The sequence below is a fragment of the Paenibacillus thiaminolyticus genome, from assembly GCF_003591545.1.
GTDB classification, from domain to species: domain Bacteria; phylum Bacillota; class Bacilli; order Paenibacillales; family Paenibacillaceae; genus Paenibacillus_B; species Paenibacillus_B thiaminolyticus_A.
Genome location: NZ_QYZD01000020.1, coordinates 48,118 through 104,296 on the forward strand (window position 1 = coordinate 48,118; position 56,179 = coordinate 104,296).

The 56,179-nt window shown below is 55.3% G+C and carries 51 protein-coding genes, 2 pseudogenes and 1 riboswitch; of the genes and pseudogenes, 19 read left to right on the top strand and 34 right to left on the bottom strand.

Annotated features, from left to right (window positions below; all coding sequences use genetic code 11):
• Nucleotides 1-375 (top strand): hypothetical protein (locus tag DQX05_RS31460; RefSeq protein WP_220483218.1); only part of this gene is annotated, 375 nt, incomplete at its 5' end.
• 11 nt (nucleotides 376-386) lie between these two features.
• Here DQX05_RS31460 and sdhB read toward each other — a convergent pair.
• Genes sdhB through DQX05_RS19825 form a run of 3 tightly spaced genes read right to left on the bottom strand, consistent with a single transcriptional unit; the run spans nucleotide 387 to nucleotide 3,610 of the window.
• Nucleotides 387-1,151 carry a succinate dehydrogenase iron-sulfur subunit gene (sdhB, locus tag DQX05_RS19815; protein ID WP_087440779.1) on the bottom strand — a complete coding sequence of 255 codons (765 nt, stop codon included), beginning with the start codon at nucleotides 1,149-1,151 and terminating at the stop codon, nucleotides 387-389.
• A gap of 2 nt (nucleotides 1,152-1,153) precedes the next feature.
• Nucleotides 1,154-2,920, bottom strand: coding sequence for a succinate dehydrogenase flavoprotein subunit (gene sdhA, locus DQX05_RS19820; RefSeq protein WP_119795219.1), 1,767 nt, complete (start codon nucleotides 2,918-2,920; stop codon nucleotides 1,154-1,156).
• A 15-nt stretch (nucleotides 2,921-2,935) separates the two neighbouring features.
• A complete protein-coding gene (locus tag DQX05_RS19825; protein WP_119795220.1) occupies nucleotides 2,936-3,610 on the bottom strand; it encodes a succinate dehydrogenase cytochrome b558 subunit in 675 nt (224 codons plus the stop codon).
• A gap of 332 nt (nucleotides 3,611-3,942) precedes the next feature.
• On the opposite strand from DQX05_RS19825, the gene DQX05_RS19830 reads away from it, so the two are divergent.
• Nucleotides 3,943-4,857, top strand: coding sequence for a LysR family transcriptional regulator (locus DQX05_RS19830; RefSeq protein ID WP_119795221.1), 915 nt, complete (start codon nucleotides 3,943-3,945; stop codon nucleotides 4,855-4,857).
• A 94-nt stretch (nucleotides 4,858-4,951) separates the two neighbouring features.
• Entirely contained in the window at nucleotides 4,952-5,743 is a 792-nt protein-coding gene (locus DQX05_RS19835; protein WP_119795222.1) for a hypothetical protein, read from the top strand.
• A gap of 58 nt (nucleotides 5,744-5,801) precedes the next feature.
• Here DQX05_RS19835 and DQX05_RS19840 read toward each other — a convergent pair whose 3' ends face one another.
• Together DQX05_RS19840 and DQX05_RS19845 are read right to left on the bottom strand one after the other, a co-directional pair.
• Complete coding sequence (locus DQX05_RS19840) at nucleotides 5,802-6,470, bottom strand: potassium channel family protein (RefSeq protein ID WP_119795223.1); 669 nt, start codon at nucleotides 6,468-6,470, stop codon at nucleotides 5,802-5,804.
• Between the two features lie 61 nt (nucleotides 6,471-6,531).
• The gene (locus DQX05_RS19845) at nucleotides 6,532-7,890 is read right to left on the bottom strand and encodes a TrkH family potassium uptake protein (protein WP_259392133.1); all 1,359 of its coding nucleotides are present in this window, start codon (nucleotides 7,888-7,890) and stop codon (nucleotides 6,532-6,534) included.
• A 58-nt stretch (nucleotides 7,891-7,948) separates the two neighbouring features.
• A riboswitch (cyclic di-AMP (ydaO/yuaA leader) is annotated at nucleotides 7,949-8,103 on the bottom strand.
• Between the two features lie 244 nt (nucleotides 8,104-8,347).
• On the opposite strand from DQX05_RS19845, the gene DQX05_RS19850 reads away from it, so the two are divergent.
• Nucleotides 8,348-9,988: a CPBP family intramembrane glutamic endopeptidase gene (locus tag DQX05_RS19850; protein WP_119795224.1), complete on the top strand. Its 1,641-nt coding sequence runs from the start codon at nucleotides 8,348-8,350 to the stop codon at nucleotides 9,986-9,988.
• A gap of 105 nt (nucleotides 9,989-10,093) precedes the next feature.
• On the opposite strand, the gene DQX05_RS19855 is transcribed toward DQX05_RS19850, so the two are convergent.
• From DQX05_RS19855 to trxA, 5 genes are all read right to left on the bottom strand, one after another.
• Nucleotides 10,094-10,927 (bottom strand): phosphoenolpyruvate hydrolase family protein, encoded by an 834-nt coding sequence (locus DQX05_RS19855; protein ID WP_119795226.1) that lies wholly within the window; start codon nucleotides 10,925-10,927, stop codon nucleotides 10,094-10,096.
• Nucleotides 10,924-12,156, bottom strand: coding sequence for a Tm-1-like ATP-binding domain-containing protein (locus tag DQX05_RS19860; protein WP_119795228.1), 1,233 nt, complete (start codon nucleotides 12,154-12,156; stop codon nucleotides 10,924-10,926). Before DQX05_RS19860 ends, DQX05_RS19855 begins: the two co-directional genes overlap by 4 nt.
• Before the next feature lie 106 nt (nucleotides 12,157-12,262).
• A complete protein-coding gene (locus tag DQX05_RS19865; RefSeq protein ID WP_119795230.1) occupies nucleotides 12,263-13,462 on the bottom strand; it encodes a phosphoenolpyruvate hydrolase family protein in 1,200 nt (399 codons plus the stop codon).
• Nucleotides 13,463-14,041: 579 nt separating this feature from the next.
• A complete protein-coding gene (gene uvrC, locus DQX05_RS19875; protein ID WP_119795232.1) occupies nucleotides 14,042-16,243 on the bottom strand; it encodes an excinuclease ABC subunit UvrC in 2,202 nt (733 codons plus the stop codon).
• 186 nt (nucleotides 16,244-16,429) lie between these two features.
• Nucleotides 16,430-16,750: a thioredoxin gene (trxA, locus tag DQX05_RS19880; protein ID WP_006676046.1), complete on the bottom strand. Its 321-nt coding sequence runs from the start codon at nucleotides 16,748-16,750 to the stop codon at nucleotides 16,430-16,432.
• Between the two features lie 250 nt (nucleotides 16,751-17,000).
• Between trxA and DQX05_RS19885 the strand changes: the two genes are divergently transcribed.
• Together DQX05_RS19885 and DQX05_RS33460 are read left to right on the top strand one after the other, a co-directional pair.
• Nucleotides 17,001-17,150 carry a YqzM family protein gene (locus DQX05_RS19885; RefSeq protein ID WP_119795234.1) on the top strand — a complete coding sequence of 50 codons (150 nt, stop codon included), beginning with the start codon at nucleotides 17,001-17,003 and terminating at the stop codon, nucleotides 17,148-17,150.
• A gap of 125 nt (nucleotides 17,151-17,275) precedes the next feature.
• Nucleotides 17,276-17,539 (top strand): hypothetical protein, encoded by a 264-nt coding sequence (locus tag DQX05_RS33460; protein WP_472924375.1) that lies wholly within the window; start codon nucleotides 17,276-17,278, stop codon nucleotides 17,537-17,539.
• On the opposite strand, the gene DQX05_RS19890 is transcribed toward DQX05_RS33460, so the two are convergent.
• The 7 genes from DQX05_RS19890 to DQX05_RS19920 all read right to left on the bottom strand — a co-directional run bounded on the left by DQX05_RS19890 (nucleotide 17,508) and on the right by DQX05_RS19920 (nucleotide 28,964).
• Entirely contained in the window at nucleotides 17,508-18,233 is a 726-nt protein-coding gene (locus DQX05_RS19890) for an MFS transporter (protein WP_472924376.1), read from the bottom strand. The two genes, DQX05_RS33460 and DQX05_RS19890, sit on opposite strands and share 32 nt — an antisense overlap.
• Before the next feature lie 183 nt (nucleotides 18,234-18,416).
• Entirely contained in the window at nucleotides 18,417-18,842 is a 426-nt protein-coding gene (locus tag DQX05_RS19895) for a MarR family winged helix-turn-helix transcriptional regulator (RefSeq protein ID WP_119795235.1), read from the bottom strand.
• A gap of 104 nt (nucleotides 18,843-18,946) precedes the next feature.
• On the bottom strand, nucleotides 18,947-19,894 hold the full coding sequence (gene dnaI, locus DQX05_RS19900; RefSeq protein WP_119795236.1) for a primosomal protein DnaI: 948 nt from the start codon (nucleotides 19,892-19,894) through the stop codon (nucleotides 18,947-18,949).
• Between the two features lie 70 nt (nucleotides 19,895-19,964).
• On the bottom strand, nucleotides 19,965-21,476 hold the full coding sequence (locus tag DQX05_RS19905; protein WP_119795238.1) for a DnaD domain protein: 1,512 nt from the start codon (nucleotides 21,474-21,476) through the stop codon (nucleotides 19,965-19,967).
• Nucleotides 21,477-21,638: 162 nt separating this feature from the next.
• The gene (abc-f, locus tag DQX05_RS19910; RefSeq protein ID WP_119795239.1) at nucleotides 21,639-23,369 is read right to left on the bottom strand and encodes a ribosomal protection-like ABC-F family protein; all 1,731 of its coding nucleotides are present in this window, start codon (nucleotides 23,367-23,369) and stop codon (nucleotides 21,639-21,641) included.
• A gap of 497 nt (nucleotides 23,370-23,866) precedes the next feature.
• Nucleotides 23,867-27,205, bottom strand: coding sequence for a carbohydrate-binding protein (locus tag DQX05_RS32380; protein WP_259392131.1), 3,339 nt, complete (start codon nucleotides 27,203-27,205; stop codon nucleotides 23,867-23,869).
• Between the two features lie 1,465 nt (nucleotides 27,206-28,670).
• Nucleotides 28,671-28,964: a YuiB family protein gene (locus DQX05_RS19920; RefSeq protein ID WP_087440912.1), complete on the bottom strand. Its 294-nt coding sequence runs from the start codon at nucleotides 28,962-28,964 to the stop codon at nucleotides 28,671-28,673.
• Between the two features lie 247 nt (nucleotides 28,965-29,211).
• Between DQX05_RS19920 and hemQ the strand changes: the two genes are divergently transcribed.
• Entirely contained in the window at nucleotides 29,212-29,964 is a 753-nt protein-coding gene (gene hemQ / locus DQX05_RS19925; protein WP_119795241.1) for a hydrogen peroxide-dependent heme synthase, read from the top strand.
• A gap of 126 nt (nucleotides 29,965-30,090) precedes the next feature.
• On the opposite strand, the gene DQX05_RS19930 is transcribed toward hemQ, so the two are convergent.
• Nucleotides 30,091-30,714, bottom strand: a complete 624-nt coding sequence (locus DQX05_RS19930) for a TetR-like C-terminal domain-containing protein (RefSeq protein WP_182914827.1) — start codon at nucleotides 30,712-30,714, stop codon at nucleotides 30,091-30,093.
• Between the two features lie 236 nt (nucleotides 30,715-30,950).
• Here DQX05_RS19930 and DQX05_RS19935 point away from each other — a divergent pair, with 236 nt between their 5' ends.
• The 3 genes from DQX05_RS19935 to DQX05_RS19945 are packed head-to-tail and all read left to right on the top strand — an operon-like array spanning nucleotide 30,951 to nucleotide 32,625.
• On the top strand, nucleotides 30,951-31,169 hold the full coding sequence (locus DQX05_RS19935; RefSeq protein ID WP_119795244.1) for a hypothetical protein: 219 nt from the start codon (nucleotides 30,951-30,953) through the stop codon (nucleotides 31,167-31,169).
• A 30-nt stretch (nucleotides 31,170-31,199) separates the two neighbouring features.
• On the top strand, nucleotides 31,200-31,973 hold the full coding sequence (locus DQX05_RS19940) for a YhgE/Pip domain-containing protein (RefSeq protein ID WP_119795246.1): 774 nt from the start codon (nucleotides 31,200-31,202) through the stop codon (nucleotides 31,971-31,973).
• Nucleotides 31,974-31,983: 10 nt separating this feature from the next.
• Nucleotides 31,984-32,625 (top strand): YhgE/Pip family protein, encoded by a 642-nt coding sequence (locus DQX05_RS19945; RefSeq protein WP_182914828.1) that lies wholly within the window; start codon nucleotides 31,984-31,986, stop codon nucleotides 32,623-32,625.
• A 119-nt stretch (nucleotides 32,626-32,744) separates the two neighbouring features.
• On the opposite strand, the gene DQX05_RS19950 is transcribed toward DQX05_RS19945, so the two are convergent.
• Nucleotides 32,745-32,987 carry a hypothetical protein gene (locus DQX05_RS19950; protein WP_119795249.1) on the bottom strand — a complete coding sequence of 81 codons (243 nt, stop codon included), beginning with the start codon at nucleotides 32,985-32,987 and terminating at the stop codon, nucleotides 32,745-32,747.
• Nucleotides 32,988-32,990: 3 nt separating this feature from the next.
• Entirely contained in the window at nucleotides 32,991-34,187 is a 1,197-nt protein-coding gene (locus DQX05_RS19955) for an NAD(P)/FAD-dependent oxidoreductase (RefSeq protein WP_119795251.1), read from the bottom strand.
• A gap of 520 nt (nucleotides 34,188-34,707) precedes the next feature.
• On the opposite strand from DQX05_RS19955, the gene DQX05_RS19960 reads away from it, so the two are divergent.
• Nucleotides 34,708-35,715, top strand: a complete 1,008-nt coding sequence (locus DQX05_RS19960) for an NAD(P)/FAD-dependent oxidoreductase (protein ID WP_119795252.1) — start codon at nucleotides 34,708-34,710, stop codon at nucleotides 35,713-35,715.
• Between the two features lie 396 nt (nucleotides 35,716-36,111).
• On the opposite strand, the gene sda is transcribed toward DQX05_RS19960, so the two are convergent.
• Both sda and DQX05_RS19970 read right to left on the bottom strand, forming a co-directional pair.
• Nucleotides 36,112-36,261 carry a sporulation histidine kinase inhibitor Sda gene (gene sda, locus DQX05_RS19965; protein WP_119795254.1) on the bottom strand — a complete coding sequence of 50 codons (150 nt, stop codon included), beginning with the start codon at nucleotides 36,259-36,261 and terminating at the stop codon, nucleotides 36,112-36,114.
• Between the two features lie 297 nt (nucleotides 36,262-36,558).
• Nucleotides 36,559-37,221 (bottom strand): YheC/YheD family protein, encoded by a 663-nt coding sequence (locus tag DQX05_RS19970; protein ID WP_119795255.1) that lies wholly within the window; start codon nucleotides 37,219-37,221, stop codon nucleotides 36,559-36,561.
• Nucleotides 37,222-37,468: 247 nt separating this feature from the next.
• Here DQX05_RS19970 and DQX05_RS19975 point away from each other — a divergent pair, with 247 nt between their 5' ends.
• From DQX05_RS19975 to DQX05_RS19990, 4 genes are all read left to right on the top strand, one after another.
• Nucleotides 37,469-37,675 (top strand): hypothetical protein, encoded by a 207-nt coding sequence (locus tag DQX05_RS19975; protein ID WP_119795256.1) that lies wholly within the window; start codon nucleotides 37,469-37,471, stop codon nucleotides 37,673-37,675.
• Between the two features lie 111 nt (nucleotides 37,676-37,786).
• Nucleotides 37,787-38,467 carry a response regulator transcription factor gene (locus DQX05_RS19980; RefSeq protein WP_119795257.1) on the top strand — a complete coding sequence of 227 codons (681 nt, stop codon included), beginning with the start codon at nucleotides 37,787-37,789 and terminating at the stop codon, nucleotides 38,465-38,467.
• Nucleotides 38,464-39,864, top strand: coding sequence for a sensor histidine kinase (locus DQX05_RS19985; RefSeq protein ID WP_119795258.1), 1,401 nt, complete (start codon nucleotides 38,464-38,466; stop codon nucleotides 39,862-39,864). The genes DQX05_RS19980 and DQX05_RS19985 overlap by 4 nt, the downstream gene beginning before the upstream one ends.
• A 300-nt stretch (nucleotides 39,865-40,164) precedes the next feature.
• Nucleotides 40,165-40,575: a DUF2871 domain-containing protein gene (locus DQX05_RS19990; protein WP_119795259.1), complete on the top strand. Its 411-nt coding sequence runs from the start codon at nucleotides 40,165-40,167 to the stop codon at nucleotides 40,573-40,575.
• 271 nt (nucleotides 40,576-40,846) lie between these two features.
• On the opposite strand, the gene DQX05_RS19995 is transcribed toward DQX05_RS19990, so the two are convergent.
• Nucleotides 40,847-41,206, bottom strand: a complete 360-nt coding sequence (locus tag DQX05_RS19995) for a HesB/IscA family protein (protein WP_119795260.1) — start codon at nucleotides 41,204-41,206, stop codon at nucleotides 40,847-40,849.
• Nucleotides 41,207-41,344: 138 nt separating this feature from the next.
• On the opposite strand from DQX05_RS19995, the gene DQX05_RS20000 reads away from it, so the two are divergent.
• The 3 genes from DQX05_RS20000 (at nucleotide 41,345) to DQX05_RS20010 (ending at nucleotide 43,962) form a co-directional block, all read left to right on the top strand.
• The gene (locus DQX05_RS20000) at nucleotides 41,345-41,608 is read left to right on the top strand and encodes a hypothetical protein (RefSeq protein WP_147385212.1); all 264 of its coding nucleotides are present in this window, start codon (nucleotides 41,345-41,347) and stop codon (nucleotides 41,606-41,608) included.
• The gene (gene mqnE / locus DQX05_RS20005; protein WP_119795262.1) at nucleotides 41,605-42,711 is read left to right on the top strand and encodes an aminofutalosine synthase MqnE; all 1,107 of its coding nucleotides are present in this window, start codon (nucleotides 41,605-41,607) and stop codon (nucleotides 42,709-42,711) included. Before DQX05_RS20000 ends, mqnE begins: the two co-directional genes overlap by 4 nt.
• Nucleotides 42,712-42,888: 177 nt before the next feature.
• The gene (locus tag DQX05_RS20010) at nucleotides 42,889-43,962 is read left to right on the top strand and encodes an NAD(P)/FAD-dependent oxidoreductase (protein WP_119795263.1); all 1,074 of its coding nucleotides are present in this window, start codon (nucleotides 42,889-42,891) and stop codon (nucleotides 43,960-43,962) included.
• Nucleotides 43,963-43,991: 29 nt separating this feature from the next.
• Here DQX05_RS20010 and DQX05_RS20015 read toward each other — a convergent pair whose 3' ends face one another.
• Nucleotides 43,992-44,246, bottom strand: coding sequence for a YuzB family protein (locus tag DQX05_RS20015; RefSeq protein WP_119795264.1), 255 nt, complete (start codon nucleotides 44,244-44,246; stop codon nucleotides 43,992-43,994).
• Between the two features lie 90 nt (nucleotides 44,247-44,336).
• Between DQX05_RS20015 and DQX05_RS20020 the strand changes: the two genes are divergently transcribed.
• Nucleotides 44,337-44,582, top strand: a complete 246-nt coding sequence (locus DQX05_RS20020; RefSeq protein WP_006676073.1) for a NifU family protein — start codon at nucleotides 44,337-44,339, stop codon at nucleotides 44,580-44,582.
• A gap of 90 nt (nucleotides 44,583-44,672) precedes the next feature.
• Here the strand turns inward: DQX05_RS20020 and DQX05_RS20025 are convergent.
• From DQX05_RS20025 to allC, 10 genes and pseudogenes are all read right to left on the bottom strand, one after another.
• Nucleotides 44,673-45,064 (bottom strand): annotated as a pseudogene (locus DQX05_RS20025) (carbohydrate ABC transporter permease); the annotation flags it as partial.
• A 40-nt stretch (nucleotides 45,065-45,104) separates the two neighbouring features.
• Nucleotides 45,105-45,734: pseudogene (locus DQX05_RS20030) on the bottom strand (extracellular solute-binding protein); the annotation flags it as partial.
• Nucleotides 45,735-46,044: 310 nt separating this feature from the next.
• A complete protein-coding gene (gene arcC, locus DQX05_RS20035; RefSeq protein WP_119795267.1) occupies nucleotides 46,045-46,980 on the bottom strand; it encodes a carbamate kinase in 936 nt (311 codons plus the stop codon).
• Complete coding sequence (locus DQX05_RS20040) at nucleotides 46,962-47,873, bottom strand: oxamate carbamoyltransferase subunit AllH family protein (protein WP_259392132.1); 912 nt, start codon at nucleotides 47,871-47,873, stop codon at nucleotides 46,962-46,964. The genes arcC and DQX05_RS20040 overlap by 19 nt, the downstream gene beginning before the upstream one ends.
• A 37-nt stretch (nucleotides 47,874-47,910) precedes the next feature.
• A complete protein-coding gene (locus DQX05_RS20045; protein WP_119795269.1) occupies nucleotides 47,911-49,170 on the bottom strand; it encodes a YlbE family protein in 1,260 nt (419 codons plus the stop codon).
• Between the two features lie 102 nt (nucleotides 49,171-49,272).
• Entirely contained in the window at nucleotides 49,273-51,033 is a 1,761-nt protein-coding gene (gene fdrA, locus DQX05_RS20050; protein ID WP_119795270.1) for an acyl-CoA synthetase FdrA, read from the bottom strand.
• Nucleotides 51,034-51,113: 80 nt separating this feature from the next.
• Nucleotides 51,114-52,163, bottom strand: coding sequence for an ureidoglycolate dehydrogenase (allD, locus tag DQX05_RS20055; RefSeq protein ID WP_119795276.1), 1,050 nt, complete (start codon nucleotides 52,161-52,163; stop codon nucleotides 51,114-51,116).
• 99 nt (nucleotides 52,164-52,262) lie between these two features.
• Complete coding sequence (allE, locus tag DQX05_RS20060; protein WP_087440822.1) at nucleotides 52,263-53,027, bottom strand: (S)-ureidoglycine aminohydrolase; 765 nt, start codon at nucleotides 53,025-53,027, stop codon at nucleotides 52,263-52,265.
• A 23-nt stretch (nucleotides 53,028-53,050) separates the two neighbouring features.
• A complete protein-coding gene (locus DQX05_RS20065) occupies nucleotides 53,051-54,289 on the bottom strand; it encodes an MFS transporter (RefSeq protein ID WP_119795271.1) in 1,239 nt (412 codons plus the stop codon).
• 70 nt (nucleotides 54,290-54,359) lie between these two features.
• A complete protein-coding gene (gene allC / locus DQX05_RS20070) occupies nucleotides 54,360-55,586 on the bottom strand; it encodes an allantoate deiminase (protein ID WP_119795277.1) in 1,227 nt (408 codons plus the stop codon).
• Between the last annotated feature and the right edge of the window lie 593 nt (nucleotides 55,587-56,179).

Here is a 56,179-nt window from a genome sequence, read left to right on the forward strand (position 1 = left end):
GCGGCTCGCTTTCGCGGTGGCGGCCTTTCGCGGCTCGCTTTCGCGGTGGCGGCCCATCGCGACACGCTTTCACGGTGGCAGCCTTTCGCGGCTCGCTTTCGCGGTGGCAGCCTATCGCGGCTCGCTTTCGCGGTGGCGGCCCCTCTCGCGACACGCTTTCACGGTGGCGGCCTTTCGCGGCTCGCTTTCGCGGTGGCGGCCTTTCGCGGCTCGCTTTCGCGGTGGCGGCCCCTTTCGCGATGGCGGCCTTTCGCGGCGCGCTTTCGCGGTGGCAGCCTATCGCGGCGCGCTTTCACGGTGGCGGCCTATCGCGACGCGCGCACCGAGGGGCAGAACAAAAAGAGCGCCCCGCTTCCGGGACGCCCTGTGGCCTGACGCAGCCTTGGTTACATTTTGAACCAGCGCTTGAACATCAGTTTGGTCGTGTCTTTATTCATTTCCGCGATGGATGTCGTCAATGGAATCTCCTTCGGACAGGAGCGGACGCAGTTCTGCGAGTTGCCGCAGCCTTCAATGCCGCCATCGTCCAGCAGCGCTTCCAGGCGTTCATCCTTGTTCATCTCGCCCGTCGGATGCGCGTTGAACAGACGGACTTGCGATAGCGGCGCCGGTCCGATGAAGCTTGTCTTGTCATTCACGTTCGGGCAAGCTTCGAGACATACGCCGCAGGTCATGCACTTGGACAGCTCATACGCCCACTGGCGCTTCGTCTCCGCCATGCGCGGCCCCGGTCCCAGATCATAGGTGCCGTCAATCGGAATCCATGCCTTGACGCGCTTGAGCGCATTGAACATCCGCTCCCGGTTGATGACTAGGTCGCGAACGATCGGGAACGTCTTCATCGGAGCCAGGCGAATCGGCTGCTCCAGCTTGTCTATCAAGGCCGAGCAGGCTTGGCGCGGCTTGCCGTTGATGACCATCGAGCAGGCGCCGCACACTTCTTCCAGACAGTTCGACTCCCAGCAGACTGGAGCCGTCTCTTTGCCCGACGCGTTGACCGGATTCCGCTGGATCTCCATCAGGGCGCTGATGACGTTCATGTTCGGGCGATACGGAATTTCGAACTCTTCGGTATAAGGAGCTGCATCAGGCGAATCCTGACGCGTCACAATGAACTTAATTTTCTTGGATGATGCCACTGCTTCCGCCATCGTTATTCTCCTTTCTTTTTACTTTTTTTATCCGTCGTATAATCGCGCTTCCGCGGTTGAATGAGTGATACGTCTATCTCGTCGTAACTGATCTCCGGCCCTTCCGGCGTCCAATCGGCAATCGTCGTCTTGAGGAAGTCCTCATCGTTCCGATCCGGGAAGTCCGGCTTGTAATGAGCGCCGCGGCTCTCGTTGCGAAGCAGGGCGCTCTTCGTCATCGCTTCGGCCAGCTCGAGCATGTTCCATAGCTGGCGGGTGAAGCTGGCGGCCTGGTTGTTCCAGCGCGCCGTATCCGACATATTGATGCTCGCATAACGCTGCTTCAGCTCTTTAATCTTCACGACGGTCTCTTCCAGCTTCGAATTGTAGCGGACGACCGTCATATTGTTCGTCATCCATTCGCCCAGCTCTTTATGGAGAACATAGGCATTCTCGCTACCGTCCATCTTGAGCAGATTATCGTACCGATCCGCTCTCAGCTTGACTTCGCGGTCGAATACGCTGGAGGAGATATCCTCAACGGACTTATCCAGTCCGCGAATATATTCCACGGCCTTCGGCCCCGCGACCATGCCGCCGAAAATGGCCGACAGAAGGGAATTGGCGCCGAGACGGTTCGCCCCGTGATACTGGTATTCGCATTCCCCTGCGGCGAACAGGCCCTTGATATTCGTCATCTGGTTGTAGTCGACCCACATGCCGCCCATCGAATAGTGGACACCCGGGAAGATCTTCATCGGAATCTTGCGCGGGTCGTCCCCCATGAACTTCTCGTAAATCTCGATAATGCCGCCGAGCTTGACGTCAAGCTCCTTCGGATCCTTGTGCGACAGATCGAGGTAGACCATGTTCTCGCCGTTGACGCCGAGCTTCAAATCGACGCAGACATGGAAAATTTCCCGAGTCGCGATATCACGCGGCACGAGGTTCCCGTATGCCGGATACTTTTCCTCGAGGAAATACCATGGCTTGCCGTCCTTGTAGGTCCAAATCCGCCCGCCTTCGCCGCGCGCGGATTCGGACATGAGGCGCAGCTTGTCGTCTCCCGGGATGGCCGTTGGGTGAATCTGGATGAATTCCCCGTTCGCATAGCGGACGCCCTGCTGGTAGACCGCGCTGGCTGCCGTGCCGGTATTGATGACCGAGTTCGTCGTCTTGCCGAAAATAATGCCCGGACCGCCGGTCGCGAGAATGACCGCATCGGCCGCGAACGACTTGACCTCCATCGAGCGGAGATCCTGCGCCGTGATGCCGCGGCACACTTCATCCTCGTCGATAACGGACGACAAGAATTCCCAATGCTCATACTTGGTGACGAGACCGGCGGCTTCCCAACGGCGCACCTGCTCGTCAAGCGCATACAACAGCTGCTGGCCGGTCGTTGCTCCAGCGAACGCTGTCCGGTGATACTGCGTGCCGCCGAAGCGGCGGAAATCAAGCAGCCCTTCCGGCGTGCGGCTGAACATGACGCCCATCCGGTCCATCAAATGGATGATGCCCGGCGCCGCTTCGCACATTGCCTTGACCGGAGGCTGGTTCGCGAGGAAGTCCCCGCCGTATACCGTATCGTCAAAATGCTCCCATGGCGAGTCGCCTTCCCCCTTCGTGTTGACCGCCCCGTTGATTCCGCCCTGAGCGCATACGGAGTGGGACCGCTTGACGGGAACCAGAGAGAACAGGTCAACGTGCACGCCTGCCTCCGCTGCTTTTACGACAGCCATCAGACCGGCGAGACCGCCGCCGACGACGATGATTTTCTGCTTAGCCATTATGCGTCCTCCCCCTTAACCAATAACCAATTTCACTGTATCCATCATAACGGAAGCCGCCTGGAACTCTTCTCCGCGGAAGCCGATCAGCGACAAGACGAACAAGACGGACATGATCACGAACAAGCCCATGCAAATCTTGGCCGACACCTTCTGCGCACGCGGGCCAATCGTGATTCCCCAGCTGACAAGGAAGGCCCACAGTCCGTTCGTGAAATGATACGACGCCGCGATGACCGCGATCGTATAGACGGCGAACATGAGCGGCTGAGATACGATACCGTTCATATGGGTGCCCAGCTCTTCATGCGTCACATTGCCGAGTGTAATCTGGAAGCGCGTCTCGAACACATGCCATGTGACGAAAATAAACGTGATGACTCCCGTAATCCGCTGCCATAGAAATGCCACGTTGCGCCCGTAGTTGAAGTTCCCTACGTTGTTCTTCGCGGTATAGGCGATATAGAGACCATACACTCCGTGATACAGAAGCGGAAGCCAGATGCCGAACATCTCGAGAAAGAAAATGAGCGGCAGGTCATTCAACATCTTGACGCTGCTCTGAAACGCTTCCTTCCCGCCGTCAAATGCCGCGAAGTTCGTCAGCATATGCTCCACAAGAAAGAAGCCGAGCGGGATAACCCCGAGAAGCGAATGCAACTTCCGCGAGTAAAAATAACCTCGTTTCATAAGCGTGCCGTTTCCCCTTTCCATGTACGTACCAGTAGATTTTGGTAAATGAAACAACCCCCATTTTACCCGTGCCTGTCGAAAGCGTCAACATTTTGTCATTTTTGCGAAATCGGAGGCGATCCACATTATGCCATGCGGCTGGATCTCTTGGGCGGTACCGATGTAACCGCTCTCCATACTTGTGACTAAGTTGTGACACTTCTCATGTTACCTCTTTTTCTCTTATAATGGTATTGCAATGTTTTTATAATTTTAATAACTTTTACGCATATCAAAGTCATTTATCTGAAATGCTAGCCTCTTATTACATGGCAAAAGGAGGAATTGCAGTGCTCGATTTGCTGGAATCATTCGCTACCGTCGTTGAATTATCAACCTTGAATCAGGCCTCCAAGCGGCTCAACCTGTCCCAGCCCGCCCTCTCCCGCCAGATCGCGAAGCTGGAGAGCCAGCTCGGCGTCGATCTGTTCATCCGGAACGGCAAGCGGCTGGAGCTGACCCGGGTCGGTCAGATTACGTATGAGTTCGCGCTCGACATCCGCAACCGGCAGCTTGATTTCTTGAAGTCGATCGCGGATTACAAGATCGAAGGCCATGCGTCCGTCACGATCGGGGCGAGCTTGACGACGCTGCAGACAACGCTGCCGCTGTTTGTTTCTTTATTTGTCGAAAAATATCCGGAAGCGCAATTGAAAACCGTAACTGGCAAGACGCACGAGATCATATCCTTCATCCGGGATCAAAAGGTTGATGTCGGATTGGTCGCCGACGCGATCCGCGATCCGAGCCTCGTCTGTCTTCCCCTGTTCTCCGATCATTTGGAACTGGTCATGCCGCGGGAGCATGAGCTGGCCTCCGGCGATCAGGGTTCGATTGCCCGGCTGAACGGCCTTCCGATGCTGCTGTTCTCCAAAGGGACCTGGTACCGCAAGCTGATCGACGACCTGTTCCGGCGCCACCATATCGTGCCCGACATCCGGATGGAAATCGACTCCTTCGAAGCGATCGTCCGCCTGCTGTCTCCCTGCCATGCCGCCGCGCTGCTCCCCAAATCGTACTTGCGCTCCGAATGGCTAGACGACAACGGACTCGTCGCCATCCATCTGAAGGAGCTGGTGCAGACGGAGCGGATCACGTCGCTTGTCTATGCGAAGCAAGCCGCACTCAGTCTGACCGCAAGGCGGTTCATTGAAGAGACGGCCCGGGCCGCATCCGGATGGAATGTACAATCGAAGCAGGAATAGGAGATGATGCGTCGAATCTAGTACTGTTACATATACAGAGACACGAGACACGATATGTTCATGCATGATGGGGGAAATCTAGGAGGTAGATAAGATGAAAGTATGCAATCGATGCGGCGAACCGCTGCAGGATCACGAAGTACATACGTGCCGGGTTCATGACGGGCGGACGGCAGATGAACTCCCGGCGTCCTCTCCAGATCGGCGGGAGACTGCCGCCGCGGCGGAGCAGCCGTGTCCCGTGCGCCATGCGCAAGAACCCGTGCAGCCGATGGATCCAGGTTATGGCTCACCGAAGACATCCAGGTCGAATATCGACATGGCGCGCGTCGTCCGCCTCATGAAGGAGCCTCAGGCGGCCAACTATATGACGACGGGAGCCGATTATTGGTACGGCGTGATCGGGGCTGCCGCGTCTGCGATCGGATTTGCGCTCTTTGGCTATCTGTTCATTAACCAATTCGCGAAGTTGCTGTTCGGCTCCCTGCCGATCGGACTTGGCAGCACGGCTCCGCCGTTTTCGTATTTTCTGCAGCTGATGCTGCTCCATCTCGTCGCCTTGGCCGCCCTCTTCGGCTCGCTCTACTTCGTGAACCGCTGGAAAGGCGGACGGAAGCTCGACGCCAAGACCTTCTTCGTGCAGTTAGCGGCGATGCAGATGCCTTACGGACCTATCTATGCGGTCGCCGGACTCATCACGCTGCTGTCATTCTATTTATTGGCGCTCTCCATCGCCGGCCTCGCCTGGCTCGTATCGGTCATGATGACCATCTATGAGTCGCTGGAGCAAGCCCAAGTGTCGCGGAATAACCGCTTCGTATATGTGCTGGCCAGCCTAAGCGGCTACTTCCTTCTCTTATTGATTATGACCAAAATTCTGTTCTAATCCCGTCCTGCATGCAACAAAGCCCTCCGCCGGAATGGCCTGGAGGGCTTTGTTGTATCTACCTGCGCTTCCCGATCTGATCCTCGAATTGATCGATCTGGGCATTCGTTCCGATGACGACCATGACGTCATCGTCCTGGAGGACATCCTCGGCCGATGGAGCAATAATGACGCCGTTCGGCTTATGCAGCGCCACGATGCTGCAGCCGTACCGGGCTCTCGGGTTGACATCCTTGAGCGTCTTGCCGCACAAATTGCCGGGCACACTCAGCTCCGCAATCGTATAGTCCTTGGACAGTTCGATATAATCCAGAAGGTTCGGCGACACCAGTTGGTGGGCGACCCTGATCCCCATATCCCTTTCCGGATAGATGACCCGATCGACGCCAATCCGCTCCAACACGCGCCCGTGCAGCTCGGACACGGCTTTGGCAACCACCTTTTTGACCCCAAGCTCCTTCATCTGGATACTGACGAGAATGCTCGTCTGCAGATCATTCCCGATCGCAACAATGGCGCAATCGAAATTCCGGATGCCGAGCGAACGAAGGACATCCTCATCCGCCGCATCGGCAACGACTGCGTGCGTCAAGACGTTGTTCATCTCCGAGACAACCTCTTCATCCTTATCGATCCCCAGCACCTGATGGCCGAGCTCGACCAGCTCCTGTGCCAGACTCGAACCGAATCTGCCCATCCCCACGACTGCAAATTGTTGTAACTCCATGTTCGTATTGCTCCTTCGCCCATTACTCTTCTTCTATTGGTAATCCCGGAATGACGACCTTTTATCCGATCGTAATTTTGCCCTCCGGGTGCTTGAATAGCTCACGTTCGCTTTTCGGGCCTAAGGCATAGGCCAGCGTGATCGGACCCAGCCGCCCCGCGAACATCATCAGACAGATCAATAATTTGCCGATCACGGTCAAATCGGTCGTCAGGCCCGCAGTCAATCCGACGGTCCCGAACGCCGAAGTCGTCTCGAACAATATCATCAAAAATGGATGATCCTCGGTCGTGGACAATACCATCGTTACCCCGATCACCATGAACAATGCCATCAACGTTATCGTGACCACCTTAAATATCCGATCTTTGCCCAGCCGATGGCGGAAGATGACGATGTCCTCCTTCCCCCGAATCATCGTGATGACGGCGCCGATAAGAATGGCGAACGTCGTCGTCTTGATTCCGCCGCCCGTCGAGCCGGGAGAGGCGCCGATGAACATCAGCACGACAATGAAGAACTGCGTTGCTTGCCGCATCGCGCCGATATCGACCGTATTCGCTCCTGCTGTACGGGGGCTGACCGATTGGAAGAATGCCGCCCACATCTTCTGCCAGCCGTTCAGACCGCCCAACGTCGCCGGGTTCGTGAATTCGAAGACGAGAATGACGATGGCGCCCACTACGATGAGCAAGCCCGTCATCGTCAGCACGACCTTGGAATGGAGCGCCAGTCTGCGGGTGCGCCGGTATTCCGCCACATCGGACAGGACGATAAAGCCGAGTCCGCCCAGCACAATCAGCAGCATCGAGACGGTATTCACGATCGGGTCGCCGACATACCGGGTCAGGCTGCTGAACGGTCCCGATACGGAACCGAACAGATCGAAGCCGGCGTTATTGAAAAACGAGATCGCGTGAAATATGCCAAAGTACAATGCCTTGCCGAACGGCAGGTCAAAGGACCAGCGCAGCGTGAACAGCACCGCCGCCGCACCTTCGATGCTGAAGGCGTACAGCAGCACCCTGCGAATCAGGCGGACGATGCCCTCCATGCTGCCTTGATTCAGCGCTTCCTGCAAAATGAGACGTTCTTTCAACGAAATACGCTTGCGGAAGGCAAGCGCGAACAGCGTCGCCATCGTCATGAAGCCAAGTCCGCCGACCTGAATCAGCGTAATAATGACGATCTGCCCGAACAAGGTGAAATGCGTGCCCGTATCCACCACCACAAGCCCCGTTACGCAAGTTGCCGACGTGGCTGTGAACAGCGCATCGATGAAAGGGAGAGGCTGGCCATCCGAATTGGCTATCGGAAGCATCAGCAGTAGCGCCCCGATGAGAATAATCGTCCCGAACCCCGTCACAAGAATTCGCGGCGGGGTGAGCTTCCACCGGGATGCTTTCTTAATTGATTTCAGCGAAATCACCTCATTTTCAGCACGAAAAAAAGCACTGGAAATCCAATGCTAACGCTGGTATCCTGACGTTCAATGCCTACGAGGTTAGCTGACGGATTCGGGCGCGTCCAGGCCGCCCTATTTGCTCGATCCATAATGCGGATCGGCGCAAAATTCACCCCAATGATCGGGTCCCCCGCTTTCGTAATTCACGAAATTCGGCCGTATTCAATTCATAACGAGATTATATACGTTTCATGTCAGGGGCACAAAGTCGATGCAGGCACAAAATAAACAAAAAATACAGGAAAAAGACTTTAAATAGCGCTTACATCCTATCCTAATCTCTCACTGTGTCTTTCGCGCTTTCTATTTCAGCGTGTAGCTAGTTTATTCCATAATTTTCATGCCTGGACTTTCCGCCAATAGAGTGGATACAATAATGAAAAGGACCGGAAACGATAACGGAGGTAGCTCTATGCCTGTGTCCCATCATGTAACGAAACGTTTATGGCTGGCTTCGATCATTGGATTTATAGTGTTTGTGCTCCTGCAGATTGTTATTCCCTCGCTTCAGGAAGCGAACCGGACCGGGCCAGAGCAGGAGCGAACGCTTCTCACGAAGCGGCAGGCTGCCGAGCGGGCAGTTGAATTTGCGAAGCGCGAGCCGTGGAGAAGCCGCATCATGCTGTCGGAACAGGAGCCGACGGTCGTCTACCAGACCGACAGACTGACGTCAAGATATATGAACCGGGAAAGGCTGACCGCCGTCTATGCTCCCTGGGACAGCCAGGCCCCGATAGATATTTATCAAGTCCTGCTCGGCGTCACTACACCCGATGGGAACGACATTTTGAAGGTTGATGTACATATGACAAGCGGCAGCGTCGTGGGGTATGAATTAGCCGCCATACCGGGGAGTCCGCAATCGGAGGCCCCCATCCTCGACGTTGAGAAGGCACGGCCAATTGCCGACCGCGAGCTGAACGCGCTCGGCTGGGACGTATCCAAGCTGGAGCTGCAGGATGATCATTCGTCTAAGGCGGATGAACTGCGCTACTCCGTCAAGCAGGGCGAGGTCGGCGCTGCCCGGCTCGAACTGGTCGTCCGCATGCGCTCAGATCGCGTCGTGGCGCTGCATCCCGTCTGGAGCGTTCCGTCCGATTACAAGGACATTGATGTGAAGCAGACCGAGACCGCCGGTTCCCTCTATCGTATCGGCTACCGGTGGATGTCGATGGGACTCAGTATGCTCGCGCTGTGGGCTTGTATTTATTACCGGCGGCGGATCCGCTTCGGCTCCGGCACCTTAATCACTCTGTCGCTTCTGTCGTGCGCCATCTCCATGCTCCATATGTGGAATATGATGCCCGGCTTGGTCGTCCTGCAGTTCGGAGTGCCCCGTACGGAGCTGAATCTGAATGTGGCCCTCGTGCTGCAAGGGGCCATCACGGTTACGCAAGGGCTGTTCCTTTATTTTTCGCTGGTGTCGGGCTCGTATTTCTGGAGGCAGACAGGACGAAGCGAGCTGCTGCCGACATGGCGCGATCGGTCATTCGGCATGGTCTTGACCCGGTCATTCCGCCTCGGGACGCTGTATGCGGGCGTACTGCTCGGAGTACAGAGCGTCATCTTCCTGACGCTGGAGACCGGCTTCGGCGCATGGTCGGCTGCCGATGCCTCCATGTCTCCGCTCAATCTAACCGTGCCAGCCCTCTATCCGCTCCTCGCCTGGATGGCGGCGATTTCGGAGGAAGGCGTATTCCGCTGGTTCGGGACCGGCCTGCTGATCCGCTGGATTCGGAGCCCCTGGGCAGCCGGGGTCATTCCGACCTTGATCTGGGCCTTCGGCCATGTGACTTATCCAATTTACCCTTACTATTCGCGTCCGGTGGAGCTGCTCATAATCGGCCTCCTGTTCCTCGCCATTATGCTGCGCCATGGCTTCTGGACCGCCATGTTCGCTCATCTCATGCTCGACAACGTGCTGATGAGCATCTCTTATCTGCTGGAGGGCACAGCGGCCGGCCTCAGACTTGGCATATTCTATCTGGCGCTGCCGGTGTTGATCGTGTACGGCGTGAGGTATTTCCATCGGTATAGCGCAAGCCTGCCATGAAAAAAGACGTGTGCGGGTTGACCCTGCCTAGCGGCGGGTTAACCCGTACACGTCTTATTTGCAACAGCGTCGCGAGACAGGCCCCGCAACGCTGTTTTTCATCATTTACGATTTCAATTTTACATTTTTGAACGCTTCAGCTTGCTGGCGGATGCCAACCTCGGCAGCGAACCGCTCGATGCTGGAAGCTCCGAAAAATCCGTCGATGCCCGTCGTATGCTCGAAAATATAGCGGGCATCCTCCGGCTCCGCAATCGGACCGCCATGGCAGATAACCAAAATATCCGGATTCACCGAACGGCCTGCGTCAGCGATGGCCTGGATTTTCTTGGCGCAATCGTCAAGAGTGAGCGCAGTCTTTGCGCCAATCGTCCCTTTGGTCGTCAAGCCCATATGCGCAACCAAAATATCTGCGCCCGCCTTGGCCATCTTCATCGCCTGCTCCTCGTCGAACACATACGGCGTCGTAAGCATATCCAGCTCATGAGCCTTGCGAATCATGTCCACTTCCAGATCATAGCCCATGCCCGTCTCTTCCAGATTCGCCCGGAAGACGCCGTCGATCAGGCCGACGGTCGGGAAGTTCTGCACGCCTGCAAAGCCTTGCTCCTTCAACTGCTTCAGGAACACATCCATGATGCGGAACGGATCGGTACCGCATACGCCCGCCAGCACCGGAGCGCGCTTCACGACCGGCAATACTTCCGCCCCCATATCGACGACGATCTGGTTGGCATCCCCGTAAGGCATCAATCCCGCGAGCGAGCCCCGGCCGGCCATTCTATATCTTCCCGAGTTATAAATGATGATCAAATCGACTCCGCCCGCTTCGCCGCTCTTGGCGGAAATCCCCGTTCCTGCTCCGGCGCCCAAGATCATGTCGCCATTGGCTACTTGCGCTTTCAGTTGACTGATGATTTCCTGTCGGGTTTGTTTCATTTTGCATCCTCCTCTTGTGGGCGCTTCCGCATCAGCTCGACTAACTTCCGGGCTGCGGCCAGTGCAAAGCTCTTGTCATTGATGTCCGCATCCAGTTCGATGAGCTCTACGGCATTGCGGTCAATATCTTGTCTCAATGTATCGAACAAAGCCCGATCCTCTTCCGGTCCGTAGAATGGCTGTCCTTCCACATCCAGCCCGGATATACCCCTCAATGGCAGCATGAGCACAGTCGGAGCAGTCGCCTCGTTCAATTTCCCGGCGATAATTTTGCCCAGCTCTATATTTTCCTCAACGGTCGTTCTCATCAACGTGACGGTCGGATTGTGCTTGTAGAACGTTCGATTCGCGAACTTCTCCGGTACCGTATCGAACGGGCCGAAGTTGACCATGTCCAGGGCTCCTGTCGATACCACTTGAGGCACATGCGCCCGCACGGCCGCCTCAAGCCGGTTCGGTCCGGCATTGAGCACGCCGCCGACCAGTTCGTCGCACCATTCCGTGGTCGTGATATCCAGCACGCCAGCGAAGAATCCGGATTCGATCAACCGTTCCATCGTCTTGCCGCCGGCGCCCGTCGCATGGAACACGACCACTTCATAGCCTTGTTCCTCCAGATACTCGCGTGCTTGATTGACGCAAGGCGTCGTGAGCCCGAACATCGTCGCCGCGATGAGCGGTTTTTTCTCCACGGCATGCTCCACCTCGAACTTCAGCATACCGGCTATCGCCAGGGCCGCGTTCGTAAATATTTTTGTCGAAATCGAGTTCAGTCCCGACACGTCGACGATAGATGGATACATCATAATATCGCTCGTCCCGACATATTGCGAGACATTTCCGGAAGCGACGGTCGACACCATAATCTTCGGCACGCCGATTGGGAGCGCTCTCATTCCGGGCGTAACGATCGATGTGCCGCCGCTGCCGCCGAAGGAGAGGATTCCATCGAATTTACCTTCCGCGTACAGTCTCGGAATCAGCTTTTCCATGCCCTTCGCGAGTACTTCCGTGGCTAGCGATCGGTCCCGTTTGGAGGCGATTTCACGAATATCCGCTCCAGCTTCCCTGGCTACTTCCTCATTAGAGACATCCGGGACGAACATCGGCTCGAACACCCCGCTATGGATAGTAAGCGTATTCAGCCCAAGACCTTGAAGCATATCTCTGACAAAAGAAAACTCGGTTCCTTTGGAATCAAACGTTCCGACTATCGCGACTGTTTTCACTGGCATAACCTCCTCGGTAAAGTGGAAGTACTCCGTATTGCTGAACTTGCTTACAATTCAAGTATAGAGCTTTGAAATGGGCAATTCATGTTAATTTGTACGGCATTTATGTGTTTTTGTACTGATGTCGATATTCTCGCGGGGACAGCCCCGTCAGTTTTTTGAATGTTTTGCTGAAATGGGCATAGTCATTGTATCCGGCGAGCGCTGACACCTCGGACAGGCCGATATGGCCCTGCTTCATGAATTCCTTGGCCTTGTTGATTCGGAATCTCGTCAAGTATTCGGGAAACGTGCAGCCTACTTCTTTTCTGAACAAGTAGCTTAAATGCGTTCGCGAAATATGGGCTACCAGAGCTAGCTCGGCAAACGAAATCTCATTCATGTAATTCGCGTCTACATACTCCTTCACGAACTGCACATAATCATAATGCTTGGCCACGCCCTCCAGCATATGGCGAAGGAGCTTGTCCTGCTCGCTCTGACCCGCCTCCTTGAACTCGCTGGCCGCCTGCGTAATCGCCGCTTCGGAAGGAATTCTCTCGAAGGACGAGCCGCCCAAATAGCCCGCAGCTCCGGTATTGTCGTACATATACTCCACGTCGGAAGGCGTGTTGACCGGCCCGCCGTAGACCATTTTCATGAAATCGGAATTGACTTCATCGCAAGCGTTAAAAATATCTCTTGCCATCTCCGCCGCGGCTTTGAGTGACAATACTTTTTTCGCGCCAAGAACGCCGCCCTTCGTAAAACCCAAATGCGCGCACACGATATCCGCTCCGGCGGCGGCCATACGCCGTGCCTGATCTGCTTCGAACACGAACGCGATCGTAAACAAGCCTTTCGCATGCGCTATCCGAATCGCCTCGATCTCAGTGTCGAAGCAAGTCCCTTCTTCCTTCAAAGCCTCACCAAAAAGACCGCCCATTAATCCGACGGTAGGATAGTTATTTATGCCAGAAAAGCCCTGTTCCCGAATTGATTCAATAAATTGCTCCAACTCAATGGTCGGATCCGTCGCGCAAAGCCCAAAGATAACGGGAACGTCTCTGACGATAGGGATAATTTCCCTCGTTCCGAACTCCATCACGAGAGCGTTGCTGTTGGAAAAGGGAAGCAGCCCGCCAAACGAGCTCAATCCCATCTGCCGGAACCGGCCTGAATTTAAGGCCAAAATGAAATCCGCGCCGCCCTTAACCGCATACTTGGCGGTGATGCCCGCGCCGGCCGCTACGCCAATAATATGCCCGTTCGCCTGGATCTGCGCTTGCAGGTTCGTTCTTATCGTCTCGCGGTCGAAATACACGACAACACACCCTTTACCGGCTCAATGCTTATTTCTTGACCAACATCATAACATTCCCCGGATGACCGGTCTATAAACCGGCGCGACCGCTACCGGCCGTTCGGTAAAACAGCACCGCCTCTCCGCCTTCCTGTGTCTTTCCCAAGGCCAAGTTGATCTCTTGTTAACATCCTTATAGACATTCTCCCCTTCGCTCAGTTTCCGTCCCGGGGGTTGCCCTTGCCGTTCCTTTCACGCACTCTCCCCTCTCCTCAGGAACGTTTTCCGCTCCGCATTTCTCCGGGTCCTCTCCCCTAGAATCCGGGTCCCCTCTCATACAATCCGGGTCCTCTCCCATACCATCAGAAAGCTTCAAGCGGCCATCCCTTTGGGCACGATCCCATCTCGTCAGGGACATGTGCCAACTTCGATTCTGAACGATGGGGAGAGTGCTTATAAGGTGCTCCGAACCCCTGCCTAGAGGGGCCGAGCCGCCGCCCGGTACTAGGGCCAAGCGGAAGTACAGTACGTCAACCGGAACCGTCTCGAAAAAAAGAAGCCTTGCAGTAACGGCCTGCAAAGCTTCCAGCTTGTTTCCTTTTATTCATCATTGTTCACGTCATTATCTACATCGGCAGACTCCATGTCCGGGGCATCCGGCTCCGCTTCCTGCGGTTCCTTCTCTTGCCGGAGCGAGGCCAGGATCGTATTCGCCAGCTTCTCGCCGATCCCGATTTCCCGGAAATCCTCGACCGATGCTTCCCGGATTTTCTTCAAGGAGCCGAAGTGCTTGAGCAGCAGCTTCCGCCGCTTCTCGCCAATGCCCGGAATGGAATCGAGGGCCGACGTCACCATCGATTTGGCCCGCCGTTCGCGATGGAACGAGATCGCGAAGCGGTGAACCTCATCCTGGATGCGCTGCAGCAGGTAGAACTCCTGGCTGTCCCGCGCAAGCGGCACGATGGCGGGCGGGAATCCGGCCATCAGCTGCGCCGTCTTATGCTTGTTGTCCTTGACCAGACCGCATACCGGGATGTCAAGGCCGAGTTCATTCTCGAGCACATCCAGCGCCGCCGACATCTGACCCCGGCCGCCGTCCACGATAATGAGATCCGGCATATCCAGTTGTTCCTTCAACACCCGTTCATAGCGGCGGCGGATGACTTCGCGCATCGTCTCGTAATCATCCGGGCCGACGACGGTACGCACTTTGTATTTCCGGTATTCCTTCTTATCCGGCTTGCCGTCGGTGAAGACGACCATCGCGGAAACCGGGTCGGCCCCCTGAATATTGGAGTTATCGAAGGCTTCAATCCGGCGCAGCGAACCGATCCCGAGCGCGTCCCCCAGCCGTTGGGCAGCCCGCTGCGTCCGCTCTTCGCTTCGCTCGACCAGCTTGAACTTCTCGTCCAAAGCGACCCGCGCATTTTCCATCGCCATCGAGACCATCTGCCTCTTCAACCCGCGCTTCGGCAATATGACCTTCACCTTCAGCCATTGCTGGAGCGCTTCTGTCGTCGCCAAGCTCTCTTCGGCATGTGGAACGGTGTCCAGCCCCTTCAGATTAGACCCGCCATCCACGTCTTCCAGGTCTACCAAGTCTTCCGCGTCTGCCGAATCCCCCGGTTGGCCTGCATCCGGAATGCGGGTGGATGCATCCATGGCTCCGTCCCCCTCTTGCACGGCCTCCACCGCCGCCGGAGCGAATTCGGCAGCTGCGTCAGCCGCCAGCGCAGCCAGTCCATCCGGATCCGGGAGCAAAATCTCCTTCGGCACCGCCGGATTCTCGCTGTAATATTGCGTCACGAAGGACATGAAGTCGGCATAGGGCTCCCCATAGAACGGAAATTGGGTCGTATGGCGCTCGATCATTTTTCCTCGACGGATATATAGAATCTGTACGCCCATCCAGCCTTTGTCCACCGCGAACCCGAACACATCACGATCGACCTGATCGGATGTATTGATGTTCTGCTTCTCCATAATCGCGGCGATCGCCATCAGCTGATCGCGATATTCCTTGGCCCGCTCGAATTGCAGCTCCTCGGCCGCCTCCTCCATTTTCCGCTGCAGCTCACGTTTAATCTCTTCATGTCCGCCGCTGAGAAATTTGGAGATCTCCTGCACCATGTTTTCGTATTCGGACTCGGTCACCTCGTACTCGCACGGCGCCAAGCACTGGCCGATATGATAGTACAAGCAGACCCGATCCGGCATCGTGGAGCATTTGCGCAGCGGATAGAGGCGGTCGAGCAGCTTCTTCGTCTGCTGGGCGGCGAAGCCGTTCGGATAAGGGCCGAAATATTTCGCCTTATCCTTCAGCACCCGGCGCGTTACCTCAAGCCGCGGGTGGCGTTCATTCGTTATTTTGATATAAGGAAATGTCTTGTCATCCTTCAGTAGCACATTATAACGCGGGTGATGCTTCTTAATAAGATTGCATTCCAATATGAGGGCTTCCATATTACTGCCGGTGACGATATATTCGAAATCGCGGATTTCCGCTACAAGTCGTTGGGTTTTGCCGTCATGGCTGCCCGAGAAATAGGAGCGGACACGGTTCTTGAGCACCTTCGCTTTGCCGACATAAATAATTGTGCCCTCTCTGTTCTTCATCAAATAGCAGCCTGGCGCATCGGGCAGCAAGGCGAGCTTGTGATGAATCTGCTCCAGCGCCTGGGCGCGTTCGGCCAACGCTTCGGCATCCAGCTCGTCTTCCTGTTCCGGGGCATAGCGTTCATTCCAGCGGGCCTTCCACCGCTCTGCGCGCCAGTTCGGGCGGTTCTTGTCCGAGTCGCTCACGCGAGCTCCCTCCTTACTATCATTGTTCCTGCCTCGGCACCCTGCACGAAAGCTCATGGCATTCGTTGTAGATACATGACTCTTCTATTTTATCAAAAAAGAGGGCGCTGCGCTTCTGCTCAACGCAAAGAAGCCTTCCTGAGCCAGGAAGGCTTCTCTCTATTCCATGCTCATCCGCACGGATGCTTATTGATGCTTGCCAATCAAGCCTTTGAGCGCATCCTTGGAGTTCAGGCCGACCACTTTGTCCACTGGCTGGCCGTCCTTGAACACGATGATCGTCGGAATGCTCATCACGCCAAAGCGGGAAGCAGATTCCGGATTCTCATCCACGTTCACCTTCGCGATCGTTGCTTGACCGCTTACTTCTCCGTCCAATTCTTCGAGAATCGGAGCCAATCTCTTGCAAGGGCCGCACCAAGGCGCCCAAAAGTCGACCAACACGACGCCCTGCTGACCTTCTACCTCGGTCTTGAACGACTGGTCGGACACATTTACGATAGCCATGTTAGAGAACCTCCTTTATCGTGAAAAACAGAATATCTGAGTCAACAAGTAAAGTATACCACAAGTCAGACTTTGATGTGAAATCGGGGCGGGATGCATTTTGTTAGGAATTTGTCACACGATAAGAAGGCCCGGACTTTACAGTTTCGCCGCCGTTCGATATACTAGAGGCGTTAAAATGGGTTTTACTACCTGTCCATGTTGTGATCCAAATCATTGCAACATGACGGACAAATGGGAGGACGCGCTAATGGAAGCCAATACGATGGATCCTCGCGAACATATCAACGAAGAGCCGAGAAATGATTTTTCAGACGTGTTGTTCGGGTTCAACGCCATGTTCGGGTTTATGTTCGTCGTCTTCTTCGGTATGGTGATCGTGAAGTTCATTATGTCGTAACATCCAACTGCCATACGTCGTTCCGAGGCAGGCCCGGATTGCTTCCGCCCTGCCGGGAACAGCGTCAAGCCGAGGCGCTCGAACCGTTCAATCCGTTCCTGCGCGAGCCATCATGAAGGCAAAGCATGCATCGCCGCATGCTTTTTTTGCTGCTATCGAAGCCTTTCCGGAGCCCGCACCAGGCGGATAGACGAAGACGGCAAGCTGTTCATCATCGTTTGACTGCAATGCGGCAGGCGGCGGCCAAGCTGATAACAATGAACAACAATTGGGCGGCCAATGCCAGCATGATGCCCGCACAGATTCCCCAATCAAGCGAATCGCTGATGGCGATGAGCGCTCCGCCAATGCCTACGCTTAATCCGGGCCCGAACGCATCGACGAATTGAAGCTGAGATGAGACCTCGCCTTCTTGGCCGGGCACAGCATGCTGCAGGGCAATACGATGGCATATATTTCCTTATGATGGCGTTGTCCCGATGATGCGCGCCCGGTCTGCTGCATGTGCCGGAAGGAAGGAATCGTCAGAATCACGGCCACCACAACAAAAGGGAGCACAAACCAAAATACAAATCTCCACGAGGCGAGCTCGGCGATGACTCCTGCCAGGTAAGGACCGATTAATGCAGGAAGGATATAGGCGCCGGAAAATGCCGCAAGGATTTTGGTCCGGAGCGCATCCGGATAGCGCAGCGTGATGCTGTAATACACGCAAGTGATGCTGGCGCCCGCGCCAAAGCCTTGAAGCGCTCTCCCAGCAATGAGCATATACATATTGACCGCTGATGCCGCGACGACAATGCCGATAACAAAAATGATGATGGCCGCCATAAAGGAGCGAGTGACTCCCCTTCTGTCAATCTGCTGCCCCATGATCATCGTGCCGATAATCTGAGACAACAGAAAGGCGCTGAATATCCATCCATATAAATGAATCCCCTCTAAATGATGCGCCAATTTGGGAGCAATGGTCGTGATGGCCAGCCCTTCAAATGCCATCGTCGTAACGATCAAAACGATCCCGATGGTTATTGTCCGGTAGGGAGCATCGAGGATCCCTGCCTTTTTTGATCCCGTTTCCACCTGTGTACCCGATATACTTGTCACTTCCTTAATTGTTATGGCAAGTAATTTTTCAAAAAATAACCGACTATCCCGCGCAATTGAAAATAAAATCCCCCACCCCCACTAATCTAATTGTCATGATGATAATAGTTATAGCAACTATTTGTCCATAAAATGAAGGACCTCGCCCAGACAAGCAAGCTACAGATCCTTGACATTGTTGTACATCACCGCAAGCGTTCTTCTGAAGTTGTCTACTTCTTCTTCGGTTAAGCCGGCTATCGTTTTTTTATAGGCTTCAATCGAAGGTTCCATAATCTCGTCCTTGATTTCCCGTCCTTTGGAGGTTAAATAGACGCGCAAAGCCCTTCTGTCCGTCTCATGGGTGACGCGATGGATAAAACCCTTTTTCTCCAGCTTGAACAACATTCGCGCAATGTTCGTCTGATCCTTGTACAAGCGCTCGGCAAGCTCCTTTTGCGTGGTGCCCTCCTGCTCCCACAGCACGACAAGAATCTCCCATTGATCGACGGTGATGCCGAACGGGCTAACTACTTTTTGATAATAATTGCTCAATTTCAAATCTGCACGGCTTACGATGACGCCAATATATTTTTCTAATTCCAAAGCGGACCTCCATTATTGATGCGACGATAGTTGCTATGACCATTATAATTTCGTCCTTCTCATCCTGTCAATGGAGCATAAAAAAGACACGCTTATCACGTGTCTTACGTTCCCCGTTTGTTGCGCCCATTCACATGGACAATGTCCGCGAACGGCTTAATCCGGTCCATCAGTCGCTCTGCCTTATAAATATCTTCCCCGTCGCGCGTATAGCTGAAATGCTTCAGCAGCGAGTTGGTGTCATAATTCGATGTATAGAAGGTCGGCTTCCGGTTCATCCGGTAGTTCAATATCGAGCCGAGCACATGATCGCGCACCCAGGCCGACATATTCTCCGCTCCGAGATCGTCAAACACGAGCAGATCTGTCTCCTTCATCAGCTCGATCGTCTCCCGCAGCTTCTGCGGCTCCTGGAACATCGATTTGAGCTCCTCGACGAATTCCGGCATGTAGACGATGACCCCGGTATAACCGGCGCGGGCCAGTTCGTACAGCACATAGCTCATCAGGAAGGTCTTCCCGGTCCCGAACGGGCCGACCAGGTACAATCCGTGCGGTGTCAGCCCGGATTCCTTCGCCTGCATCACATATTCCATTACCTTTTTGACTGCAGGCACCCGCTCCATGTCGATCTCCAGCATCTCCCGGGCGGAATATCCCTGCTTGAGGGCCGTCTCATCCACATAAAAAGAACGGACGCGGTTGTGGATCAACTGCTGGCGCTCATTCGCAAGCCACTTCTGGCACGGGACCTTGCGGTCATAGATGAACGCCTGTCCGTTGACCGTCTCGGCGCCCAGCCGGGTATAATGCCCATGGAAATCGTTCGGGCACTGATCCAGGCCCGGGCATTGGCTGCAATGCCCCGCCTCCTTCACGTACTGGTACAATTTGTTCATATTCATGCGAAGGCTGCGCTCGTCCAGCTCGGGGTGGGAGCTGCGGAATTCGGCGACGAGCGGATGGTTCATCAGCTCGGCCATCTTCTGCTCCGCTTGCGCGCGCCGGCTGCCAAGCGGCAGCTGCTTCAACAGTTCGCCTATCGATTCCATGCAGGAGCCCTCCTTGTCTTCTGTCTTCGATATTCATCGTGTGGGGAGCCTGCAAGCACGCCTGCCGGCCCTAGGCTTGTCCGTCCAATCTCCGGGCGAGCGCCCGTGCGGCGTCGATCTCCTCCTGCGACAGCGACGAAGGCGCCTCCTGCGAGCGGGTCACGATCGGAATCGCCGGCTTCGCCGATTTCCCATAGCGGCTGCGCGTCCGCTGCGAAGCGGCCTTCCCGCCCGAACGGGCCGCGCCCGCCTCCTGCAGCTGCGACTGCTGGCGGATATACATTACCGCTTGCTCATAAGTGTTGACCTGCTTCACCAGCATATTGGACACAATCGCTTCGACGAAGTTGCGGTTCAACCGCTGCTCGGCCCCTTGTGCGAGCATGGTCATCAAATAATGAATGAGTACGTTAATGACTTCATCCGGCAGCTTATAATTGAGATCCATCTTGGTGAACATATCCAAAAAAGAGTCCGGCACCGCTCCCGGGAAAAAACGCTCCAGCAGTTGGGTGTACGGTGTATTGCGAAGCATCATATTGTATTGATGAATATCGCATTTGCCGCTGAACTGCGGCGGGACGTCGACATAGAACTCCATCTCGACCGCGACTTCCTCTTGCAGGGCCGCGGTCTCCTCCCCGAGATGGCCGATGCGCTGCTGCTCCCGCTCCTGCCATTCTCCGCGGCGCTTGTTCTGACGGAAGTGCATATGCGCCCGGTGCTGCAGCTCATCGATGACGATGCGGCCGTTCTCCGCAAAGATGCCGTCTTCATCGAGAAGCCGGACCGTCTCCTGCAGCGTGAGCCCGAACTTGCGGACGACATAATTGATGACGCCGAGCCCTTCCTGGTCATAGCGCAGCCGTTCGACGAAGCTGCGGTTCACTGATTGCTTCGGGAAGCGGATAATAATGTCGGCATAGTTCAAGGCCGGCGCCTCTGCTTCCTCGGGCACCGCCGGAGGGCGGACGGACGCCCGGCTCGGTGCCACTTCATCCAGCGCCTGCTCCAGCTCGACGTCAATCACCTGCGTATTGAGGCGGAACAGTTCATAGAACGGGATCGAAATATTTTCGCGCTCTGCCTCCTTCACCGTCGCATCGAACGGCTCGCCCGTACTGAATTGCTCCCTCAGATTCAGCACGGCGTACTTGCCGACGAAGTCGCGCAGCAGCAGGGTCAAATGCTGTGTCCGGAAAAATTCATGCGGCGACAGCGGAGGCTGAAGCTCATATTCGTACATATGCTCCTCCATGTCCGGAAGCAGCATCCGCGACGTCTGCAGCAACCCGACCGCCTCCAGCTTCGAGGTCTGTTCGACGAAGTAGGTGCGCCCCTTCTCGCTCGGCTCCAGCCCGAGCAGCAGGAACAGGCGGCGCTGTGCATCGATGCCCGAGTAGCCGGCGCGATCCGCAGGTGCATGCTGATACAATAAATGATATAGCCCAATCGCGAATGCTCCGACCATCGGCTGATAGACGTGGGACAGCATCTTCCGATCAAGCTCGCTGAGGCTGAATTCCCGGTAGGCCACATACCGATGGTGTTCTGTAAAATGATGCATGTTGGACATCCGCATGACACTCTCTCCTTTTCATCCGTGCACGTCACGTTCACCTATTGTAACATACTTGGGGACGAACCGTTCGGGGAAAAATCCGGTGTTCGGCTATTGCAGCAGCCCCGTACACAAGTCCGTACTGGCCGCCGCAGGCACGGCAGCCGGTTCGGAATCTTCCGCTCATCGCATCGCCCGGCGCAGCTCGAGCAATTCGGCATAACGCCGCTCCAACAGCTCCCTCTCGGCCTCATCATGGCGAACCGGCTGGGACAGCCGGGACAGCAGCTCGGACCATTCCAGCTCGACCTTCATCCGCTGCTCTTCTGTCCAGACCGCTTGCTGCGGGGCCGTACCCTCGGCTTGCGAGTCCTGCGGCGGCGGCGGCGCCTTGTCGGCATGCAGCGCCTCGATCGGCAGCAACTCCAGCGACTGTCCGCTGAAGCGGAGGACATGCGTGGCCGTCCGTTCCAGCAGCATCCTGTCATGGGTCGCGAACAGAAGCGTCCCCGGATAGGCGGCCAGCACCCGCTCCAGCTCCTCGCGCGCCTCGATGTCGAGGTAATTTGTCGGCTCATCCAGCAGCAGCACATTGGCTTCGCTCAGGAAGAGCTTGACGAGCTGCGTCTTGACCTTCTCTCCGCCGCTTAGCTGCCAGACCGGCTTCAACGCCTCGTCCCGGCGCAGCCGCAGCCGGGCCAAGGCCGTGCGAATGGCGGTCTGGTCGTAGGCGCTCGACTTCTGCACGTTCGCCAAGGCGCTCTCCTGCAGGTCAAGCGAGTACAGCTTCTGATCGAAATAGGCGACGCGCGCATTCGGCGCGAACCGGATCATGGCGGATGAAGCGCCCGCTTCCGGCCCGCCGTCCGGCGCTTCACTTCCATGCTTCAACAGCCGCAGCAGCGTCGTCTTCCCCGAGCCGTTCGGCCCGAGCAAGGCCACCTTCATCTGCGGACGAATGCGGAAGCTGCTGTCCCGCACCAGCTCCCGCTCCCCGGCGCAGAGCCGCATCTCCTTTACCTCGAGTGCATTCTTGCTCCGGAGGGGCCGGTGGCACTCCGCATCGAAGGCGACGGACGGAAGCTCGAACGGGCGCTCCACCTGCGGCAGCTTCTCCAGCCTCGTCTCCATTGCCTTGACCCGCTTATCCATCTTCCCTTGCTTGCGGTTGAAGTGAGGGCGGGCAGAACGAATCTCCTTGCTGGTTAATCCTTTGCGGGGACGCGGGGTGCCGACGCCCTGGGCCGTGACCCTCGTCTGGACAATCATCTCCTGCAGCCGGTCCCGCTCCGCGATATACTGGTCATACTCGCGCTGGCGCTCCGTACGCAGCCGTTCCTTCTCTACACGGTAATCGTCGTAGCCGCCGGCATAAATATGGAGGGTTCCGTGTTCCATCTCCCATATTTTCGTGCAAACCCGGTTCAGGAGCGTCCGGTCATGCGAGATAAGCAGCAGTGTGCCCTTCCGTGAGAAATCGAGCAGCCGCTCTTCCATTCGCTTCATCTGCTCCATGTCGAGATGGCTGGTCGGCTCGTCGAGCAGTAACAGCTCGGCGCCGCCCTGAAGCACCTGTTCAAGCCGCCGCTTCGTCCGCTCTCCACCGCTAAGCGTCGCTTCGGCCGAGGCTTCATCCCGGATATCGTCGAGCTGAGGCACGAAAGCGGAGGACGCCATTCGCCGGACGCTGCCTTGCGCAGGCTCCAGCAGCCCCGCCAATATCCGAATCAGTGTCGTCTTGCCTGCACCGTTCGCCCCGATCAGCCCGATCCGTTCGCCGGAATAGACGCGCAGCGTCTCCGGAATCGAGAACAAGCGGCGGTCTCCGGCCTCGGCGGCCAGGCTGCTCGCCTCCAATATAAGCTTGCCAGCATGGGGCAGTTGTCTGCCTTCTGAGTATCTGTTTGAATTCATAAAAAAACCTCCCTGGATTCCAGAGAGGATAGATGATACGGCAATGCTCAAGGATGTCTGGCCGCTGGCCATACTGCCGGCAAGCCGCAAACAACGCGTGCCCCAGAGGCAGCGTCTCTTCGCCAGCAGCCGAAGCTGCCTGCTTCTTGCAGCGCCTGCATCGCTTAGGCAGTCAGTCCACCGCGCGTGTCAGCGCAAGTTCTCACTGCGCCGAAGCGCGCAACAGCAAGGATATCCTTGAATATGGGTCAAGACATAGCCGGTGACAATCCGCCCGCAGGCAGATCTATCCTCTCTGAACGTACATTTTGAAATCGATGTCGTCAAAATGATTCGCTTCAGTTCGGATTAATTGCTCATCGGCGATATACCTTGCCCTTTCCTTCGAAATGTAGTGCCCGCCCGTCTCGCTGCGGCAGACATATCTTCATTGTATGCGATGGAGCCGCCTTCTGTCAAAAGTCCCCCCCGCTGCCCCTCCCCCTTCGGGAGGATGATTAATTCAACGGGTCCAAATAAGCGCGATGCGGATTGGAAAAGCCGAATCGGTTGAAGCGGTCCCAATTGATCGACCACGTCATCAGGCCGCGGAGCTCTGGATAACCGGACGGGTTCCGCAGCGTATAGCTGCCCCCGAACGCTCGCCCCTTGATGAGATAATCGAGCGCCTTGTGCACTTCTGCGGCGCTCGTATAGCCGTTGCCCGCCTGGCTGTCAGCCGGCAGGCCGATGACGACCTGGTCCGGGCGGAGCCCCGGGAAGACCCGGTTCGGATCTTTGGCGAGCGTGAAGCCCGTCACCAGCATGTCGGCCATCGCCACATGGAAGTCGGCGCTGCCCATCGAATAGTACCGGTTGTCGAGACCGGTTACCGGTCCGGAGTTGTAATGCTGCACCTGCACCCAAGCGATGATGTCGCGCAAGGCATGGATGACAGGCAAGTATGCCCCGGCGCGCCGATCGCCGCCCCATTGGCCTGCGCCGTAATTCGTGTACCCGACCTGGACGAAAAACGTCTCCGGTGCCATCGTCAACAGGAACTCTACTCCAAAATGATGATGAATGGTGCGCAGCGCTTCGATCAGATGGATAACCGCCGGTGTCGTCGGGCGCTCGAGATCCGTATCCCCTTGGTTCAGATAAAGCGACTGCCCTTCGAAATCAATGTCCAATCCGTCAAATCCGTACTTCTCGATAATCGCGATCACCGATTGAACGAACCGGTCGCGGGCGGCGGGAGTCGTCAATTCGACGTGGCCGTTCTGGCCACCGATCGAGAGAGTCACTTTTTTGCCCAGACTTTGCAAGTAAGCGACATCTTCCTTGAAGGCGGCATCGGTATATTGGTAAGGCGTGAATTCAATCTGCCCGCTGTAGTCCGCCGGTTCGGCAAAGGCGACATGGATAACATCGAAATTGGTGGAGACATCCCGCAGCGGAAGGAAGCCCGCCCCGTTCATGAAGTTATGCCAGTAGCCGACCAATACTTTGCCGGGCAGCGGAGCCGGCCCGCCGGCAGCTGAGGTCGTCACATTCAAGGCGGCGCTGGGCGGGGAGACATTGCCGGCCGCATCCTTCGCCTTCACCGAGAAGGAATACGCCGTCTCCGGCGCCAACCCGGTCACAATCGCGCTTGTGGCGCTCGTCGCCGTGGCCAATGTCTGATCCCGGTACACCTCGTATCCCGTCACCCCGATATTGTCCGTCGCTGGGCTCCATGCGAGCGACACACTGGTCGCCGTCTTGCCGATCAGCCTCAGATCGGTCGGGGCGCCGGGAGGTTCGTTATCCTCCGGCGCTTCTCCCTCGCCGACGTAGCTCCACAGCGCCGGCACGTTGGGCGGCTCCCAGCCCGCCAGCGACGTATGCGGCTGACAGCAGCGGTATATCTTCCCTTGGAAGGATACGTGATCGTTGACGGCGTAACTCACCCCCGTAGCCCATGGCGCAGCCGCGGCAAGGGCTACGTCAGCAGCCGGCAGCGCTTCGGCGACTCTTGCCAGCGATGCTTCGGCGATTGTTGCCAGCGGCGCTTCGGCGGCTGCTGAAGGCAATGCTTCGGCGGCTGCTGGCAGCGGCGCTTCGGCGACTCTTGCCAGCGACGCTTCGGCGATTGCTGACGGCGGCGCTTCGGCCACTTCTGGCAGCGACGCTTCGGCGACTCTTGCCAGCGATGCTTCGGCGATTGCTGACGGCGGCGCTTCGGCGACTCCTGACGGCGACGCTTCGGCGGCTGCTGACGGCGCCGACAGGATGCGGACCGCCTGTTCCGGGCCAGCGGCAAGGCCGGCGGCGCTGCTTAATCCGCTGAAGGCCGACCTGACCTGACTGGCAAAGGCATAGCCGCTCGTAGCGTCCCAATTGACCGACCATGTCATCACGCCGCGGAAGTTCGGATACCCCCCGGCTTGCTGCAGCTTATATCCACCGCCGTAGGATGTCCCCTTCACAATATAACGGAGCGCCTTCGCGATATCTGCCCCCGAGGTGTAGCCGCCCGAAGGCGCAGCGCTAGGCACCGCCGGAAGGCCGATCGCGACCTGATCTTCCCGCAGCGGCTGGAACAGATTGTTCGGGTTGCGTCCGATCGGGAAGCCCTGCAGCAGCATTTCCGCCATGGCCACCTGGAAATCGGCCGTCCCCTGTGTATAGACCCGGCCGTCCAGCGCCTCGTTGCCGCCGGCGTTATAATGCTGGACATGAATGAAGTCCAGCTTGTCGCGCAGCCCGTGAATGACGGGCAGGTAGGCGCCCCATGGACCGGCGTATGCGACGATACCGCCCTGGACGTAAGCGGTCTCTGGCGCCATCGTCAGCATGAAGCCCGGGCCGACGCGATCGCTGAGCTGCCGGACGGCGGCGATGAGATTGACGATTTTCGGCGTCGTCGGATGGCGGTAATCCGTGTCCCCGGCGCCTAGCGAGACGGAACCACCCTCCAAATCGATGTCCAATCCGTCAAATCCATAGGTCTGGATGATGCTTGCCAATGAGTTTACGAAATTTTGGACGTCCTGATTGCTGTGAAGCTCAACCGAGCCGTTCTGCCCGCCGATGGAAATCAGCACCTTTTTCCCCTGGCTGTGCAAATAGGCGACATCCGACCGGAATTCCGAGACCGTGGCATTATACGGCGTGAAGCTTAAGGTCGAGTGGTCTCCCCCTACGGCCTCGGCGAAGGCGACATGAATCACATCATACTGCGGCGATACATCGCGCAGATTCAGGGCGGTCGAGCCATTGTCGAAATTATGCCAGTAGCCAATCAGCAGCTTGCCGGGAGCCGGATTCGGGTTCGGTCCTCCCGGTGCGGTCGTGACGGTCACGGTCACGCTCGATGCGGAAGCATTGCCCGCCGCATCCTTCGCCTTTACGGCGAACGAATACGCCGTGTCCGGCGTCAGTCCCGTCACGGTATACGACGTGATAGCGGTCGTTCCCGCGAGCGTTCCATTCCGGTATACCTCGTAGCCGGTGACGCCGACATTATCGCTCGCCGCGCTCCAGCTAAGCGACACGGCCGTGGACGTAAAGCCGGTCACGGCCAGATTCGCCGGCGCCGTCGGTGGCTCGGTATCCGGTTCCGGTTCGGGCTCCGGTCCGGGGCCTGCCTGCGGCATCCACAGCCCCGGCGCGTTCGGCGGCTCCCATCCGTTCAACGAGGTGTGCTGCTGGATGCATTTGTAGTCAGCTCCGCCGTAGGTGACAACATCGCCGACCCGATAATCGGTATTCGGCGCCCATGACGGGGCCGCAAGTACGCTTGCGGGGAAGACGGAACAGAGCAAGGCGATCACGAAGAGACAAACCAGTGCTTTGCGGTTCGCTGCCCACATTTCATTACGTTCCTCCTTTTTGTTATCAGCATGAATCAAGCCTTCGGGAAGGCCAACGTCGCCATTACTACAGCATCACCCCCAACTTCGTTCCCCCCTGGCCGCTGCAGCCTCTGTCACCACGGATCAGAACTGAGCAAAATATTCCCAGGAGCTCTATACATTCCAATAAATCACCCTCGCGGGCTGGCTACAAGGATAAATATCTACACAGAGGGATACTATTCTATATTCGGTATAACGGCGCTGAAGAGGAACAATCATTGGGGGAGAGACTTGAAGAGAACAACTTAGAAGAAATCAACTCTGAAAATTACTGCTTTGTAGATTGCTGCATGAGAGATAACTACTATTAAAGAGTACCGCTCTAGAGATAACTACAATGGAGATTAATGCATTTGAAATAGGTGCTTTGGAGTTTGATTCATTGGTGATAGGTGCTCTGGAGATAGTAATTTTGGGGCAACTGCTTTGAAGATTGCAGCTTTGGAGATGGCTAGTTCGGAGTAACTGCTCTGAAGATTACGGCCTTGGGAATCGCTAGTTCGGAGTAACTGTTTTGAAGATACAGCTTTGGAGATCGATAGTTCGGGGATAATGGCTTTGAAGATTGCAGCTTTGGAGATGGCTAGTTCGGAGTAACTGCTCTGAGAGAGAATTCGTGCGGAGAAATATACGTTCCTTCTTCCCCCAACGGATTGCGCTTGTTGTTTTGCTGAACCCGGCGTTGGAAGGTCGAGCTTTCTGTCATTGCGATTCTATGGAAATACTGCAGAAATGCAGTATTCTCACCGAGGCGGATGTTCAAATTAGAAAATCCTGCAAATAGGCATCAATTTTCGCCTGCTACTGGGCTCAAATGGAGTGAGAGGGGCAGATTCCTGTACTTTTGCAGCAATTTCGTGAAATTTCCCCTCTAAACACCAAAATTACTGCGCTTTTGCAGGATTTTGCCATTTGTGCCGCATCCGGCGCTGTCCGAGTTTCATAAAGCCTGTGGCAATGCCGCCAGCCCTGCACGCTTCGGTGGACGATCCCCGGGCTACAGCTACGCTTGCACCTCTGCATCCGTAACCGGCAGCAGGCAGGATCGCTCCCCATAAGCGCCATTCCGGAGCCGCAAAAAACCGCTGAAGCCTCCCCTTCAGCGGTTGAACCCACGCGCTTCGCACCCGCGCCCTTCAGCCATCCGGCACCCGTGCGCTTCAGCCCTTCGCACCCGCGCCCTTCAGCGCTTCGCACCCGCGCCCTTCTGCAGTCCGCACCCGTGCGCTTCTGCAGTCCGCACCCACGCGCCTCTGCCCTTCGCACCCCCGCGCCCTTCTGCGCTTCGCACCCGCGCGCTTCTGCGGTACGCACCCACGCGCCTCTGCCCTTCGCACCCGCGCCTCTGCGGTACACACCTTCGCGGCTCCATTCCGATCCAAAAAGGCGCGGAATCCCGTTCCACGCCCCGTAAACCTTATCAAAACATTTTGTAGCCGCTCTTGCGAAGAAGATCAATCGTCTTGCCGCTGATGAAGGCCCCGGCCAATCCCGCCAATGCTGTCAAATAATCAACAAGGCCATAGCTTCCGATATTGCCGATGAAGGACAAATCGCTCTTCCACAGCATCCAAATGGTCGCCGGCAGCACAATAACGATATAAAATCCGATTGGGAACCAGGTCGTCTTCATCAGCATGTTCAAAATAAACCCGATCCCGAACATCATGACGAAGAACAGCATCATCAAAATGATGACCATAATCCAGCCCATCATGTCTATCATCATCCCCCTGTAACTATCTCCATATGGATACTCAGACGGCCTGCCGCATATCCAAAATTCACTAATTTGCCTTGATTAGTATTAGTGTACTGGCACAGAAGCCAAAAATCAACGAACATTCAGTGACATTTATCACCTCCACATTGCTCCCGGGCTGACAGATAAGCTACAATGGCCTTGTGTATGTTCGATGATGAAGACATCTTCATATAATAAAGCATTGGAGGTTCACGACATGAATGAAGCCGCATTAACATTGGAAGGCTGGTATGCGCTCCATGATTTTCGCTTAATCGACTGGACGAAGTGGAACAAGGCGGATGACGAGGAGCGAGCGCATGCGCTGGACGAGCTGCAATCGCTCTGGTCCGATTGGACCAAGGCGGAAGAGGAGAAGCGGGGAAGCACTGCCGTATACAGCATCGTCGGGCAAAAGGCCGATCTCGTTCAATTCCATCTGCGCGAGACCTTGGAAGAATTGAACGCGATGGAGCATGCCTTCAACAAAACCTCCTTCGCACAATATACGATCCCAACTTATTCGTACGTGAGCATTGTCGAGCTGAGCAATTATATGGCGAAGCCGGGTGCGACCGGCGATCCGATGGACAATCCGGAAGTGGCGGCCCGCCTGAAGCCGGCGCTGCCGAAGAGCAAGCATATCTGCTTCTATCCGATGAACAAGAAGCGCGACCTCTCCGACAACTGGTACATGCTGTCCATGGATGATCGCCGTGCCATGATGCGAAGCCACGGCATGATCGGCCGCAGCTATGCCGGGAAGGTGAAGCAGATTATTACCGGTTCCGTCGGCCTGGACGATTGGGAATGGGGCGTCACGCTGTTCAGCGACGACGCGCTGCAATTCAAGAAGCTGGTCTACGAGATGCGCTTCGATGAAGTGAGCGCCCGCTTCGGCGAGTTCGGCTCCTTCTACGTCGGGAACCTGCTCACGCCGGAGAAGCTGAACGACATCATGAAAGTTTAGCTATTCCGGCCGTTACGAGGAAGCGAAGACCGGGAGCCCCCATGGGCGGCCCGGTCTATTTTTTATCTGTGCGTATCCCGCAGCTTTGAATCGTTCTCCTGGATTAAGTTAATCCTCATGCTCCCATCACTCCGTGCTGCCCTGTTCCCTTGACAAGCGCCCCTCCCCACCGCTGCTATTCCCATCGGTACTATTCCCATCGATACCGCTCTGCGCCAGTTCGGCGCGTTCCGCGATCAATGGCGATTCCATGGTACCAAGGGGGATGCCTTTCTTCGAAGATACAATGTAATTCAAAGCGATGGCTGCGATTTCACCCGGCGCTTCGCTTCTTCCAGCTTCAATCCAGCCTTGTAAGATGCCTACAAATCCGGAAATAACAAAAAGGGAATAATAATGGGCTTCCCGTGCGCTCATTCCGATTGTCAGCGATTTCCATTCATTCTTGAATTTTCCCTCAATCATCCGGCTGATGCGCTTCCCTGTCGTAATGCTCCCGGTTTTACTTAAGAGGACTACGCAAATCTCAGAGTTGTCATTGAAGTAATGGAACAAGCTAGTGAGCAAACGCAAAGGATTCTCTGCGAGTTCGAGCGGTGAAATAAGGCTGATAATGTCGGATATTTCGGCAAAAATATCGCTTTCGATCTTGTCCTGCAAATCATACACATCGTTGTAATGCAAATAGAAGGTGCTGCGGTTCACGTCGGCCAGCTCCACGATCTCTTGCACGGAGATCTCGTTGATCATCTTCGCCTGCAGAAGTGTTGTATATGCCGCAATAATCGTTTTTTTCGTTTTTCGCACCCTGCGATCTTCCGGCTTCTTCCCCATGTTTCAGTTGCCACCTCCTCTGACTAACATTTTCCTCTTGCGTTTTCCGCTTTATTATACCATAATGTACATCATTCCACTAAACAACACTTGTCTATTATCTTTTCTCATTATGCAACTTTCATCCCATTCTTTTTTAGGAGGTCTTTCATATGAAGGATAGTATTTCCGAGTTCAAAAAAAATCTGAAATCGTTAAGAAAGCAATTTGTAGGCGGCATTTTGCAGGAGACAGGCAGCGTGCTTGACGAGAAAAAAACCGATGTGGCCGAAAAAGTAAAGCGCGGGATGGGGAAAGGCAGCCAGGCGCTCTCAGGAGCACGCGCGAAACTGGAACAAGAACTGAATGCAGACAGCGCGGATACTCGATAAACCGCATATCCATCGATAGGGGGGATTCTCATGACATTTTGGGAGACATTTTTCAGGGGCATAAAAAACAGCTTTCAAGGAAAAAGAAACATCGTTACCGTGCTGATTATTTCATTTGTGCCGGTACTGTATACGTTTTTCTTCGGGAAGGCTTTCTGGGATCCGTATCATCATCTGGATAAATTACCCGTGGCCATCGTCAATGAAGATAAAGGAACCGCAACCTCGAATTACGGGGAGGACCTGATGAAGCAATTGCAGGTCGGCAAGGACGTACAGTGGAGGTTCGTGGACAGGGAGAGCGCTGATGCGGGGCTCAGACAGATGAATTACTATGCCGAGTTTGTCATTCCTGAGAATTTTTCGGAAGCGATCGAATCGGCGCAGCATGGAAAACCGCAGACCGCTGTCATTGAACTGTATACGAACAGCAAAAACAATTTTCTCTCCACCTTATTGGCCGAACAAATCGAGAGACATTTGGAAGCAACGCTTTCCGGACAAATCGCCGAGCACACTGTGCAGACCATGCTTGATCGGCTCGCGGACGGAGCTTCCGCATTGCAGGCCGGGGCCGATCAATTAAGCGCAGGAGCCGCGCAATTCGGAGAGAGCTTATCCGGGCCTGATTCGGCAAGATCCGTTTCCAAGGGAGTTCCGTCTTCCCCGCCGGAAGCCGAGAAGCGGATGGAACAGTTCGCCTCCGAAGCAAAAAGATACGCGCAAGCCACGTCGCAATACAGGCAAGAAGTATCTGGGCTGCAAAACGGAGGAATCGCCGCGTTTATTTCCCAATCCCGTTGAAGGCAAGCAAGTGGACTGGAACGAAGTCCCCAATTACGGAACTGGGTTCGCCCCTTACTTTATCTCGCTCTCTTCATGGCTGGGGGCTTTATTGCTGGCGATGACCGCGGATTTCCGATTAGGCGGGGACAACAACATTTGGACACGGACTAACAGCTTCAATGCCGTGGCCGGCCGATATGCGGCGTTCGCCGTTCTTGGCCTGTTGCAGGCGGCTTTGCTCACGCTTACGGTCACAGCGCTTGGTATCGAGCCCGCAAGTTGGACCATGCTTTTCCTCGTTATCATGGCAGGTTCATGCGCAAGCATCGCGATTGTCACGACGCTAGTCTCCTTGCTGGGAAAAATCGGGCAGCTTCTGTCCATGGTTTTGCTACTGTGTCAGCTTACGTCGAGCGCTGGCACTTTCCCGATAGAGCTGACATCAAGCAATATCTTTACAGCTCTGCATCCGTTCATTCCGTTCACCTATTTTATCCAAGCGTTGCGGGAAGCCATCTCCGCGAACCCGATGGACTATGGCATGGTATGGCGGTCTTTGGCGGTGCTCGCGGTTTATGTGATCGGTTTTCTGACGCTAGGCATCGCATGCAGACGCAAGAGCGAAGCATGGCTTGATCGGCAGGCCGTAAAAGTTCAGGCAGCAGAATAGTCGGTGATGCCCCATTGTTGCATGAGGCGCAAGACGAGAGTCAAGAGCGATGGCCACCGCATGCCTAGCCAAAAAAAAGCCGCCGCATCGAACTGCGGCGGCGGTGTGCCCATCTTGCATCACTCTTCTTCATCCTGCAAAGAAGCCAAATATTCCGCTGTCATGCGATCCCGCATGCGGCCTTTTTCCTTCAGCCGTTCGATCGCTGGTTGAATGAGCAGATCGATTTCTTTTTGCACCGTATAGGCCAGATCGTGGCGGTTCTGCTGCTCCAGATACGATCCGACCTCCATCAAGGCGTTGTAGCGATCCAATTCGGGGCGGGTCAGCAGCCCTCGCACCTGCACGCTGCAATGACGCATCGCTTAGAAGAACTTTCCTTTGCGAAGCGCCAAGGAAATACCGCCGATGATGAACAGCCAGCGAATGTCGATCACTTTTTTCAGCTGTGCCGCCCAGAAGCCTTTCAGCTTCTTCGAGCCGACGACGCCGATCGCTTCGCCTTTGCCCAGGGATGCTACAGTCCCTTTATTATGATACTCGAATTTCTTGAGCGGTTGATTGCGAATGGAAGCGACGATATTGCTTGTACATACCGGACCTTGCTGCATCGCCATCTGCGCCGTCGGCGGGAATGGACGATCGTTCGCCGGGTTAATCATCAGCGAGTTGTCGCCGATTATAAAGATGTTGTCATGGCCAGGCGCTCTCAAATATTCATCCACCTTGACACGGCCGCGCATCGCTTCGAAGCCGGCTTGCTCGATGAGACGGTTGCCGCGGATGCCCCCGGTCCATACGACGGTGGCCGCCTTGATCTCTTCGCCGGTCGCGAGCACGACGCCTTCCGGTGTGCATTCCTTGATTGCGGTCGCCAGCTTGAACGTTACGCCCTTCTTCTTCAGCACGTTCATCGCGTATTCGACCAGCTCCGGATCGAAGCCAGGGAGCGCTGTCGGCGCCGCTTCAATGTTATAAATATTAACCAGCTGCGGATCAACATCGAACTGCTTGCACAGCTGTGGAACGCGATCGGACAATTCGCCTACGAACTCAATGCCGGTGAAGCCCGCTCCGCCGACGATGAAGTTCAAGCGCTCCTTCTTGCTCTCATCCTGCTTGAACAGAGCGAATTGATGCTCAATATGCTCGCGGATGACGCGAACCGAGTTGATGCTGCGAATGCTGAATGCATACTCGCCCAGACCCGGAATGCCGAATGTCTCCGGCTCGCCGCCCAGACCGATGACCAAGTAATCAAAGGACAGCGTTCCGTCTTCCAAAATGACCTTCTTGTCTTGCACGCGGATTTCTTTGACGGCCGATTTGACGAAATCAATCTTGAACTCGTCGATTAGCTTGGAAATCGATACACGCGCATTTTCATAGGAGTCTGTACCGGCAGCAGGCATATGCAAATGAGTCGTGAAGTAATGGTAGTCATGTTTGTTGACCAGCGTTACATCCGCTTCGTTGTAGTTCAATTCTTTTTGCAGCCGTTGAGCTGCCATGATGCCACCGTATCCCGCGCCTAAAATGACGATTTTAGGTATGTTGCTCATCGTAATTTGCTCCTTCCAGTCGGGTAAATCAACTTGAGCCGACTCTGTGGACCCGCAGGAAAAGAATCGGCTGTGCTTCGACGCCCATTTATAATCAGTTGTAGTGGAAATGTGAAAATCCCCACAAAAAAAAATAAACTATTGCTTACGCGATGTTGTAGAAATGATACGCCGCTGTGAATTGCATCATCGACAATTTATCGAACTTTGTATACAATCCACATGCAATGATATCGAGTTTCCAGCTAAAATACAAGCATCATTTTTACTTATTCCTAAATGTAAGCGTTTAAAATGTTTGTTTTTTCGAACTGTCAATTAATGGGCCGAGATTTTCGTGTTCTTCCTTCTTTCCTATATTGTACCACATTTCATTTGTGAAAATCGCTGACATCGCATGAAACATATTCAAATGCATTGTTTCCTTCTCTCCGTACTAGGTTTATAATGGATAATGTGCCGGATTGCACAATGACCATGATCACGTGGTCAGACATCGTCATTTTGGAGGTGCTCTGCCTTGGATTCACAGCCAGCTTCACAACAAGATATTGTAGATATTCTTATTATTGGTGGCGGTCCTGCCGGAATGTTTGCCGCCTTCTACGGCGGCATGCGCCAAGCATCCGTGCGGCTGCTTGAGAGCATGCCTCAACTAGGAGGACAGTTAGCAGCCCTGTATCCCGAGAAATACATTTACGACGTAGCCGGATTCCCGAAGGTTACGGCCCAGGAACTGGTCAATCAGCTCAAGCAGCAGATGGATCATTTCCACCCCGATGTGCGGTTGGAAGAGAAAGTGCTTAAGGTCGAGAAGCTCGACGAGCGCCTCTTCGCGATTACGACGGATAAGCAGGTTCATCACGCCAAGGCCGTGATCATCACCGCGGGCGTAGGTGCCTTCGAACCGCGCCGGCTCGAGCTGCCGGAAGCCGCGAAGTACGAGAAGTCGAACCTGCGCTATTTCGTCAGCGATCTGCAGCAGTACAAAGGTCAGCGCGTGTTGATCAGCGGCGGCGGCGATTCCGCCGTAGACTGGGCATTAATGCTGGAGCCGATCGCGGAGCAGGTGACCCTGATTCACCGCCGCGACAAATTCCGCGCCCATGAGCACAGCGTCGAGCAATTGATGAGCTCCAAGGTGCAGGTGCTGACGCCGAAGGAGATTACCGCCCTGCACGGAGACGCGGGACGCGTGGACCGGGTGACCATCACCGATACGAAGAGCAAAGGCTCGATGGATATCGATGTCGATGCGGTCATCGTTAACTTCGGATTCGTATCCTCATTGGGGCCGATTGCCGAATGGGGATTGAACATTGAAGGAGGATCGATTGTCGTCGATACCCGGATGGAGACCAACATTCCAGGCATATTCGCGGCAGGCGATATTACGACATATCCCGGCAAGCTGAAATTGATTGCGGTCGGCTTCGGCGAAGCGCCAACAGCGGTGAACAACGCGAAGGTGTACATCGATCCGACAGCTAAGCTGTCCCCTGGCCACAGCAGCAACATGAAGATGTAAGCTGCTTGACAGGAAGCGCAGAACGGCGCGGATAGCGCAACAATAACAGCTTGTCATGAGATAAGGAAAGAAAGGGTATCCTACTCCTATTCTGTATCTAATGGAGGAGGATACCCTTGTTTCATGTTTGTCCACTATGCAACGGCATAACCAGTCACATGCTTCAATGTCCGAACTGTTTGAACCCAGCCGTCGACAGCGGCAAACTGGAAGATTATTATGGACCTTACTCTCCTTATTTCCAAGCGGAGGACGCCAATGACACGCTTCCAATCCATATCCAGGATCGTTCTAGCAGCCGGTTGTGTGTGCATATCTTATATTGTGAGCACTGTAATACGTCCTCAACCGTCAATGGCCTGTCTTGGGAGTAAGGATCACGAATAACCGGCAATTCTATCTGCGCACCGGTTTATGGAAGAGGGTCGGATGCAGGCGGCGTTTCTGAATTTCGGCAAGCAGCAGCGCGAGGAAGTCATCATCTAGACCCAGCTTGATTGCCTGCTCATAGGAATCCATAAGCAATTCATCGGAGAGCAAAGCCATCCTAATCACAACCTTTCCTAAAAGTTTCCTTCTTAATACCCCATCATCATATCATGGTTGATTTCTAAGGAACAAGCGTTCCGTTATCCACAGCCGGCTGTGGAAGATATGTGTTTAACTTGTTGATAACCGTCGAAAAAGGACTTGAATCATTGGGGATGATGTGGATAGCTTTATTCACATCTATTGTCGTTGAATTTTGAATAAAAATCTTTAATCATAATCTTGTTCATCCCAAATGAAATCTATCAGCCTATGAACTGTATGCGCAAAAGCCGCCCGCAGCGCGAATGTTCGCTATTGCGGGCGCGTATTCACTTCAAAGATCCAGATATGTCCGGATTTGTCGATCCCGTAATCATAGCCAAGCTGGCTTATGCCTGGGTACTTCCTCTCCAAGATTCGGGTGCATTTCTGCGAAATATCCAGCATCTCCCGCCTCTTCGATCGGACCATCCGGCCGGACAAGGAGCGGCGAATGCCTTCTGACCCGTTGAGCTGCGTCCCGCCTCTGCATAGATTCGTCACGAAGAGGCCCTGGCGCGCCAGCCTGCCGACGACGCCCCGGCAGACCCATCTTCCCTTCGTCTTCACGAATTTGACCCGGTAATCGATCGGTCTCCCGCTAATCGAAGCCAGCCGAATGCCGCGCTGAATAATGTATCTCCGCTTCTTCTTCACCGTGGACAGCGAGCGGACCATCTCATCGAACCCGGTAAATGAGCGCGTATTCGCCATATAGGTGTACGCATAATTCCCGCCTTCCATGGTGATTTTGATGACGCCGTTTCCGCCGCCGCCCACGATCGGCTTGATGACGACAAATCCATATCGGTTCAGCATTTGATGCAAATTGGAGGTGTTATACACCCGCGTTGCCGGGATATGATCTGCAACCCGCGGATTTCCAAGCAGCGCTTCCGTCTTCAGCCATTTGCTGGCTAACTGCCGTCCTTCCATGCGTCTATCCCCTTTCGTCTACGAGCCTCTCGTTTATACATACTCAATGCCTCCTGAAAATTCTTGGATGATTGTCCGCGGCACGCGCCTTATTTTAGGGACCTGCCTTGGCCCGCTTCCTGCTTCTGAAGCGCTTAACTTCGATACATTTCTCCGTCTCGTCGGCTTGTCATTGCCGCATGCGGGATGGTATCGTATGGATAGGGTTACAGAGGGATTGCAATAATGAAGATGGGAGCGACTTTCCATGACGACGGCCGCCGTATTTGAAGTGCTGTATTGGATTGCCATTATCGGCATGTCCGTGGTGCTGGTTCTGGCCAATGCCGGAATATTGGCACTCGGCTTTCAATTTTGGAGAAAGCAACATCGCTTGCTTGGGACAGGATGCTGGTTATTTTCCTTATTTTGCTTTTATTTGATTGCCTTAATGATCGACAAAACGTTTATGTAGCGAACATCGAAATCCTTGGGGCCGCCATCCACGGTTCCAAGGATTTGCTATATGGAGAGCCGTTGTCTCCGGTTTATGTGAAAATTATTACATTCAAGGTGGTGCTTACAGATGCGCATTCGAGTGCTTGTCGCGGACGACGATCCGCATATTCGGGCGCTGCTGCGCTTGATCCTTGAACGGGAGCAATATGAGGTGATTGAGGCGGCTGACGGCCTGGATGCTTCTCGTCGATTGGAAAAAGAAACGGTGCATATCGCGGTTGTCGATGTCATGATGCCCGGCATGGACGGCTGGACGCTCTGCGCCGATATCCGCCGGCATTACGATATTCCGGTCATTTTGCTCACAGCCCGCGGCGAGCTGGAGGATAAGGCCGCAGGCTATGAAGCCGGCACCGACGATTATCTGGTCAAGCCGTTCGAGCCGAAGGAGCTTCTGTTCCGGATGAAGGCGCTCCTGCGGCGCTATCAGCTCGTATCGGCCTCAACGATACGCTTCCACGGCACGATCATCGACAGAGCGAGCTATCTCGTGACGACCGGCGGGCAGGAGTGGACCTTGCCCCGCAAGGAATTCGAGCTGCTGGCGCAGCTGGCCGCCCATGCCGGCAGATTGTTCACGCGCGACCAGCTGCTCGATCAGATCTGGGGCGCGGACTTCACCGGCGACAGCCGGACCATCGATGTCCATATTAAGCGTCTGCGGGAGCGGCTGCATGAGGCGACCGATGACTTCCGCATCGTCACCATCCGGGGACTCGGCTATAAGCTGGAGGTTCGTGAATCATGAGATCCTTATATGCGACGATTGTAACCAGCTCTGTCGTCATCGTGCTGCTCAGCTTCGCGGTCGGCCTCGTGACGGCCAATCTGGCATACAGCCATACGCTCAATCTTCATTATGAAGAGAAGATGCGGGATATCGGGCGTTCCATCACCTTTTTCGCCACGGAATCACCCCCGGACAAGCTCGCCTCCTATATGGAGCATCTCTCCGGGATGGGATACCAGCTCTATTTGTTCGACGAGGACGGGCAAGCCGCCGCGTTCGGCCGCGCCTTCAAGGATGCCTCCTTGCCCGAGGGAGTCGTGCGGCGCGTGCTTGACGGCCAAGTTTACAAGGGCCTGCTGGAGAACAAGCAGCGGTGGTTCATCCCGAATATTTTCGAGAACAAGCTGGAGTTCAGTTATGGTCTTCCGCTGGAAGCGCAGGGCGGCCGCTACGCATTGTTCATCCGCCCGGATATGGTGCAGCAGACGAAGGAGATCCGCTTGCTGCTGGCCGTGCTGCTGGCCGTCACCTTCGGCTTCAGCCTCGTGTTTATCGCTATCAAGTCCCGGTACATCGTCCGCCCGGTCAACCGGCTCGCGAAGGCAACCACCGATCTGGAGCGCGGACAGTATGAGGTCTGGCTTGATGTCCACCGCCAGGACGAGATCGGGGAACTGGCCCGCCGGTTCACGCGCATGGCCCAATCGATCGAGCAGGCAGACACGATGCAGAAGCAATTCGTGGCCAACGTGTCCCATGAGATCCAATCGCCGCTTACGTCGATTCGCGGGCTGGCCGCCCAATTGCTCGAGCATCCGCTGCCACCGGAAGAGGAACGCAAGTATCTCCATATCATCGCAGTGGAGAGCGAGCGCTTGTCCGGGCTCAGCCGGCAGCTGCTGACGCTCGCCTCGCTCGATCGCGGCCAGGAGGCCCTCAAGCGGTTGCCGTTCCGGCTCGATGAGCAGCTGCGGGAACTGTTGATCACGCTGGAGCCTCAATGGTCGGAGAAAGAGCTGGAGCTGCATCTCGAGCTCCAGATGACGGAGATATCCGGCGATGCCGGACTGCTCCATCAAGTGTGGATGAACCTGCTCGCCAATGCGATCAAGTTTACAGATACGGGCGGAAGTCTTTATGTACAATGTGGAATAAATGACCATGGAAACGCCGAGGTGGTCATTCGCGATACCGGCAAAGGCATCGCCGCGGAGGATCTTCCCTATATTTTCGACCGCTTCTACAAATCAAGCTCTCCGGAGCGGGGATCGCAGAGCGGAACCGGCCTCGGGCTCTCCATCGCCGAGCGCATCGTTCACTTGCACGGCGGATCGCTTCACGCCGCGAGCGCCGTCGGGGAAGGGACGGCGTTCACCGTTCTGCTGCCGGCCAAGCCTTCCGGCGCTTCTGCCTAGCGCAAGCCTGGCCTGTCCGGATCCTCGCAGGCAGCAATTCGATGCGGCGCCGGCGCGGCGCCGAGCCCCGATTGTTACCTTCCGTTCATATTCCGTTCATACGAGGCAGGTACACTGTCTGGTAGAGACGCGAAAATACAAGCAGGGGACGAAGAATGCTGCCCTTCCGTCAGAACGGCGAGAATACAGTGGCGATGGAAGCTCCGGCAGCTTGCCCCCGCCTCGGCTGCTGCCCGGCGGCTATTGGATGCCGGGCAGCAAACAGGTCCCCCATCATGAATTGGAGAGAGGTAATGCAACATGAAAAAGCTGTATGTGACATCATTTATTTATGCTGTGCTTGGACTATTAGCGGGTGTTTTTTTCAGAGAGTTCACCAAGTTGAACGGCTTTACGGACTATACGATGCTGAAGCCGCTCCATACCCACCTGCTCGTGCTCGGCTTCCTTTTCTTCCTCGTGCTTCTCATCCTGGCGCGCCTGTTCCGCGTGCACGAGGTCCGCTCCTTCACAGCGTGGTACTATGTGTATAATGCCGGCATGCTGATCACGATCGGCACGATGACGACGCGCGGCATCCTGCAGGTGCTCGGCCGGGACATGAACGGCCTGAACCATATGGCCGGACTCGGGCATGCGCTTGTGGGCGCGGCCATCATCTGGCTCATGGTCCTGCTCGGCAAGACGCTTAAGGAGCCGGCGCGGCAATAGCCCGGCCCTTCCGCAAACTGAGCCGCCCCGACGCGAAGAACCTCCAGCTCTTTTGATGGGAGCTGGAGGTTTTTGCTTCGTCTGTACCGAAAGCCTCTTTAGGCGCAAGCGTCGCACCCTCGGAAGGCGGTGCTGAGACCGTTAACCTTTTCCGAGGGCGGTCTATTTCTTTTTGTGCAGGTATATCGGCAAACAAAAACCTCCCGTAACGGTCATTTACCCCATCCACCGTTAGAGAGGCCGTGATTACCAATACGAAAACGACGCGGCGTCAGTCGTCGCATTTCTCCGCCTTGCCCTGAGCAAGGGCGGTGCGGAAGCTCGCGCCGCAGCCGCAGGTGGCCGTGGCGTTCGGGTTGTCGATCGTGAAGCCGCCGGACATTCCCGACTCCTTGTAGTCAATAACGAGTCCGTTCAAGAAAGGGATGCTCTCTTTGTCGACGACGACCTTCACCTGGCCGAACGTCATATGCACGTCATCGGCACTCTCCTGATCGTCCAGCCCCATGCCGTAAGAGAAGCCGCTGCAGCCGCCGGCATGCACGCCGATGCGCAGGAACAATGCCGGATTCTCCTCCTGGGCCATCATTTCCTCTATTTTCTCAACCGCTTGATCGCTGATTGTAATCATTCTAATCCCTCCTTGTGTATTAAGTATACCCATCCCATCGGATCGTTACAAGAGAACGATCTCCCGTTTCCCGCTATCCCGTATCATGTATTGCCCCTTCCGGAAGGCAAGAGTATAATGAAGGTGACTACAGAAGCTGTGATATGTTTCACTGAATCCTCCGACGGAATCAACATTTCGCCGAGGAGTTTTTATTTTGTTCGGAAATGGATCGCGCCGGCCCACCAGCTGGCGCACGACTGCTCTGCCGGGCAAGGCGGACCGCGTGCCGAATGCCTGAAGGTAACCAGCCTATCGGATCCGCTGCGGGCCTCGCATTTGCGCAAGCGCCGAATGCGAGGCCTGCCGCCGGATGCCAGTGACGGCCAAGAGCAGATGAACGAGAAGGAGGCCTGTGCATGACAACGGTCATCGCCCGTCATGCGGATACCCGCATGGCCGAAATAGTGGACAAGGTCGAGCGTGGGGAACGCTTGACGCTGGAAGACGGTGTATATTTGTATGAGACGGACGACTTGTTGACCTTGGGTCAATTAGCGAATCTCGCAAATTTACGCAAGAACGGAAAGAAAGTATATTTCATCGAGAATATGTCTCTCTATTTTACCAACGTCTGCGAAGCGCACTGCGCCTTCTGCAATTTCCGCAAGAATCAGGGGGAAGAAGGATCGTACACCCTGTCGGGGCAGGAAATGATCGAGTATGTCGACCAGCACATCCATCCGGGTGTAAGGGAATTCCACATCGTGGGCGGCCATAACCCGCATGTGCCGTTCCAATACTATGTCGATTCCTTGCGCGTACTGAAGGAGAAATACCCGCAAGTGACGCTCAAAGCGTATACAGCTGCCGAAATCGACTTTTTTACCCGCATCAGCGGCTTGAGCGTGGAAGAAGTGCTGCGCCAGCTGATGGACGCCGGCCTGGAGTCGCTGACGGGGGGCGGCGCAGAGATTCTGTCGGATGAATACCGCAAGAAGATGCGCGTGGAGAAGGCCGGCGTCGACCGGTATCTGGAGGTGCACCGCACGGCGCACCAGTTGGGCATGAAGACGCACACCACGATGCTCTACGGCGCGATCGAATCGCATGAGGATCGGGTGCGCCATATGATGAAGATTCGTGAATTGCAGGATGAGACGAGCGGATTCCAGGTATTCATACCACTCTCGATGCAGCCGAAGAGTCCGAAAGCGAGCATCAAGCGGCGCAACTCCGCGTACGAGGACTTGAAGACGATCGCGATCAGCCGTCTCATGCTGGACAATGTTCAGCATATCAAGGCATATTTCATCAACATCGGCACGCAGCTGACCCAGGTCGCGCTCACCTTCGGCGCTTCCGACGTGCACGGCACGCTCGTCAAGGAGCGGATCAGCCATGCCGCAGGCGCGCTGACGCCGGAAGGACTGACGCGCGACGAGCTGATCTGGCTCGTGAAGGGCGCAGGCCGCATTCCGGTAGAGCGCGACACCTTTTATAATGAAGTGAAGGTATACGAATAGCCTGGGGATTGCAGGCCAAGCTTCTATTTAGGGAAATAGGAACCGAGATAAATAGATAGAATAGACAGGCATCAGTGCACGAGCAACCCGTTTTCTGGAGAGGAGCCATACGACGTAGGCGCTGTCGATGACGGCACATTATCTATTATTCCGGCATCATAGGGGGAAGTCGAACGGATGAAACGATACGTCATATTAGGTGGCGGTTACGGAGGATTGGCCATTATTCAACGGTTGTTAGAGGGCGATCTGCCCTCTGACGTACAGCTTGTATTGATTGACCGCATGCCATACCAAGGATTGAAGACCGAGTACTACGCGCTGGCGGCCGGGACGGTTCCGGATATCGATATTCGCGTGGCCTTTCCGACCGATCCGCGTGTTCAGCTTCATTACGGCAATGTCCAAGCCATCGATTTGGACAACCGGCTCATTCATTTCGAGCATGATGATGTGATGGCATACGATTATTTGGCGATTGGCCTGGGCTGCACGGACAAGTTCCACGGCATCCCCGGCGCGGAGCAGTTCGGCTGCAGCATTCAATCGCTCTCCAGCACGAGACAGACCTATCAGCGCTTGAACGACGTCAAGCCATACGGGCAGGTGAGCATTGTCGGGGGCGGACTAAGCGGGGTCGAGACGGCAGCGGAATTGAGAGAGAGCCGTCCCGATCTGAACATCCGGATACTGGATCGGGGCGGCCGGGTGCTGTCCGCCTTCCCGGAGAAGCTGTCCCGCTATGTATCCGAGTGGTTCCAGGAGCATGATGTGGAGCTCCGCTCGCATGTTCACGTCAGCCGCCTGGACAAGGGCGTCATCTATAACCGCCCGGAAGACAAGGAAGAGGAGATTCTGTCCCACGCTACGGTATGGACCGCCGGTATACAACCGGTGGAGGTCGTCCAGGCGCTTCAGGTGCCCAAAGATCCGCAAGGGCGCGTCCTGCTGAATGCGTACCATCAGATTCCGGATTATCCGAACGTCTTTGTCGTCGGCGACTGCGCCAGCTTGCCGTTCTCCCCGAGTGCGCAAGCGGCCGGAGCCCAGGGAGAGCAGATTGCCGACGTCTTCAAAGCGATCTGGAAGAACGAGACGCCGCATTTGGGCAAAATCAAGCTCAAGGGCGTGCTCGGCTCCCTCGGCAAGAAGGCCGGCTTCGGCTTGCTCGGCAAGCGCACAATGGTCGGCTACGTTCCGCGCGTCATCAAGAGCGGCGTGCTGTGGATGTCCAAGCAGCATTTCGGATAACCCTTATACAAAGCATGGGAGCAGCGGCGTCAATCGGCGTCCGGCTGCTCCCATGCTTGTATTTCCTTAACTTTCTCCATAATTAAATCATATAATTGCTCCGCAGTCTCCACAGCCACAATCTCCCCGTTCACATACGCAAATGGGAACAGGAAGCACTCTCCGCAATTGCCGAGGCAGCCGTATTCGATCACATCGACATCCGGAAGAGCGGAGAGCCGCTTCATCAACTGGTCCGTTCCCTGATGCACGTTATTCACGCATAACTCAATGATCGGACGCATAGATATTTCCCCGCTTTCATGTAGTGCCTTTGATTTCGAATAGCTTTATAATATAATAAAAGGAGCATGGATGAAAGGAGTTGGCGAAAGATGAGTGAACAAACACAGAACAGCACGTATGATGAAGTGCTGGAAGTGCTGGATAAACTGCGTCCGTTCCTGCAGCGTGACGGCGGGGATGTCGAATTGGTCGACGTCGAGGACGGTATTGTCAAATTGCGCTTGATGGGCGCATGCGGCAGCTGCCCAAGCTCCACCATTACCCTCAAAGCGGGTATTGAACGCGCATTGGTAGAAGAAGTGGAAGGCATTACGGAAGTCGTTCAAGTATTCTAATTGCCCTCCCTGAACGGACAAGGGATGCCACCGGCCTGAAGAGGCTGGCGGCATCCCTTTTTTTGTGCCGATGGAAGGGGCCATCCTTAACTTGAAGGTGGAGTTGGCCATCGCGGAGACGATATGCTTCTGCATGAACGTGAACAGAATGACGATGGGCACAATCGCCATGACGCTGGCGGCCATAATGATATGGAAGTACATCCGCTTCATCACCGGCAATCGAATCGCGCAGCATGCTGATGCCCACGGTAAGCACGCGCATGTCATTCGAATTGGTCATGATGAGCGGCCAGAAATAAGAATTCCAGGCGCTAATGAATTGCAGCACCGCCATCACGACGGTAGGCATCGTCATCGGCAGCAATATCCGGTACAGCAGCGTCAGCCGCCCTCCTCCGTCCACCCGCGCCCGCTTCCAGCACATCGTTGTTGACCGATTTGAACGCTTGCCGGAGCAGGAAGATTCCATATGCGGCCGCCGCCGTTGATCAGCCACGGATCATAATACCAGGTATCCCAGCCCGGCACCATGAAGGCATAACGAGTGGTCTTGCCGTTGTCCCGCTTGGCGACCATGGCGTTGAAGGCGTCGATCTCGTCCCATGCCTGCGGCGGATCCACGCCCAACTCATCGAGCAGCGTCTTGTTATAGATGAGTATGCTCGTGCTGACGATAAGCGGGAAGCCGTACTGCTTCCCTTGATAGGCATACGTCTTCAGCATTCCAGAGGCGAAATCGTCCAGGTCGACCTTGTCCCGCTCGATCCATGGCGTCAGATCGGCGAACACGCCGCCCTTAGCGAAGTTCGGAAGCGAAGCGACCTCCACGTTGGTCACGTCTGGCACGTCGTTGGCCGCGACCGCCGCCTGCAGTTTTTTATGTAGATCCCCATATCCTCCCTGATAGACGGGTTCGACCGTAACATGCGGATATTTGTTCTGGAACGCCGCGATCTGCGCGTTCAAGCCTTCGATCTGGGCTTCGGCATGAGCGTGCCAGTATTGAATGGTTACCGGCGTCGTGTCCTCCTTCAAGCCGGCAGGCGGCGCCTTCACATCCACCGTCGTTCCTGCTCCTTCTCCGCCGGAGCATGCTGTCAGGCTGATAGCGAGCACGCCGGTCAGCAGCGGCCGCAGCCATGATTTCATATCATTGCGTAATCAAGCTCCTTTTCGCGCAGTCCCCCGGACTGTTAGTTCGTTCCTTCCCGGCCTGCGAGCCGGATCGGTATGCATGCGCGGGACGTTCCCCTCCTTTTTTGTGCCGCACCTATTCAATGTACGGCCGTAATATTAACGGACGATGATCGGATTGTAAAGATCTTGTAAGGAAAAACTTGTACTGCCACCACTTCCACTATATTCAGCAGGACGAACGGTGATGCAAGGCTTGTATCGAAGAAAAAGGCTGCGCAAGCGGTCTTTTTCCGCTTTACGCAGCCTGTCGGTTGCCTGCATATTAGGAAATATGCGTCCCGGTTGTTCCTTGAAGAGCCAGAGCGGCATCGTCAAGCGAGCAGATGATAGCGTGCTTGCCAAGTTCCGCAAATGCCACGGCGGCCTCCATCTTCGGCCCCATGCTGCCGCTGGAGAAATGCCCTTCCCGGATATACTGCTTGGCTTCCTCGGTACTGATCTGCTCCAGCGCCTTCTGCTCGGGCTTGCCGTAATGAATATAGACATTTTTCACATCGGTGACCATCATAAAAATATCGGCGTTCGCTTCCTGAGCCAATTTGAGACCGCTGCGATCCTTGTCAATCACCGCTTCGACCCCGGAAAGCGTGCCGTCCTCGGCTTGCACGACCGGAATGCCTCCGCCGCCGGCACCAATGACAATGGCCCCGCTTGCGGCGATCTTCATAATCGTATCCGCCTCCACAATCGATTGCGGCTGCGGCGAAGGCACGACGCGTCTCCACCCTCGGCCAGCGTCTTCTTGCATGTTCCAGCCTTTGTCCTCCATCAATCGCTTCGCTTCTTCCTCAGTGTAGAAGACGCCGATCGGCTTCGTTGGATGAAGGAACGCTTCATCCTCCAGTGATACTCTCGTCTGGGTGAGCACACTGACGACCTGCTGCGGCAATCCCCGCTTGCGCAGTTCGTTTTTCAAGCATTGATCAAGCATATATCCGATGAAGCCCTGAGACTCCGCGCTGCACACGTCCAATGGAAACGGCGGAACAACCTCTTTCGCTTCTTCATTTTGCTGCAAAATCAATCCCACCTGCGGGCCGTTGCCGTGCGTAATAATAACTTCGTAGCCCGCTTCCACGATATCGGCAATCTTCTTGCTGCTGCTGCGCACATTGGCAAGCTGGTTCTCATAGGTTGCCGCTTGATGAGGCTGCAAGATGGCGTTTCCACCAAATGCGATCACAACTCGTTTTGACATGTTCTTTCATTCCTCCTAAGGGCCATGATGGCACTGGCGATCCCGAATGCCGTATCGATCCCGGAGCTGTGTCCGGTCTCAAGCATCTGCTCAAGATTGGAATTGAGCGGAGCTGCGTTTTCTATCTCTTTCATATCTTCCATTACCATCGCGTTCATCACCCGGGTGACCTTATCGCTGAAGCGGCCTTGCAGCGCATGAAGCAAATAAGCCCTGCTGACATCCGTCGTAATGGCTTCTCTTTCCACCATATGGCGCAAGACGGCCACACATGCGGGATGAAATGCGCCGGTTAGCTTATGAACGGCCAGCACACCGACGAGAAAGTCATCTCCCGACGGCGTCAGTCCCGGCCCGCGTCCAAGAAAATAGCGCAAAGGCGCCTCGACCGCTTGAACCCCGCCGGACAACAGGCCGCCAAGCAACTGCTCCGCCTGCCGCACGACAGCATACTGCGGTTCATCCGGCCTGTATTCATTTGCGAGAAAGCGGTCCCATTCCACATCGAGTCCGGTCGGCACGCCCCAGGTGAGGCAGGTTTTCAAAAATTCGTTTACGTGAAATAAATCACGAAAACAGTGATACCGATCCGATCGGATCTCATACTGGAATGGGGCGGCCTGCGCCAGATCAAGCGTCAGCGGACCCCCTGGATGGAGAAAGCGAATCGTGTCCGCCCCCTCGGCCACGACGGTGTCATCGAGCCGAACATGGCGGCGCAGCCTTTTGACACTGTCCTGCCCCATATGGATGCCGAACGGAAGCCTGCCGTTCTTCGTCGTACCGACAAAAATCAACGTGTCTCCCATCGTCAGGTTGATGCCGTTCTCGAAGATGCTGTGGATGCGGCCCGTCGGCCTCTGGGCGAGGAGCGCCCCAAGCTGGGTGTCCATCTCCTCTCCCTTGAGACAATGCGTATGGTGCGGCGTGTTACAGAAGTCCGAGCTTGGCCGCATACGCTTCCAGCGCCTTCTCGAAGCACTCGACAGGCGGACGGACCGTGCCGGCGCCGATCTGTCCCACACCTGGCTCTTTATGGGCGATCCCGGTATTAATGACAGGCGTAATTCCGGTTTCTACGACCTTTCTCGCATCGATGCCGAGGCAAATGCCGCGGAAGTTCCAGGTTGGTACCGTGAAGTTCGGATTTTGGTCGATCGAGATCTCGATCATCTCGTTGCTCGTCGCCAACGCATCGTTGAATCCGCCGGCCCCGACGAAGCGGGTTACGCCCGGAGCGGCAATCATCGCCATCCCCCCGACCCCGAACGTCTCCGTAATCGCGCTGTCGCCGATGTCCGGGTTGGCATCCTCTTGCGAATAGCCAGTGAAGAACAGTCCCTGCGGAGTATTAACCGGCGCGGTGAACCATTCGTCGCCCATGCCGCTGATGCGGATGCCGAAGTCGCGTCCGTTCCGGCACATCGCGGTAACCACCGTACCGGCTTCGATCGTGCGCGCACCGTCCATGACAGCTTTGGACGCGGCCATCATAATGTTAAGGAAGAACTGATCCGTATCCGCCAAAAATTTAATGACGCTCTGCATCTCTTGCTTATCCATATCAAGACTAACGATATAAGGGCTGATTTCCTTCAAAAAGACAAGCGAAGCAGCGATGTTGCGCTGATGGAATTCGTCTCCCATCGTAATCGCCTTCGCGATCATGACATTCAGATTAAGTCCTTCATTCGTCGCCTTCAACGCGCGGGACAGCGTCGGGCCGAGCACGTCTCGCATCCATCTCAGGCGCGTGATGACCTCTTCCGAATAAGCGCCGAAGCGAAGCACCTTGCCGATGCCTTCATTCATAATGCAGTACGCTTCATTGCCTTCGGAGCGGTTTTTGACGACAAATACTGGCATATTGCCGGACGTGATGCCTCCCATCGGCCCGACGGCCTTCACATGGTGGCACGGCATGAAGCGGATGTCGCCCCGTTCCAGCATAGCGCGGGCCTCAGCTTCATCCTTCGCCCAGCCCTCGAATAACGCAGCGCCTACGCATGAGCCTTGCATCGGTCCCGTCATGTCTTGGTAGGCGATCGGCGGACCTGCATGCAGCAGCGTCTTGCCTTTCAGTTCCGGAATAACGGTGTGAGCCGGCACGGCATCGACAAGGAACGGCGTGCCGCCGGAAATCTTGTCAATCACCGCCTGATTGGCTTCATCAATAGTATTAAATTTCATCTATAATTCCCTCCCAGCTGTTCGTCTGCGGCGTCGATGGTTCGTCATGGACGCGGTTCACAGGAGTGGATTCATCGTCCACTGGAAAAGCGACACCGGATACTAATTCGTAAACCGGTACTCGTTCAATAGCTTCAATACGCGCTGCATCTTCACACTGCCGCCCGCAACCGGCCGCCAATCATATTGAATTGCCGTAGCGCCGCTTGCAAGAATGGCTTGCGTGAACTTCTGCAGCCCCACATTGATGACGGAAGGCTTCCCGCCAAGCAGCGCTGCGACAGGCGCGGACGCGGAGGTCTCTTCCGGCATAGCCGTTGCCGCCGGACGGTGCGTCTTCGGCGTGTCCTCCAGGCTGAGGTTCATCATCGCCAGGACGGTGCGCACCGCTTGATTATTGCTCTCCTTCACCAGCACGCCCGCTTCTTCGAACTTGCGCTTCTGCTCCGCGTAAGACTGCGGATCTTGCTGCGTGCCGCACAGGACACCCACAAAGTAGAGGTTGCGCCCTTCCGCCTTCGCCTTGGCAATCGCCTTTTCGATCACCGGCGCCAGCACGCTCGCCATATCATCATGGCTGCCGTATCCAAGCACGACGTCGAACAGAATGACCGCTGTCGCCGGATCTTGGGCCGCCTTCTCGATATACTGAACCCGGGTAGCCGGATCGATCATCGGATGCGGCTTGCCCTGCGTATACATGTCATCACCCAAATCGACAATCGCATGACCGTTCGATTTGAGGACGTAACCGTCTTCATGAATCAGTCCATCTTTCAATTGAAGCCCATCCGCGATAAGCATGGCTGCTTCAGCGGCCAGGGTACCGCCGGCATACAAGCCCTGAATCGAGGTCTGCCCCGGCTGCAAATCCATCTTCGGCACGTCGAGCGGCACGCTGTACAGCGGCTGCACAGCGGCGCCTTTGGCCAGGTCGACGGCAATTCTAGCTGCTTCTTCCAAAGTATAGGCTTGATAGACATTGCCTTCATGCGCGGACGGCTTCTCTCCGAGGAACAGGGTAACCGACGGCTTCGACATTCCTTGCAGCTGGCGCACCACCTGATCGCGCACCGCCTTCGCCGGTGGCTTGGACACGATGACGATCACCTCGGTCTGGTCGTTATGCTCCAGTCCGCGGATGCCGTCCAGCATCGTAATCGCTCCGACCGATTCCGAGAGGTCGCGCCCGCCAGTACCGATCGCATGGCTGATCCCGCCGCCCATGCGGTCGATGAGCGTCGTCACCTCTTGGATGCCTGTGCCCGAGGCGCCGACGACGCCGATATTGCCTGCCTTGACGCGGTTCGCGAAGGCGAGGGGAACCCCCGACATTATTCCCGTGCCGCAATCCGGACCCATGACGAGCAATCCTTTTTCATGCGCCTTCTGCTTCAGCTTCAGTTCTTCCTCCACAGGCACATTGTCACTGAAAATGAACGCATGCAGACCGTAATCGAGCGCTTTCTCGGCTTCCCCTGCAGCGTATTGGCCCGGTACCGAGATAATGGCCAGGTTGGCGCCCGGGTTCTCCTTCAAAGCCCGCTCCCACGAGCGTACGCTCTCGAGCGAAGACGAAGCGGAGCTGACCGATTGGTCGCTTAGAAAGCTATCGATCGCAGCGAGAATGTCATCCAGATTGCTCTGCTCCTCGGCATCGATGACGATGCACATGTCATTGGCCCCGGCTTGCTCGAGTTCATCCGTGTATAAGCCGGAATTGTTCATAATGTCCTTGTTGGCTGGCGTTCCCATCATGATCGATGCTTGCTTGACGCCTTCCAGCGCGGAGATATGATTCGTGAGAAGCATTAAATTGACGGAATCTTGATACGAATTTTTTTTAATGATCGTATGCAGCATTCTAGTTCACCTCTGGTTGTCCGTTCGGTATCGACGATTTCCCTCTGGAGTGGTTGGATCCCCTACTCCGTTGAAAAAAGTCACTTAGCAAACGGATCTTTATGGTCGTACGCATTGTTATGAATCACATCGGAGACGAGATAGTCATACACCTCATCCACAATCTCGATGCCGTTCGCTTCATTATCCTGTTCAATCAGGTCATAATTCTGGCCTGGATACAGCACCCGCTCGAAGCCAGGCGCCGGCTTGATGCCGTTCAGATCGCCCATCGTCTTCGAAATATTGCGCCGGAACGCCTCCAAATCGGTAAAGAAGGACGGATCCAGCACGATATGAAGCTGGCCCAGGTTCCGGCCTTCGGTCAAGTCATGATACATGGAGCTGACCTGATTCCCGAACGGCAGTCCGAGCAACACGCCGGACAGCACATCAACCATCATCATCAAGCCGTATCCTTTCGGTCCGGCAATCGGAAGCAGCGCATTCACCTGGAACGGATCGGTCGTCGGCACACCCCGTTCATCGACAGCCCATGTTTCCGGAATCGACTCATGCTTCGAACGGGCATGCAAAATTTTTCCCCAAGCCTGGACAGTCGTTGCCATATCGAAGGTCATGAGCTCGTTCCCTTCGCCGGGTGCGGCAAAAGCAATCGGGTTCGTTCCATAATAAGGCTCGGCCCCGCCGAAAGGCACCACCATCGGGTCGGATTGGCAGACCGAAATACCGATCAGCCCTTCCCGCGCCGCTTGCTGCACATAATAGGACAGGGAGCCGCTATGTCCGATTCGCCGTACCCCGACGACCGCGACCCCATGCTCCTTCGCGATATTGACGGCCTCTGCCATTGCCTGCTTGGCCGCCACATGCCCCGCTCCGTTATCCCCGTCCAACACGGCGGAGCATGGCCCCGTCTTCTTGAATTCAAATTGGGGATCCACGTTCGTGCCGCCTTTGGAAATCCGCTCCGCATAATATTCGACCCGCATGGCGCCATGCGAGTGAACCCCGCGGACATCGGCATGAACGAGTACTTCCGCCACTACATCCGCATGCGCGACCGATAGTCCGGCCCGGGATAATTTTGTTCGGATTAGCTCATGCAATTTCTGTTTGCTTACTCTCATGTCCATTCCCTCTCTGGCAAGTATTCCGCCTTCCCCCTGCTGCTGGGCGGAGCAAGCCCCAGCCCGCAGCAGGGATGCGGTTTCGATTTCCTGCTTCGCCTATAGAGTAGCGTCCCGGTTGCAATCCTTGGAATACAAGTAGGCGAACGGCTCTCTCCCTACGGCATAAGTCGCTTGCGGCACATAAGGCCCCATATAGAGGTAGTCCCCTTTTTTAATTGGGATCCATTCATTGTCCAGATTGTATACACCTTCGCCGGACAGCATAATCGCCCCATGCTCCTGATAATGCGTCTCTACGAACGGATGGCAGCCGCCTGGCTCGAACGACAAAATATGAAAATTCATATCGAAGGCAAGGTCGGCTGGCAGCAAATCCTTCAGCTTGACGTTCGCCATGTCGTCGTAATCCACTGCTTCCAGATCATGCACATTCCCCGATACGACCCATGGAAGAGAGCTTCCTTCCAGCGGTTGATATTTCTGCTTGTACAAGAACAAGCGCGTATCTTCTGCCTGCTCGTTCTCCAAGTACAGCTTCACGCCCGGAGGGCAATACAGGTAGCCGCCTTCCTGCAGGGAGAACGACTGCTCATCCGCAGAGGCCTTCACCCGTCCTTCCATGCAGTACACGAACGTTTCCACGCCGGCTTCGCCGAATCCCCGAGCGTTCTTCCCGCCCTCGTGCATCGTCACGACATAATCGACGAATTTGGCGCCAAGCCGTGGAGATGCCAGAATCGAGATATCGCATTGCTCAAAGCCGGGCACCGTATTTTTGACCAAGCCCTCCGGCGGTATCAAGGCAAAATTACCGCGCTTGATGATGGAACGGCTCGACAACAAATCTTTTGGATAACCCATATTGCACACTCTCCTTCTACTAATTAAGACGTCTGAGGCGTCTTCTTCATATTAGCCAGCAGCATCACGGTCGCCCCGACCAAGATGATGATCGTCGCCAGATAGAAGCCCAATACTTTACTGCCCGTCGCGTCGGAAATGAGGCCCGTAACGAACGGAGCTACAACCGATGACATCATGCCGAAAAAGTTGAAAATTCCGAACGTAGACCCAACTCCCTGCTTCGGAGCGATATCCGCCACATACGAGATTAAGATCGGCTCGACGGCCAGCTTGCCGAGGAAGCCGTACAAAATAAGGCAGACGATTAGCAAAGTGGTCGTCTGGACCGAGACGGTCAAGTACAGCATCACCGCGGCCAGCAGTTCCAAAATGATGATGAACGTAATCTTCTTGTGCATGAACTTGTCCGACAGCCGGCTGAACAGCAAGGCGCCAGGCACTGCGCTGAACGCAACCAGGGCGGCCGCGAAGCCGATCGCGGTCCCTTCGAAGCCCCGTTCATCCTGCAAATACGATGGGAGCCAGGTCACGATCATATAATATCCATAACAGGTCGCAAAATACAGCACATAGGAGGCAACCATCTTCGGATTGGCTAACAGCCGTTTAAATGTCGCCCTGTCTTGGTTCTCGGCGTCCGAACCCCCGACAGCTGCTTTGGATTGCGGCGTGTTCTTCTTGATGTTTTTGGCAAAAACCAGCATCAAGCTGAAGGCCAAGCCTGCCGTAATAAAGAGCAGCACCCGCCAATTCCAGCCGGCATCCTTTACCAGGAAGCTCGATCCAATAAGTCCGATGGCCATACCGATGGCGGAACCGCTGTTAATGATTGCCGTGGAAATGCCCCGCTTCTCCTTCGGTATCGTCTCTGATGAGATGGAATAAGCCGGACCATAATAAGTACCTTGCCCCAACCCGGTAATGAAGCTCGCGACCAGGATGAACATGAGTGAGGTCGAGAACCCGACAAAAATTGCACCCAAGGTGAACAAAATAAATCCCGGAATAATGATCGTCTTCCGCCCAAACCTATCTGCCAACAACCCTGACGGAATTTGCATCATCGTATAAGCGAAGAAAAATACACTGAAGATGAGGCCCATGCTTGCATCTGACGTTACATTTAAATCTTGTTGAATTTCGGGAAGAATCGGATTCAAGATGGTGCGGTAGATCCAGATGACCGTCCATCCGAGACAAAGCATGACGATGACTTTTTTCCAATATTCCCACTTACCCTGTTGGCTGACGTCACTCATAATTCTCACTCTCCTCAGCGCAAATCAATTTGTGCCTGCCTGCTTGTCCTTTGTTTAATGCCTATCATGCTTAATACGCCAACTCATGCAGAGCGTAGGTCAAAGCGCGAACCCCGTCTGCCAGATGCTCCGGACTCGTATACTCTGCCGGATTGTGGCTAATTCCATTGCGGCTTGGAACGAAAAGCATGGCCGTAGGCACAAATTTCGCCATAATCTGAGAATCGTGACCCGCTCCGCTGTGCATCAGCTTGAACGGAATGTTATTTGTCCGGCACTGCCGTTCTAGTACGTCGAGAATCCGTTGATCCATAGGGACAGGATCCTCATCCATCCACATATCTACCTTCAATTCCACGCCGATTGCTTCAGCGGTGCGCTGCATCAGCTCCGTCACTTCATCAGTGAACCGGATCAGCTCCGCTTTGTCCGTATGGCGGATATCGAGCGTGAACAGCGCCTTGCCCGGCACGACGTTGACCACATTCGGCGTTACTTCGATCTTGCCGACCGTTGTCACGAGCGGGTCGCCTTTCGCTTGCGCAAGATCCAGAATTTGCTGAATCATCCGGCCTGCTGCGTGAACCGCATCTTTGCGGTAACCCATCGGCGTCGTGCCGGCATGATTCGCCTCTCCCGCAATCTCGACGGTGAAGCGTCGCTGGCCGACGATGCTGTGAACGACGCCAACGGACAAGCCTTCGCGCTCCAATACGTTGCCCTGCTCAATATGCAGCTCGACAAACGCTTGAATATCGGTGCGTGGTGTCACCGGCTCCTTGCGGAAGCCGAAGCCCGCTTGCTCCATCGCGTCCGTGAAGCGCACGCCTTTGAAGTCTGCAATGTCTTGCACGTCCTCCTTTTTGGCGATACCCACGACATTTTTGCTGCCCCAGAACGTATACGGGAAGCGGCTGCCCTCTTCTTCCGCGAACGAGACCACCTCCAGCGTGCGCAGCGGTTGGCCGTACTTTTCCTTCAGAGTCTTAATCGCCAGCAAAGCGGCGAGAATGCCGTATTGCCCGTCATACTTACCACCGTTAAGAACGGTGTCCACATGAGATCCGCTCATAATCGTTTCATCCGGGAACTGGCTTCCTTCCAACCGCCCGAACAGATTGCCGACCTCATCGTAATACGTAGTGAATCCTTCCGCTTGCATGTACTGCTCCAAAGCTTTTTGCGCAGCTGTCCACACATCGGAATAGAGCAGGCGCGATACGCCTCCAGCCGGGTCTTTACCGAACTCGCTCAGCCATTCGACAAGACGGACCGTTTCCGTTTGGATATTATCCATGACCATATCTGTCCTTTCTGTAAGATTTGCGCATTATCCAAGCGGGATAAACGGCGTGCCGCTTACCCGTGGCGCAACCTTAGCTGTTCAAACCGCCCGCTGATCAACTTGAAAATACCTGCAGGTGTGACCTTTTGAACTCGCGTGAATAAGGTCTTAATTTGCTTGCATCTTGATTGTAAACGCTTCAAAAACGAATAACATCGAGGCATCTCGATAAAAAACACCCCGCCTTTTTATCCACTTCGGATAAAGGCAACAAAAAAGCAGCTTTCCTATGGTTCGAAAGCCGCCAATCGTTTACAGAATTCACAGATAGAGTGCCCTCCACCCAGTTTTAGTTCATTGCTTATCTGCCACCTATTGGGTCAAATTTACCTCCTGTTTATGCTCTTTGCACCACTCTCCCATCGGATCAGGTTCACCTTCTGTTTATGCTCCTTGCACCACTCTCCCATCGGGTCAGGTCCACTTCCTGGTTATGTTCTTTTCACCACTCTCCCATCAGGTCAGGTCCACTTCCTGGTTATGCTCTTTATTCCAGTCTCCCATTGGGTCAGGTCCAGCCCCTGTTTATGCTCTTTGTTCCAGTC

What these genes read in the sequence shown, in the direction of transcription:
- sdhB (WP_087440779.1), bottom strand. Translation starts at nt 1,151, where the DNA reads ATGGCGGAAGCAGTGGCATCATCCAAGAAAATTAAGTTCATTGTGACG.
- sdhA (WP_119795219.1), bottom strand. Translation starts at nt 2,920, where the DNA reads ATGGCTAAGCAGAAAATCATCGTCGTCGGCGGCGGTCTCGCCGGTCTG.
- DQX05_RS19825 (WP_119795220.1), bottom strand. Translation starts at nt 3,610, where the DNA reads ATGAAACGAGGTTATTTTTACTCGCGGAAGTTGCATTCGCTTCTCGGG.
- DQX05_RS19835 (WP_119795222.1), top strand. Translation starts at nt 4,952, where the DNA reads ATGAAAGTATGCAATCGATGCGGCGAACCGCTGCAGGATCACGAAGTA.
- DQX05_RS19840 (WP_119795223.1), bottom strand. Translation starts at nt 6,470, where the DNA reads ATGGAGTTACAACAATTTGCAGTCGTGGGGATGGGCAGATTCGGTTCG.
- DQX05_RS19850 (WP_119795224.1), top strand. Translation starts at nt 8,348, where the DNA reads ATGCCTGTGTCCCATCATGTAACGAAACGTTTATGGCTGGCTTCGATC.
- DQX05_RS19855 (WP_119795226.1), bottom strand. Translation starts at nt 10,927, where the DNA reads ATGAAACAAACCCGACAGGAAATCATCAGTCAACTGAAAGCGCAAGTA.
- trxA (WP_006676046.1), bottom strand. Translation starts at nt 16,750, where the DNA reads ATGGCTATCGTAAATGTGTCCGACCAGTCGTTCAAGACCGAGGTAGAA.
- DQX05_RS19885 (WP_119795234.1), top strand. Translation starts at nt 17,001, where the DNA reads ATGGAAGCCAATACGATGGATCCTCGCGAACATATCAACGAAGAGCCG.
- DQX05_RS33460 (WP_472924375.1), top strand. Translation starts at nt 17,276, where the DNA reads ATGCATCGCCGCATGCTTTTTTTGCTGCTATCGAAGCCTTTCCGGAGC.
- dnaI (WP_119795236.1), bottom strand. Translation starts at nt 19,894, where the DNA reads ATGGAATCGATAGGCGAACTGTTGAAGCAGCTGCCGCTTGGCAGCCGG.
- DQX05_RS19905 (WP_119795238.1), bottom strand. Translation starts at nt 21,476, where the DNA reads ATGCGGATGTCCAACATGCATCATTTTACAGAACACCATCGGTATGTG.
- abc-f (WP_119795239.1), bottom strand. Translation starts at nt 23,369, where the DNA reads ATGAATTCAAACAGATACTCAGAAGGCAGACAACTGCCCCATGCTGGC.
- DQX05_RS32380 (WP_259392131.1), bottom strand. Translation starts at nt 27,205, where the DNA reads ATGTGGGCAGCGAACCGCAAAGCACTGGTTTGTCTCTTCGTGATCGCC.
- DQX05_RS19920 (WP_087440912.1), bottom strand. Translation starts at nt 28,964, where the DNA reads ATGGGCTGGATTATGGTCATCATTTTGATGATGCTGTTCTTCGTCATG.
- hemQ (WP_119795241.1), top strand. Translation starts at nt 29,212, where the DNA reads ATGAATGAAGCCGCATTAACATTGGAAGGCTGGTATGCGCTCCATGAT.
- DQX05_RS19930 (WP_182914827.1), bottom strand. Translation starts at nt 30,714, where the DNA reads ATGATCAACGAGATCTCCGTGCAAGAGATCGTGGAGCTGGCCGACGTG.
- DQX05_RS19935 (WP_119795244.1), top strand. Translation starts at nt 30,951, where the DNA reads ATGAAGGATAGTATTTCCGAGTTCAAAAAAAATCTGAAATCGTTAAGA.
- DQX05_RS19940 (WP_119795246.1), top strand. Translation starts at nt 31,200, where the DNA reads ATGACATTTTGGGAGACATTTTTCAGGGGCATAAAAAACAGCTTTCAA.
- DQX05_RS19950 (WP_119795249.1), bottom strand. Translation starts at nt 32,987, where the DNA reads ATGCGTCATTGCAGCGTGCAGGTGCGAGGGCTGCTGACCCGCCCCGAA.
- DQX05_RS19955 (WP_119795251.1), bottom strand. Translation starts at nt 34,187, where the DNA reads ATGAGCAACATACCTAAAATCGTCATTTTAGGCGCGGGATACGGTGGC.
- sda (WP_119795254.1), bottom strand. Translation starts at nt 36,261, where the DNA reads ATGGCTTTGCTCTCCGATGAATTGCTTATGGATTCCTATGAGCAGGCA.
- DQX05_RS19970 (WP_119795255.1), bottom strand. Translation starts at nt 37,221, where the DNA reads ATGGAAGGACGGCAGTTAGCCAGCAAATGGCTGAAGACGGAAGCGCTG.
- DQX05_RS19975 (WP_119795256.1), top strand. Translation starts at nt 37,469, where the DNA reads ATGACGACGGCCGCCGTATTTGAAGTGCTGTATTGGATTGCCATTATC.
- DQX05_RS19980 (WP_119795257.1), top strand. Translation starts at nt 37,787, where the DNA reads ATGCGCATTCGAGTGCTTGTCGCGGACGACGATCCGCATATTCGGGCG.
- DQX05_RS19985 (WP_119795258.1), top strand. Translation starts at nt 38,464, where the DNA reads ATGAGATCCTTATATGCGACGATTGTAACCAGCTCTGTCGTCATCGTG.
- DQX05_RS19990 (WP_119795259.1), top strand. Translation starts at nt 40,165, where the DNA reads ATGAAAAAGCTGTATGTGACATCATTTATTTATGCTGTGCTTGGACTA.
- DQX05_RS19995 (WP_119795260.1), bottom strand. Translation starts at nt 41,206, where the DNA reads ATGATTACAATCAGCGATCAAGCGGTTGAGAAAATAGAGGAAATGATG.
- mqnE (WP_119795262.1), top strand. Translation starts at nt 41,605, where the DNA reads ATGACAACGGTCATCGCCCGTCATGCGGATACCCGCATGGCCGAAATA.
- DQX05_RS20010 (WP_119795263.1), top strand. Translation starts at nt 42,889, where the DNA reads ATGAAACGATACGTCATATTAGGTGGCGGTTACGGAGGATTGGCCATT.
- DQX05_RS20015 (WP_119795264.1), bottom strand. Translation starts at nt 44,246, where the DNA reads ATGCGTCCGATCATTGAGTTATGCGTGAATAACGTGCATCAGGGAACG.
- DQX05_RS20020 (WP_006676073.1), top strand. Translation starts at nt 44,337, where the DNA reads ATGAGTGAACAAACACAGAACAGCACGTATGATGAAGTGCTGGAAGTG.
- arcC (WP_119795267.1), bottom strand. Translation starts at nt 46,980, where the DNA reads ATGTCAAAACGAGTTGTGATCGCATTTGGTGGAAACGCCATCTTGCAG.
- DQX05_RS20040 (WP_259392132.1), bottom strand. Translation starts at nt 47,873, where the DNA reads ATGGACACCCAGCTTGGGGCGCTCCTCGCCCAGAGGCCGACGGGCCGC.
- DQX05_RS20045 (WP_119795269.1), bottom strand. Translation starts at nt 49,170, where the DNA reads ATGAAATTTAATACTATTGATGAAGCCAATCAGGCGGTGATTGACAAG.
- fdrA (WP_119795270.1), bottom strand. Translation starts at nt 51,033, where the DNA reads ATGCTGCATACGATCATTAAAAAAAATTCGTATCAAGATTCCGTCAAT.
- allD (WP_119795276.1), bottom strand. Translation starts at nt 52,163, where the DNA reads ATGAGAGTAAGCAAACAGAAATTGCATGAGCTAATCCGAACAAAATTA.
- allE (WP_087440822.1), bottom strand. Translation starts at nt 53,027, where the DNA reads ATGGGTTATCCAAAAGATTTGTTGTCGAGCCGTTCCATCATCAAGCGC.
- DQX05_RS20065 (WP_119795271.1), bottom strand. Translation starts at nt 54,289, where the DNA reads ATGAGTGACGTCAGCCAACAGGGTAAGTGGGAATATTGGAAAAAAGTC.
- allC (WP_119795277.1), bottom strand. Translation starts at nt 55,586, where the DNA reads ATGGATAATATCCAAACGGAAACGGTCCGTCTTGTCGAATGGCTGAGC.